The organism is Burkholderia sp. BCC1972 (genome assembly GCF_905339605.1).
Lineage (GTDB): Bacteria > Pseudomonadota > Gammaproteobacteria > Burkholderiales > Burkholderiaceae > Burkholderia.
In genome coordinates, this window is record NZ_CAJPGH010000011.1 from 57,672 (window position 1) to 113,798 (window position 56,127).

The window sequence follows — 56,127 nt, forward strand, 5'->3', positions numbered from 1 at the left end:
CGTCGGACTCTTCGAGCACCTCGGCCTTGAAGCCCTTGCGCTCGCAGTAGCGCAGGTACTGGCGCAGCAGCATCGATGCCCAGTCGCACGCCTCGGTGCCGCCGGCGCCGGCCTGGATGTCGATGAAGCAGTTGTTCGGGTCGGCGGGGTTCGAGAACATCCGGCGGAACTCGATGTCGCCGACGCGCGCCTCGAGCTTCGCGGCGTCTTCTTCCGACGCGAGGAGCGTGTCCTCGTCACCTTCCTCGCGGGCCAGCTCGAACAGGTCGAGCGCGTCGCGCAGGTCGCCGTCGAGCGCGGTGAGCGTCGTGACGACGCCTTCGAGCAGCTTCTTCTCGCGACCGAGCGCCTGGGCGTTCTTCGAATCGTTCCAGACGTTCGGGTCTTCGAGTTCCTTGTTGACTTCGGTCAGACGCGCAGCTTTGGCGTCGTAGTCAAAGATACCCCCGAAGCTCGCCCGCGCGGTTGCGCAGGTCGAGCAGGGAGCTTTCGATCGCGTTGAGACGTTCCGCTTCCATGATCGTTCGCTATTCTTGCTTCGTAAAAAAGCGGAATTATAGCCGATCGGCAAACTTACCCGGTGACGCAAACGGTGCGCGCAGACGTGCCGCGGCCCCGTCCGGCGCGGCGTGCATGCACGGGCGCGCACGGCAGCGGGTTGTGCGGCCTGCGCTCAGCCTGCCGCGTGCTCGACGATCAGCTGGACGCGCGTGACGCCGTTCCAGGTGTCGGCGACGAGCCGGTACGCGACCAGCGCGCTCTCGGGCAGCGGTTCGGTGTGGTTGAACCAGATCGCATTGAAGCGCTGGCGGCCGCGTGCGAGCTGCAGTTTCAGGTGCTTCTCCTTCACGAGCGACTGCGACACGACGTCGAATTCGCCCGAGAAAAGCGGGGCCGGAAAGCCTTGCCCCCACACGGCTTCGTCGAGCAGGCCGACGAACTGCGGCGTGAAGTACGCGTCCTCGAGCTCGCCGTCGGTCTCGATCACGCGGGCGAGCGCGTCGTCGGACAGCCATTCGCGCGCGACGGCCTCGAACGCGGCCGCGAAGCGCGGCACGTTCTCGGTGTCGAGCGTGAGGCCGGCCGCCATCGCGTGGCCGCCGAATGCGACGATCAGGTCCGGTTCGCGCTTCGACACGAGGTCGAGTGCGTCGCGCAGGTGGAAGCCGGCGATCGACCGGCCCGATCCCTTGACCCGCTTGCCTTCTTCGTCGGCGTGCGCGAACGTGAACGACGGACGGTGGAATTTTTCCTTGAGCCGGCCGGCGACGATGCCGATCACGCCCTGGTGCCACTCGGGGTTGAAGAGCGTGATCGTGCACGCGTCGGCCGGGTCGACGTCGGCGAGATCGGCGAGCGCCTGCTGCTGCATGCCGGCCTCGATCTCGCGGCGCTCGCGGTTCATCACGTCGAGCTGCTGTGCGAGGTCCCACGCGCGGCCGATGTCGTCGGTGATCAGGCACTCGATGCCGAGCGACATGTCGGACAGCCGCCCGGCGGCGTTCAGGCGCGGGCCGAGGCCGAAGCCGAGGTCGAAGCCCGACGCGGTGCGCGCTTCGCGCGCGGCGGCGCGGAACAGTGCGGCGACGCCCGGCTGCATGCGGCCGTTGCGGATGCGCTGCAGCCCCTGTGCGACGAGCACGCGATTGTTGCCGTCGAGCCGCACGACGTCGGCGACGGTGCCGAGTGCGACGAGGTCGAGCAGCCCGTCGAGGCGCGGCTCGGCTTCCCTGCTTGCGAACACGCCGCGGCGGCGCAGTTCGGCGCGCAGCGCGAGCAGCACGTAGAACATCACGCCGACGCCGGCGAGGTGCTTGCTCGGGAACGCGCAGCCGGGCTGGTTCGGGTTGACGATCGCGCGGGCGGCGGGCAGCGCGTCGCCGGGCAGGTGGTGGTCGGTCACGAGCACGTCGATGCCGCGTGCGTTCGCGGCTTCGACGCCCGCGACGCTCGCGATCCCGTTGTCGACGGTGATCAGCAGGTCGGGCTTGCGCGCGGCCGCGAGCTCGACGATCTCGGGCGTGAGCCCGTAGCCGTATTCGAAGCGGTTCGGCACCAGGTAGTCGATCTGCGCGCCGAACATCCGCAGGCCGCGCACCGCGACCGCGCACGCGGTCGCGCCGTCGCAGTCGTAGTCGGCGACGACGAGCAGGCGCCGCTTGTCGGCGATCGCGTCGGCGAGCAGCGACGCCGCATCGGCGCAGCCCTTCAGCTCGGTGGGCGGGACGAGACGCGCGAGCGCGGTCTCGATGTCGGCGGGCGACTGCACGCCGCGCGACGCGTACAGGCGCGCGAGGACGGGGTGCAGGCCGTGGCGCGCGAGCACTTCGGCGTCGGCGGGTGCGACGGGGCGGGTAACGATCCGGGTCATACGTGCGGGCGGGTTATTCGAACAGGGAGGCAAGCGCGCGGCGGCGCCAGAACTTGCGCAGGTCGCCGCGCGTCGCGTGCAGCGTCACGGAACTCGTGTCGCCGCACAGCGTGACAGCGACGCTCGACAGTGCGCCGTTCTGCAGCGCGGCGAGCGCGGGCGCGAACCAGTCGCGCTCCAGCGCTGCGAGGCCGTCGTGCCAGCGCGCCCAGTCCTGCTCGATGAACGGGGTGGTCAGCGTCGGCAGCTCGACGAGCGTCGCGCCGTCGACGGCCGCCAGCGCGCCGAACGTCGCGGGCGTGCTGCCGGCTTCGGTCTGTGCGGCGCGCGCGAGGCCCAGCGCGGCGGGCGATGCGGACAGCACGCGCGCGAACGGCTTGCCGACCGGCTTCAGCGTGCCTTGCGCATGGAACCAGATTGAATTGACGGCCGGCAGCCCGCGCGCTTCGCGGGCTTCGTTGACCGGGTGCTGGAACCACGCCATCTGCACCTCGTTCTGCAGCTTCATCCACATCCGCGAGCGTTCGCCGGTGTGGGCCTCGTGCGGCAGCCAGATCTCGATGTTGCGGCCGCTCGCGCGCAGCGGCGCGGCGCCGGCGAGGCGTGCGAGCTGGTCGCTCGACAGGTACCAGCGTGCCGGGTTCGGCGCTTCGAGCCGCACGCCGAGCTCCTCGATCAGCGGGCGTGCAACCGCGAGCAGCGCGGCCGCGTCGCCGTCGTCGAGCGCGAGGGCGGCCGGATCGACGAGCACCAGGTGATCGTGCGCGATTTCGACGTGCACGGGCTCGACGCATGCCCACGCGTGCGGGCCGGGGTCTCCGCCGTCCGCCAGCAGCATGTAGGGCGCGAGCGGCGCCTCGTCCGCGGCGTTGCCCTGCGTCGCGCCGAACTGGCGGGCCAGCCAGCGTTCGTGCGGCAGTGTGCGCTGGAAGTCCTCGCCGGCCACGCGCTCGACGAGGCTGGCGCGGGCGAGCAACTTTTCGAGCGCGGGGCTGTCCAGCGTGTGCAGGGACGAGGCCGCATCGGCCGCCGACGGCAGCGCGAACGGAACGAGAAAATGGAGGCGTCGGTCGTGCATGATGGTGCGCATTGTATGGCAAACTGCGCGCGTGATCGGGCCGGCCGACGGCCCGTTCGCGTCCGGCGGCCGTTTTTCGACCGTGCCCGGGCCGATGGCCGCCGCCGGGCGGCGGGCCGGCCGCGGGGCGCCTGTCCGCCGTAACCAGCAGAAAGGATTCGCTTGAAACTTCCGTACGAATGGCAGATCGGCTGGCGCTACACGCGCGCCGGCAAACGCACGACCGGCAACGGTTTCATTTCCTTCATCGCGCTCGTGTCGATGCTCGGGATCGCACTCGGCGTCGCGGCGCTGATCGTCGTGCTGTCGGTGATGAACGGCTTCCAGAAGGAAGTGCGCGATCGCATGCTGTCGGTGCTCGCGCACGTCGAGGTGTTCTCGCCGACGGGCTCGATGCCCGACTGGCAGCTGACCGCGCAGGAAGCGCGCCGCAACCCGTCGGTGGTCGGCGCGGCGCCGTACGTCGACGCGCAGGCGCTGCTCACGCGCCAGGACGCGGTGAGCGGCGTGATGCTGCGCGGCGTCGAGCCGACGCTCGAGCCGCAGGTGTCCGACATCGGCAAGGACATGAAGGCCGGCCAGCTCGGCGCGCTCGTGCCGGGCCAGTTCGGCATCGTGCTCGGCGATGCGCTCGCCGGCAACCTCGGCGTGACGGTCGGCGACAAGGTCACGCTCGTCGCGCCCGAAGGCTCGATCACGCCGGCCGGCATGATGCCGCGCCTGAAGCAGTTCACGGTCGTCGGCGTGTTCGAATCGGGTCACTACGAATACGACAGCACGCTCGCGATGATCAACATCCGCGACGCCGAGGCGCTGTTCCGGATGAGCGCGCCGACCGGCGTGCGGCTGCGGCTCACCGACATGCAGAAGGCGCCGCAAGTCGCGGTCGAGCTGTCGCATACACTGTCGGGCAGCCTGTACATCCGCGACTGGACCCAGCAGAACAAGACCTGGTTCTCGGCCGTGCAGATCGAGAAGCGGATGATGTTCATCATCCTCACGCTGATCATCGCGGTGGCCGCGTTCAATCTCGTGTCGTCGCTCGTGATGACGGTGACCAACAAGCAGGCCGACATCGCAATCCTGCGCACGCTCGGCGCGCAGCCGGGGTCGATCATGAAGATCTTCGTCGTGCAGGGCGTGACGATCGGCTTCGTCGGCACCGCGTCCGGCGTCGCGCTCGGCTGCCTGATCGCGTGGAGTATCCCGTGGCTGATCCCGATGATCGAGCACCTGTTCGGCGTGCAGTTCCTGCCGCCGTCGGTGTACTTCATCAGCGAGCTGCCGTCCGAACTCGTCGCGAGCGACGTGATCCGGATCGGGCTGATCGCGTTCGCGCTGTCGGCCGTCGCGACGCTCTATCCGAGCTGGCGCGGCGCGAAGGTGAAGCCGGCGGAGGCGCTCCGCTATGAATGACCGCGCGGCCGCATTCGCGGATTCACGACAACAACACAACAGACAGGATTCGGCAGGTATGCAGGAATACGTGCTTCAGGCGCGCGGGATCACGAAGGCGTTCGTGCAGGGCGGCTTCAACGTGCAGGTGCTCAACAACACCGAGCTGACGGTGCGGCGCGGCGAGAAGCTCGCGGTCGTCGGCGCGTCGGGTTCCGGCAAGAGCACGCTGCTGCACGTGCTCGGCGGGCTCGACGAGCCGAGCGCAGGCGAGGTGTCGCTGCTCGGCAAGCCGTTTACGCAACTCGCCGAGCGCGAGCGCAACGAGTTGCGCAACCGCGCGCTCGGTTTCGTCTACCAGTTCCATCACCTGCTGCCCGAATTCACGGCGCTCGACAACGTCGCGATGCCGCTGCGCATCCGCCGGATGACGACCGAGGACGCGCGCGAGCAGGCGCAGGCGATGCTCGAGCGCGTCGGTCTCGGCCCGCGCGCGAAGCATCGGCCGGGCGAGCTGTCGGGCGGCGAGCGGCAGCGCGTCGCGATCGCGCGTGCGCTGGTCACGAAGCCCGCGTGCGTGCTCGCCGACGAGCCGACCGGCAACCTCGACGGTACGACGGCCGACACGGTGTTCAACCTGATGCTCGAACTGTCCGAGACGCTCGAAACGAGCTTCGTGATCGTCACGCACGATCCCGATCTCGCCGCGCGCTGCGACCGCATCATGCGGCTGCGCGACGGCGTGCTGCACGAGGAGCCGGCGCTGCCGGTGTAAGAAGCGAACGCGTTCGGGCTGCGGCCGGGTTCGCCCCGGTGCGGCGCAAGGGCGCAGGACTGCCGCCATGTGGATCGACACGCACTGCCATCTCGATGCTGCCGAGTTCGACGCCGACCGCGACGCGGTCGCGCATGCGGCGCGCGCGGCCGGCGTGTCGCGCATCGTGATCCCGAGCATCGGGCGCGACAACTTCACGACGGTGCGCGAACTCGCGCAACGCACGCCGGGCGCGGTCTATGCGCTCGGCATCCACCCGATGTATACGCCGCAGGCACGCGACGAGGATCTCGACCGGCTGCGCATGGAGATCGAGGCGAGCCTCGACGATCCGCGCTTCGTCGCGATCGGCGAGATCGGCCTCGACTACTTCGTGCCGGGGCTCGACGAAGGCCGGCAGCAATTCTTCTACCAGGGACAGCTCAAGCTGGCGCGCGAATTCGACCTGCCCGTGCTGTGCCACGTGCGCAAGTCGCAGGACCGCGTGCTCGCCGGGCTGCGCCGTTTCGGCGTGCGGCGCGGCATCGCGCATGCGTTCAACGGCAGTTTCCAGCAGGCCGACGCGTATCTCGCGCAGGGGCTGCATTTCGGCTTCGGCGGCAACGTGACGTTCGCGCGCGCGCTGCAGATTCGCCGGCTCGCTGCGGAGTTGCCGCTCGACGCGCTCGTCGTCGAGACCGACGCACCCGACATCGCGCCCGAATGGGCGTACAAGTCCCGCAACACGCCCGACCAGGTGCCGCGCATCGGCGACGTGCTCGCCGAATTGCGCGGGCTCGATGCCGGCACAGTGTCCCTATGCACTTCGGCTAACGCGCTCGCCGCGCTGCCGCGACTCGCACTTTCGTCCGCATAATCGTTGCCGGAAGGTGCCGCATTCGTCATCGCGGCGCCGGGTCGACGAGGAGGCGTGATGCGCGTGGGGTGGATCGCGTTCGCGCTCGGCGTCGTCGTGCTGCAGCGGCAGGCGGCGTTGCCGGGTGCGATCGCATGGACGATCGGGGCAACCGTGCTCGCCGGCTGCGCGGCGCTGGGTGCGTGGTGCAGGTGCGGCCGGCGCAAGCGCACGACGACCGCACTCGGATGGGCGCTGTGCGCGCTCGCGGCCGGCGTCGCGGGGTTCGGCTATGCCGCTGCCCGGGCCGAATGGCGGTTGAGCGACCGCTTGCCGGCGGAATGGGAAGGGCGCGACATCGTCGTCACCGGCGTGATCAGGGGGCTGCCGGTCGTCGACGACACCGGCGCGCGCCTGCTGTTCGCGGTCGAGTCGAACGATGCGGGGCTGGCCCGTTTCCCGCCGTTGATCCGGTTGTCGTGGCGCGCGTACGGCGCAGCTGCGACACGCGATGCGCTTCCTGATCTGCGTGCCGCACAGCGCTGGCGCTTCGTCGTGCGCCTGAGGCGCCCGCATGCGGAGGCCAATCCCGGTGTGCGCGACAGCGAGGCCGCGTGGCTCGCCGCGGGCATCCGTGCGATCGGCTATGTCAGCGCGCCGCGGCGGGCGGCATTGCTCGATGCGCGTACCTCGGGATGGCGCGCGACGATCGATCGGCTGCGCGATACATTGCGGATGCGCATCGGCGAGACGCTCGGTATCGATGCCGCGCATCGCGGCATCGTCGCTGCACTGGCGATCGGCGACCAGTCGGGCATCGGCGACGACGACTGGCGCGTCCTGCGCAACACCGGCACGAGCCACCTGGTCGCGATTTCCGGCTTGCATGTCGGGCTGGTCGGCGCGATCGCGGGCGGGCTCGTGTCGATGGTCTGGCGCCGGCTGCGCTGGCGCGCGCGGGCCGCGACGCTCGTGTTGCCCGCGCCGTACGCGGCCGCGCTTGCCGCCCTGGCGGCCGCGGCCGGCTATGCGGCGCTTGCCGGTTTCAACGTGCCGGCGCAGCGCGCGTGGTGGATGATTGCGGGCGGCGGCATCGCGTATCTGGCCGGACGCAGCGTGCCGACCTCCGCGGTGCTGTGCGCGGCGCTCGGCGGCGTGCTGCTCGCCGATCCGTGGGCCGTGCTGTCGGCCGGGTTCTGGCTGTCGTTCGGCGCGGTCGCCGTGATCCTGCTGGCCGTCGCCGGCTGGCGCGCGGTGCGAGAGGCGGACGCGGAAGGCGACGAGGACGGCGGCGCGGCCGGCCTGTCGAGCTGGTTGCGCGCGTGGGGCATGCGCGCCGGCCGCCGCATTGCCGAAGCCACACGCGTGCAGTACGCGGTGACGATCGGCCTCGCGCCGCTCACGGCCGCATGGTTCGCGCAGATTTCGCTGTCGGGTCCGTTCGGCAATGCGTTCGCGATTCCGTGGGTCAGCTCGGTCGTGACGCCGGTCGTGCTGGCCGGCATCGCGTTGCCCGCACCGTTCGATGCCCTTGCGTTCCGGCTCGCCCACGCGGCGCTCGGCCCGATGATGACGTTGCTCGGACACCTCGCCGACTGGCCGGCCGGCGTGTTCTGGCTGCGCATGCCGGACTGGCCGGTGCTCGCGCTGGCCTGCGTGGGTGTCGTGTGGGCGTTGATGCCGCGCGGCTGGCCGTTGCGCTGGGCGGCGCCGCTCACGTGGCTGCCGCTTGTCCCGCCGGCGCCTGACGCGCCGCCGCCGGGCGGTTTCCGGCTGACCGTGCTCGACGTCGGGCAGGGCGCTTCGGTGCTGGTCGAAACCGCACGCCGAACGCTGCTGTTCGACGCGGGGCCGGGCGCGGAATCGACCCATGCCGGTGCGCGGATCGTCGCGCCGGTGCTGCGTGCGCGCGGCATCGCGACGATCGATTCGCTCGTGCTCAGCCACGCGGACGCCGATCATGCGGGCGGCGCACCGGCCGTCTATGCGGCGGCGGACGTGCGCCAGCTGCTGGCCGGCATTGCGCCGCGGCACCGGCTGTGGCGCGATGCGCAGGCGGCCGGCGTGGCCGATCGGCTGCCTTGTGCGGCCGGGCAGCGGTGGACCTGGGACGGTGTCGTCTTCACGATGCTGTGGCCGCCGGGCGGGGTGGGCACGGGTTCGTCGAACGGGCAATCGTGTGTGCTGCGCATCGACGCGGGCGGCACGTCGGCACTGCTGACGGGTGACATCGAGGCCGCCGCCGAGCGTCGGCTGGTGGCCGATGCGCGCGATGCGCTGGCCGCGCAGATACTGGTCGTGGCGCACCACGGCAGCCGCACGTCGTCGGTCGAGCCTTTCCTCGATTCGGTCGGGCCGCGCGTCGCGGTATTTCCTGTAGGCTATCGCAATCGTTTCGGTCATCCGCACCGGAGCGTCCTCGCCCGCTACGAGGCGCGAGGGATTCCGCTGCCGCGCACCGATCGCGACGGCGCCATACGGTTCGACGTCGCGCCGGCCGATGGCCGGTTCGCATTCGGGCGTCATCGCGACGAGCGGCGCCGGTACTGGATGGACCGGTGAGCGCGGCGACGGCCGCCGTATCGGCAAAGCACACCCGGGGCCGGCGGAACGTGCCGAAGCACGGTCCCGGCAGAACCAGGAGACATCGGCGTTTGAAGGACATCCTCCACTTCTCGCATGCGAACGGCTTCCCGGCGTCGACGTACCGGACGATCTTCGCCGAACTGGCCGACGACTACGAGCTGCGCTACATCGAGCGGATCGGCCACGACCGCCGCTACCCGGTGACGCGCGACTGGCCGCACCTCGTCGAGCAGCTGCTCGACGACATCGGCAGCCGCTACGAGCGCCCGGTGTGGCTCGTCGGCCATTCGCTCGGCGGCTACCTGTCGCTGATGGCCGCGCTGAAGAAGCCGCAATGGGTGCGTGGCGTCGTGATGATTGATTCGCCGATCATCGCGGGCTGGCGTGCCGGCGCGTTGCGCGCGAGCCAGTGGGCAGGGCTCGACGAGCGGCTGTCGCCGGCCGCCGCGACGCGCAACCGGCGCACGCGCTGGGTGAGCCGCGACGAAGTCTGGCGGCACTTCCGCGAGAAGCCGGCGTTCGCGCGCTGGGACGAACGGATGCTGGCCGACTACATCGACTACGGGATTCCGCAGGCCGGCGCCGACGGCGAGCGGGCGCTCGCGTTCGACCGGCAGGTCGAGTACCTGATCTACCGGACGCTGCCGCACACGCTCGGCCCGCGGCTCGCGCACGGCGCGCCGGTGCCGCTCGGCTTCCTCGCCGGCACGCGTTCGCGCGAGGTGCGGCAGGTCGGGCTCGATGCGACGCGGCGGGCGGCGCGCGGCCGTGTCGAATGGCTGGAAGGCAGTCACCTGTTCCCGATGGAACGGCCGCTCGAGACGGCCCGCGCATTGCAGCGGATGCTGAATTCGCTGAAGGCGGAGGAGGGCGGCGCGTCGCAGGGCGGCGTTGCGCTCGCGAAGCGCGCCTGACACGCCGCGCGGTCACCCGGCCGTGCCCCGGCGCAGCCGCCGCGCGCCGACCGGCCGGCCGGTTCGCCGCGGCGCGCACGGTTGGCGCGGGGCGGCGCGAAAGGGCGCGATCATCACGCCAATTGCTGAGAGAAGGGCGGGCTTTACGGTATAATCCGTTTTTCCCGCGAGCATCCAGCGATGACCAAATATGTTTTCGTCACCGGCGGCGTAGTTTCTTCCCTTGGCAAGGGTATTGCCGCCGCTTCCCTCGCCGCGATCCTTGAATCGCGCGGTCTGAAAGTCACCCTCCTCAAACTCGATCCGTACATCAACGTCGACCCCGGCACGATGAGCCCGTTCCAGCACGGCGAAGTGTTCGTGACGGAAGACGGAGCGGAGACCGACCTCGACCTCGGCCACTATGAGCGCTTCATCAGCACGAAGATGCGCAAGGCCAACAACTTCACGACCGGCCAGATCTACGAATCGGTGATCCGCAAGGAACGCCGCGGCGACTATCTCGGCAAGACCGTGCAGGTCATCCCGCACATCACGAACGAAATCCAGGCGTTCATCGAGCGCGGGGCCGCGTCGGCCACCTGCGGCGAGCCGGACGTCGCGATCGTCGAGATCGGCGGCACGGTCGGCGACATCGAGTCGCTGCCGTTCCTCGAGGCGGCGCGCCAGATGAGCCTGCGCCTCGGCCGCAACAGCGCGTGCTTCGTGCACCTGACGCTCGTGCCGTACGTCGCGACGGCGGGCGAGCTGAAGACGAAGCCGACCCAGCACAGCGTGCAGAAGCTGCGCGAGATCGGCATCCTGCCGCACGTGCTGTTGTGCCGTGCGGACCGCCGCATCCCCGACGACGAATCGAAGAAGATCTCGATGTTCTCGAACGTGCCCGAAGACGCCGTGATCTCGGTGTGGGACGCCGACAGCATCTACAAGATTCCGCAGATGCTGCACGACCAGGGCCTCGACCGCATCATCTGCGAGGAACTGAAGCTGTCGCCGAAGGACGCCGACCTGAGCATGTGGTCGGCGCTCGTCGAGAAGCTCGAGAACCCGAAGCAGGAAGTGACGATCGGCATGGTCGGCAAGTACGTCGACCTGACCGAGTCGTACAAGTCGCTGATCGAGGCGCTGCGCCACGCATCGCTGCACACGTCGACCAAGGTCAACATCGAGTACATCGACTCGGAAGAGATCGAGGCGAACGGTGTCGACAGCCTGAAGCATCTCGACGCCGTGCTGGTGCCGGGCGGTTTCGGCCGTCGCGGCACGGAAGGCAAGATCAAGGCGATCCAGTACGCCCGTGAAGCGAAGGTGCCGTATCTCGGCATTTGCCTCGGCATGCAGCTCGCGGTGATCGAATTCGCGCGCGACGTCGTCGGCCTGAAGCAGGCGAACAGCACGGAATTCGAACCGGACACGCCGGAACGCGTGGTCGCGCTGATCACCGAGTGGTACGACCGCGACGGCAAGGTCGAGACGCGCACCGAGGAATCCGACCTCGGCGGCACGATGCGCCTCGGTTCGCAGCGCTGCCCGATCAAGCCGGGCACGATGGCGGAAGAAATCTACGGCAAGGACGTGAACGAGCGCCATCGCCACCGTTATGAAGTCAATAACCGCTTCGTGCCCCAGCTCGAAGCCGGCGGCCTTATCATCAGCGCCCGTACCCCGAGCGAGGATCTGCCGGAAATGATGGAGCTGCCGCGCTCGATGCACCCGTGGTTCGTCGGTGTCCAGTTCCACCCGGAATTCACGTCCACGCCGCGTGACGGTCATCCCCTCTTCAAGTCGTTCGTCGAAGCCGCGCTCGCCAACAAGCAAGCGCGCGGAGTGTAAAGCATGAAGCTGTGCGATTTCGAGGTCGGTCTCGACAAGCCTTTCTTCCTGATCGCGGGTACCTGCGTCGTCGAATCGGAGCAAATGACGATCGACACGGCGGGCCGCCTGAAGGAGATCTGCGAGAAGCTGAACGTTCCGTTCATCTACAAGTCGTCCTACGACAAGGCGAACCGCAGCTCGGGCAAGTCGTTCCGCGGCCTCGGAATGGACGAAGGCCTGCGGATCCTGTCCGAGGTGAAGCGCCAGCTCGGCCTGCCGGTGCTGACCGACGTGCATTCGATCGACGAGATCGAGCAGGTCGCGTCGGTCGTCGACGTGCTGCAGACGCCGGCGTTCCTGTGCCGCCAGACCGACTTCATCCACGCGTGCGCGCGCTCGGGCAAGCCCGTCAACATCAAGAAGGGCCAGTTTCTCGCGCCGCACGACATGAAGAACGTGATCGACAAGGCGCGCGACGCGGCACGTGAGGCGGGGCTGTCGGAAGACCGCTTCATGGCGTGCGAGCGCGGCGTCTCGTTCGGCTACAACAATCTCGTGTCGGACATGCGCTCGCTCGCGATCATGCGCGAGACGAACGCGCCGGTCGTGTTCGACGCGACCCACTCGGTGCAGCTGCCGGGCGGGCAGGGCACGAGCTCGGGCGGCCAGCGCGAATTCGTGCCGGTGCTCGCGCGTGCGGCGGTCGCGACGGGCGTCGCGGGCCTCTTCATGGAAACGCACCCGAATCCCGCGGAAGCGAAGTCGGACGGCCCGAACGCGGTGCCGCTGAACCGGATGGGTGCGCTGCTGGAGACGCTCGTCACGCTCGACCAGGCGGTGAAGCGCAATCCGTTCCTGGAAAACGATTTCAATTAAAGATCGAATGAACCTTGCGACGGCTTCGCGCGTCTGTAGCGAAAGCGGTTCCGGCGCGCGCGCCGTCGCAGTTTGAAGAATCCATCGTCATTCTCAGAGGAAACCCATGAGTGCCATCGTAGATATCATCGGCCGCGAGATTCTGGATTCGCGCGGCAACCCCACCGTCGAATGCGACGTGCTGCTCGAATCGGGCACGATGGGCCGCGCGGCGGTGCCGTCGGGCGCGTCCACCGGCTCGCGTGAAGCGATCGAACTGCGCGACGGCGAAGCCGGCCGCTACAACGGCAAGGGCGTGCTGAAGGCAGTCGAGCATATCAACACCGAAATCTCCGAAGCCATCATGGGCCTCGACGCGTCGGAACAGGCGTTCCTCGACAAGACGCTGCTCGAGCTGGACGGCACCGACAACAAGTCGCGCCTCGGCGCGAACGCGATGCTGGCCGTGTCGATGGCCGTCGCGAAGGCGGCTGCCGAAGAGGCAGGCCTGCCGCTGTACCGCTACTTCGGCGGTTCGGGTGCGATGCAACTGCCGGTGCCGATGATGAACATCGTCAACGGCGGCGCGCATGCGAACAACAGCCTCGACATCCAGGAATTCATGATCGTCCCGGTCAGCCAGCCGACGTTCCGTGAAGCCCTGCGTTGCGGCGCGGAAGTGTTCCACGCACTGAAGAAGATTCTGAGCGACCGCGGCATGAGCACGGCAGTCGGCGACGAAGGCGGTTTCGCACCGAACTTCGGCAGCAACGACGAGTGCCTGTCGACGATCCTGCAGGCGATCGAGAAGGCCGGCTACCGTGCGGGCGAAGACGTGCTGCTCGCGCTCGACTGCGCGGCATCCGAGTTCTACCACGACGGCAAGTACCAGCTCGCGGGCGAAGGCCTGCAACTGTCGTCGGCCGAATTCACCGACTACCTCGCGACGCTCGCCGACAAGTTCCCGATCGTGTCGATCGAGGACGGCATGCACGAAAGCGACTGGGAAGGCTGGAAGCTGCTGACCGACCGCCTCGGCAAGAAGGTGCAGCTGGTCGGCGACGACCTGTTCGTCACGAACACGCGCATCCTGAAGGAAGGCATCGAGAAGGGCATCGCGAACTCGATCCTCATCAAGATCAACCAGATTGGTACGCTGACCGAAACGTTCGCGGCGATCGAAATGGCGAAGCGCGCGGGCTACACGGCCGTGATCTCGCACCGTTCGGGCGAAACGGAAGATTCGACGATCGCCGACATCGCGGTCGGCCTGAACGCCGGCCAGATCAAGACGGGTTCGCTGTCGCGCAGCGACCGCATCTCGAAGTACAACCAGTTGCTGCGCATCGAGGAAGATCTCGGCGACATCGCAAGCTACCCCGGTAAATCGGCTTTCTATAACCTGCGCTAACGCGCTACTATCGGGTTCGTCATATCGACGCCGCTCTGTGCATGTGCGCGGAGCGGCGCTTCTTATATCTGCGTCTCTTACATGCGGCTTGTCACTGTCGTCCTGATTGCCTTGCTGGCGCTCATTCAGTACCCCCTATGGTGGGGACACGGCGGCTGGCTGCGGGTGCATGAATTGCGTCAGCAGCTCGACGACCAGCTCCAGAAGAATGCGGACGAGAAGCTGCGCAACGAGCGCACGGCCGGCGAAGTGCAGGATCTGCAGAGCGGCACCGCGGCCATCGAGGAGCGTGCGCGCTACGAGATGGGCATGGTGAAGGACGGCGAAGTATTCGTGCAGTTCGTGTCGCCGAATGCACCTGCAGGGCCGCTGAACAACACGCCGTCGAACACGTCGACGCGCGGTACCGTCTCCGCGGCGCCGGTGCGTGTCGTGCCGAATCCGCAGTCGATCGCGAAGCCGTCGCGGCATCATGGCGGCGACAAGGGCAAGGCCGCGCATCACTGATCGCGATACGTCGGACCCATTGAAAAAGCGCGGGAAATGCCGCGCTTTTTTATTTCCTGCCAGTCGTCAATCGATCGACCGCTTACCACCACCAGCCCGGGTAGCCGTAGCTGACACCCGTTCCCCAGCGATTTCCCCATCCGCCGTAATAGCCGCCGTAGACCGTCACGGGCGGCGGCGAGTAATACGCCCATGCACGCGCGGCTGCCTCGGCCGCGATGGCGCTGTTCTGCTCGCGCAGGACCTGCTGGTCGATTTCGTCGTAGCGCTTGCGTTCGGCGCTCGACAGCGCGGGCGGCTTACCGCTCGACGCGCCCGGCTCGGGCAGGCGGCTCAGGATCGTGGAAGTGGGCGGCGGCATCGCGCAGCCGGCGAGCGCGAGCGTGCTGGCGGCGACGCTCGTCAGGATGAGGGTACGAAACGGGCGGAGGCGATTCATGTGTATCTCCTGCAGCGCGCCGACGGCGGGAAGTGGCGTGCGCCGAAGGCCGGGCCTCCGGCGCCTGAGCCGTGCGTGCGGCGCTCGTGCGTCATTATGCGCCCGTGCCCGGATGGCAGGCACGAGCACGCCGCTCAGTGACGCTGGTCGGTTGCCGGCGCGATGCCGGTTTCGACGCCGGGCGCCGCGAACAGCTGCGCGACGTCGACGGGATCGAATTCGTAGCGCTGGTTGCAGAACTCGCAGTGGATCTCGACGTGGCCGCGTTCGACGATCACGCTGTCGACTTCTTCGCGACCGAGCATGCGCAGCATCGCGCCGACCTTCTCGCGCGAGCACGAGCACTGGAAGCGCGTGCCGGCCGGTTCGAAGTGCTGCACGTTTTCCTGCCAGAACAGCCGGCGGAACACGACTTCCGGTTCGACCTCGAGCAGTTCCTTCGCCGACAGCGTGCCGCCGAGCGTGCAGACGCGCTCCCACGTGTCGATATCGGTTTCGGCGTTGCGCGGCACGATGCCGCCGTCGCCCGGCAGCTTCTGCAGCAGCATGCCGACCGCGCGATCGCGATCGGCCGCGAGCCACAGCCGCGTGTCGAGCTGCTCCGAGTGGTGCATGTAGTGCTCGAGCACCTGCGACACCGATTCGAGCGGGCCGTCGACGCCGTTCAGCGGCACGATGCCCTGGTACGGCTGCTGGCCCGGCAGCTTGTCGGCCGGGTCGAGCGTGATCACGCAACGGCCGTGGCCGCTCGCGTTGACGAGCGACGCGAAGCGCGTGTCGTCGCCGATCGTCTGCGCCGCGTCGCCGGCGAATTTCGCGGTGGCCCGCATCGACAGATCCGAACCGCACTGGACGACCAGCATCTGGACCGGCCCGTCGCCGAAGATCTGCATGATCAGGGTGCCGTGAAATTTCAGGTTCGCGGACAGCAGCGCGCACGCGGCCATCATCTCGCCGAGCACCGTGCGCACCGGGGCAGGGTAGTCGCGGCGGGCGAGCACTTCCTGCCACGTATTGCGCAGCGAAACGATCTCGCCGCGCACGGGCGCCGCATTGAACATGAATTTCTGTAACTGGTCGCTCACTCTTCTTCCTTGAAATCCGCGCGAATCACCCGATCCGCACGAGTTGCTCCTTGAAATGCGCACGCCGCTCGACATACGTCTTCGCGTTTGCGCGCAGCCGCGCGATGTCTTCCGCCGACAGCTCGCGCACGACCTTCGCCGGCGCGCCGAGAATCAGCGAGTTGTCCGGGAACGTCTTGCCTTCCGTCACGACCGCGCCGGCACCAACCAGACAGTTGCGGCCGATGACCGCTCCATTCAAGACCACCGCCTGAATCCCGATCAGCGAATCTTCGCCGATCGTGCAGCCGTGCAGCATCGCCTGGTGCCCGATCGTCACGTTTTCGGCGATCGTCAGCGGAAAGCCCGGGTCCGTATGCAGGACCGCGCCTTCCTGGACATTGCTACCCGCGCCGACGGTGATCGTTTCGTTGTCGCCGCGAATCGTCGCGCCGAACCATACGCTCGCGTTCTCCTCGAGCACGACCTTGCCGATGATGGCCGCCGTATCGGCGACGAATACGCTTTCGTGGATCGTCGGGGCCGTATCGCCCAGCTTGTAGATCGTCACGGAGTCTCCTTGTCTCTTCGGTGATGGGCGCCGGTAGAATGGCGCGTCCGGTTTGCCCGGCGCATGGCGCCGCGGAACAATCGCATATTGTAAACCGTCGCGTGCAACTGCTCCCGCGACGCGCACGCAGGGTGTCCCCGTTTATGAGCATGGCGTCTTCTTCCTTCGGCAATGCGCCGGCCTGTGTGCGCAGCGCGGCGCTCGACGCGCTGTGCGTGTCCGAACCCGCGGCCAAGGCCGCGCAGGTGCGCGCGCTGCACGAGGCGTTGCGGGCCGGGCAGGCCACGATCATGCCGTCGCTCGCGCTGCCCGAACCGGCCGATCTGCCCGGGCACCCGGCGCGGCCGCCGCTGGTCGAGCCGCGCCAGCTCCAGCGGCGCAGCATGCGTTCGCCCGAAGGGCGCGCCGTGCTGCTGCACGCGCTCGCCCATATCGAGTTCAACGCGATCAACCTGGCGCTCGACGCAGTCTGGCGTTTCGCCGGCATGCCGGACGCGTTCTATGCGGACTGGCTGAAGGTCGCGGCCGAGGAGGCCTATCACTTCACGCTGCTGTCGGACCGCCTCGCGGCATTCGGGCACGCGTACGGCGATTTTCCCGCGCACAACGGGCTGTGGGAGATGTGCGAGCGGACCAAGTGCGATGTGCTGGCGCGCATGGCGCTCGTGCCGCGCACGCTGGAGGCGCGCGGGCTCGACGCGTCGCCGCCGATCCGCGCACGGCTCCTGCAGGCGGGCGACGACGCGTCGGCTGCGATCCTCGACGTGATCCTGCGCGACGAGATCGGCCATGTCGCGATCGGCAACCGCTGGTTCCGGCATCTGTGCGACGCAGCCGGCCGCGATCCGGTGCCGACCTACCGGCAGCTTGCGGAGCAGTACCATGCGCCGCGGCTGCGCGGCCCGTTCAACTTCGATGCACGGCGCGACGCCGGCTTCGAGCAGGCCGAACTCGACGCACTGGCCGCGCAGGACGCGGCGGACGCGGCGAACGCGGCGGACGGTAACGCCGCGCATTAGCCGGATCGCGTCCGGCCGTATCCGGTCGGCCGCCCGGCGGCCCGCGCACCCGGCCCGTGGGGATTCCCGGCCGGCCTTCGAATGCCCGCGCCGCTAGAGCGGAGCCTCGATTGCCGGCCGCCGGAACGGGGGCGTCGCCGCTATAATCGAACGACCATTCTTTTTTTGGCGGCTGCAATGAGTGCCTCGAGTTCTGTTTCCGATTTCGTCACGGTGCGCGGCGTCCAGCTGCATGTGCGGCGCTGGGGCCGGCCCGATGCGCCGATGCTGTTCATGCTGCACGGCTGGATGGACGTCGCGGCGTCGTTCCAGTTCGTCGTCGATGCGCTTGCGGGCGACTGGCAGGTGATCGCGCCCGATGCGCGCGGCTTCGGGCTGTCCGACTGGCCGGTCGCGCGGCAGGGCGGCGGCCACTACTGGTTCCACGAATACCTCGGCGACCTCGATGCGCTCGTCGACCACTATGCGCCGGGCGGCGAAGTCAACCTGGTCGGCCACAGCATGGGCGCGAACGTCGTGTGCCTGTACGCCGGCGCGCGGCCGGAGCGCGTGCGGCGCGTGGTCGACCTCGAAGGCTTCGGGCTCGCGCCCGCGCGTGCCGAGCAGGCGCCGCGCCGGTTGCGCGGCTGGCTGGACGAACTGCGCGAGCCGCCCGCGCTGCGGCCGTACGCGTCCCTCGACGACGTGGCGGCGCGCCTGATCAAGACCAATCCGCGGCTCGCACCGCGCCGTGCCGCGTTTCTCGCCGAGCACTGGTCGAAGCGCGGCGACGACGGCCTTTACCACCTGCTGGCCGACCCGGCGCACAAGATGCCGGGCCCGCTGCTGTACCGGCTCGATGAAGTGATGGCCACCTGGAAGCAGGTGCGGGCGAAGGTGCTGCATGTCGAAGCCGTCAATTCGCCGACGCTCGCGCACATCGCCGGCGACATTCCGCTGCCCGAATTCAAGGCGCGCTTCGACGCGTTCCCCGACTGGCGCGAAAAGCTCGTCGAGGATGCCGGCCACATGGTGCATCACGACCAGCCCGAGCAGGTCGCGGCGCTGATCGAGGCGTTCTGCGCGTAGGCGCGCGACGCCGGCGGCAGGGCAGGCGGGCGGCGCAATTGCCGCATTGCAGTAGAATGAAGCCTTACCTGCCATGCCTACGATGAACGCCGATCTCCACTGCCATTCCAATGTTTCCGACGGGTTGCTGCCGCCTGCCGACGTCGCGCGCCGCGCGCATGCGGGCGGCGTGACCCTGTGGGCGCTGACCGACCACGATGAAATCGGCGGCCAGGCAGCGGCACGCAGCGAGGCGGAAGCGCTCGGCATGCGCTACCTGAGCGGCGTCGAGATTTCGGTCACGTGGGCGTCGCGCACCGTGCACATCGTCGGCCTGAACATCGATCCCGCGAACCCGGCGCTGGTCGACGGCCTGTACCGCACGCGCCACGGCCGCGCGGCGCGCGCGGTGGCGATCGGCGAGCAGCTTGCGACGCTCGGCATTCCCGGCGCGTACGACGGCGCGCTGAAGTACGTGTCGAATCCCGACCTGATCTCGCGCACGCATTTCGCGCGCTTTCTCGTCGAGAACGGCCACGCCGAATCGACGTCCGACGTGTTCGACCGCCTGCTCGGCGACGGCAAGCCCGGCTTCGTCCCGCATCGCTGGGCGTCGCTGTCCGACGCGGTCGGCTGGATCCGCGCGGCGGGCGGCGAAGCCGTGGTCGCGCATCCGGGCCGCTACCGCTACACGCCGGTCGAATTCGACGCGTTCTTCGGCGAGTTCATCGATCTGGGCGGCCGCGCGATCGAAGTCATCACGGGCAGTCATACGCCCGACCAGTACCGCGAATACGCGGACGTTGCGCGCCGCTTCGGCTTCGAAGTGTCGCGCGGCTCGGATTTCCATGCGCCGGGCGAGGGCCGCGTCGAGCTCGGCAGCCTGCCGCCGTTGCCGTCCGACCTCACGCCGGTCTGGGAACGCTGGCTCTGACGCCGGGCGGCCGACCGCCGCCCGTGCCGCCGCCGTGCGTTGCCGATTCCTCCCCCTTTACGTGCCCCCATGTCCCAGTTCTTCAGGATTCATCCGGATAATCCGCAGCCGCGCCTGATCAAGCAGGCCGTGGAGATCGTCAGCAAGGGCGGCGTGATCGCGATGCCGACCGATTCGAGCTATGCGCTCGCGTGCCATCTCGACGACAAGGATGCGGTCGAGCGCGTGCGCCGGATTCGCGGCCTCGACGAGAAGCAGCACCTGTCGCTGCTCGTGCGCGACCTGTCGGAGCTCGCGAACTTCGCGATGGTCGACAACCGCCAGTACCGGCAGATCAAGTCGGTGACGCCGGGCCCCTACGTGTTCATCCTGCAGGCGACGAAGGAAGTGCCGCGCCGGCTGTCGCACCCGTCGCGCAAGACGATCGGGCTGCGCGTGCCCGACCATGCGATCACGCTCGCGCTGCTGGAATCGCTCGGCCAGCCGCTGCTCGGCACGACGCTGATCCTGCCGCCGGACGACGAGCCGCTCAACGATCCCGAGGAAATCCGCACGCGGCTCGAGAAGCAGGTCGACCTCGTGATCGACGGCGGCGCGTGCCCGCGCGAACCGTCGACGGTGATCGACCTGACCGGCGACGAGCCGGAGCTCGTGCGCGCGGGGCGCGGCGCGCTGGAACCGTTCGGCCTCTCGGCCGCCTGAGCGGGCCGTTCATTTTTGCGCGAGTGCGCTTGTTACAATAACGCGATATGGATGCTTCCCTGATACAGACGATCGCCGTCTACGCGCTGCCCGTGATCTTCGCGATCACGCTGCACGAGGCCGCGCACGGCTACGCCGCCCGCCTGCTCGGCGACAACACCGCCTACGTGATGGGCCGCGTGTCGTTCAACCCGATGCGCCACATCGATCCGCTTGGCACGATCGCGATCCCGCTGGTGATGTACTTCCTGACGGGCGGTGCGTTCCTGTTCGGCTATGCGAAGCCGGTGCCGGTTTCGTTCGGCAACCTGCGCAATCCGCGCTGGGGCAGCCTGTGGGTGTCGCTCGCGGGTCCGGCCTGCAACTTCGCGCAGGCGCTGGTCTGGGGCGTGCTGACGCTCGTGCTGCCCGCCGTCGGCGTCGACGAGCCGTTCTTCACGCGGATGGCGTTTGCCGGCGTCAGCGCGAACCTCGTGCTCGGCGTGCTGAACCTGTTTCCGCTGCCGCCGCTCGACGGCGGCCGCATCCTGGCGGCGCTGCTGCCGCCGAAGCAATCGATCGCGCTGTCGCGCATCGAGCCGTACGGTTTCATCATCGTCCTCGCGCTGGTCGCGACGGGCGTGCTGACGAATTTCTGGCTGCGCCCGCTCGTCAACGTCGGCTACGCCGTGCTGAGCGCCATCCTGTCCCCATTCGCCTCGCTTTTCTAACGACAATCATGTTCCCAGAACGTATTTTCTCCGGCATGCGACCCACCGGATCGCTGCACCTCGGCCACTACCACGGCGTGCTGAAAAACTGGGTGAAGCTGCAGTCCGAGTACCCGTGCTTTTTCTGCGTCGTCGACTGGCATGCGCTGACGACGCACTACGAGACTCCCGAGGTCATCGAGAAGAACGTGTGGGACGTGCTGATCGACTGGCTCGCATCGGGCATCGATCCGGCGCAGGCGACGCTGTTCATCCAGAGCAAGGTGCCCGAGCACGCGGAGCTCGCGCTGCTGCTCGGCATGAGCACGCCGCTCGGCTGGCTCGAACGCGTGCCGACCTACAAGGAGCAGATGGAGAAGCTGAAGGACAAGGACCTGTCCACCTACGGCTTCCTCGGCTACCCGGTGCTGATGGCGGCCGACATCCTGCTGTATCGCGGCTCGCTCGTGCCGGTCGGCGAGGATCAGGTGCCGCACGTCGAGATGACGCGCGAGATCGCGCGCCGCTTCAACTATCTGTACGGCCGTGAGCCCGGCTTCGAGGAGAAGGCGCTCGAAGCCGCGAAGAAGCTCGGCGGTAAGCGCGCGAAGCTCTATCACGAGCTGCGCAACGCGTATCAGCAGGAGGGCGACGACGAGGCGCTCGAACAGGCGCGTGCCATGCTGCAGGAATCGCAGAGCCTGTCGATGAGCGACCGCGAGCGCCTGTTCGGCTATCTCGAAGGCGCGCGCAAGATCATCCTGGTCGAGCCGCAGGCGTTGCTGACCGAAGCATCGCGGATGCCGGGCCTCGACGGGCAGAAGATGTCCAAGTCGTACGGCAACACGATCGGCCTGCGCGAAGACGCCGAGACGATCACGAAGAAGGTCCGCACGATGCCGACCGATCCCGCGCGCGTACGCCGCACCGATCCGGGCGATCCGGACAAGTGCCCGGTGTGGCAGCTGCATCAGGTCTACACGGACGAAGCGACGCACGAGTGGGTGCAGAAGGGCTGCCGCTCGGCGGGCATCGGCTGCCTCGACTGCAAGCAGCCGGTCGTCGAAGGCATCCTGCGCGAACAGCAGCCGATGCTCGAGCGCGCGCAGAAGTACATGGACGATCCGTCGCTGCTGCGCGCGATCGTCGCGGACGGTTGCGACAAGGCGCGCAAGTACGCGACGGAAACGATGCGCGACGTGCGCGACGCGATGGGCCTGTCGTACAACTGATCCCGCGCATGAGCGAATCCGTCATCGCCGCCGCCGGCGGCCACGTCGCGCAGGCCGAGCCGTCACGCTGGGTCGTGCAATGGTCGCGGCTCGTGCCGGCCGGCGGCGCGGTGCTCGACGTCGCCGCGGGCGGCGGCCGCCATGCGCGCTGGTTTGCGTCGCACGGGCATCCGGTCGTCGCGCTCGACCGCGATCCGGCCGCGCTGGCTGCATTGCGCGCGATTCCCGGCGTTGACGCCCGCGCGGCCGATCTCGAAGGCGCGCCGTGGCCGCTGCCGGCCGGCGAGCAGTTTGCAGCCGTGATCGTCACGAACTACCTGCATCGTCCGCTCTGGCCCCATCTGCTCGATGCAGTGGCGCCGGGCGGCGTGCTGATCTACGAAACCTTCGCGCAAGGAAACGAAACGGTCGGCAAACCGTCCAACCCCGCGTTCCTGCTCGCCCCGGGCGAGCTGCTGGACGCCGTGCACGGCCGCCTCCGGGTGGTTGCGTACGAGGACGGTTTCGTCGCCGCGCCGCGCGAGGCGTTCGTCCAGCGTCTTGGCGCGGTGCGCGAGGGCGCGACCCCGGAGGCGGGGGCGGGAATTCCACGTTACGAACTGCCCGGCTAATCCGCTACAATCTCAACGTTTACCGGTACACATTCAATCGCGTTTCATGGCTAACGGCACCCAAGACGGCATTCAAATCCGCGGCAGCATCCCCGCGATCGTCACCCCGATGCTCGAAGACGGCAGTCTCGACCTGCCGGCGTTTCGCAAACTGATCGACTGGCACATCGCGGAAGGCACCGATGCGCTGGTCGTGGTCGGTACGAGCGGCGAATCGGCAACGCTCAACGTCGAAGAGCACATCCTGATGATCCGCACGGCGGTCGAGCATGCGGCAAAACGCATCCCGATCATCGCGGGCGCAGGTGGCAACTCGACCGCCGAGGCGATCGAGCTGACGAAGCACGCGAAGGCTGTCGGCGCGGACGCGACGCTGCAGGTCGTTCCGTACTACAACAAGCCGACGCAGGAAGGCATGTATCGCCACTTCCGGACGATCGCCGAAGCGGTCGACCTGCCGGTGATCCTGTACAACGTGCCGGGCCGTACGGTCGCGGACATGGCGAACGAGACGACGCTGCGCCTCGCGGAAGTGCCGGGCATCATCGGCGTGAAGGACGCGACCGGCAACATCGATCGCGCCGCGCACCTGATCAAGGCCGCGCCGAAGCATTTCGCGATCTACAGCGGCGACGATCCGACCGCGATCGCGCTGATGCTGCTCGGCGGCCACGGCAACATCTCGGTGACGGCGAACGTCGCGCCGCGTGCCATGAGCGACCTGTGCCGCGCGGCGCTGGCCGGTGACGTCCAGACCGCCCGCGCGTTGCACATGAAGCTGCTGTCGCTGCACAAGAACCTGTTCATCGAGGCGAACCCGATCCCGGTGAAGTGGGCGCTGCAGGCGATGGGCAAGATGCAGGGCGGCATCCGGTTGCCGCTCACGGCGCTCGACGAGCGCTGCCACGATGCCGTGCGTTCGGCCCTCGTCGAGGCCGGCGTTCTCTGATGCCGAGGCGGCCGCGTCCTGCGGCCGCCGGCTCGACCCCTGATCAACCCGCACCGGCCGGCTCCGTCCGGCGCCGCTCCTGACGAGCGTTCTAGCAAGACGAAGGATTTCATGAAACGTTTCGCCATTTCCTCTCGCGCCATCCAGCTGTCGGTGGTGGCGCTGGCGCTGGGCGCGCTCGCTGGCTGCGATACGCTGAACGACTACCTGGCCCCCGACCGGGTCAACTACAAGAACACCGGTTCGGCGCCGCCGCTGGCCGTGCCGAGCGACCTGAAGCCGGTGCCGACGACGCAACAGTTCGTCGCGCCGCCGAGCAACGCCGGGCTCGGCACGCTGCCGCCGCGGGTCACGACGCAGGCCGGCAACGCGACCGACGGCATCCCGAGCGCGCAGGATCCGCTCGGCATGCATATCGAGCGCGACGGCGATCGCCGCTGGCTCGTCGTCGATGGCCGGACACCCGAGCAGCTGTGGCCGATCCTGAAGGAGTTCTGGCAGGAGAACGGCTTCTCGCTGAAGACCGATGCGCCGTCGACGGGCATCATGGCGACCGACTGGGCCGAAAACCGCGCGAATATCCCGGACGACTGGTTCCGCCGCACGATCGGCAAGGTCATCGATTTCGCTTACTCGTCGGGCACGCGCGACCGCTTCCGCACGCTCGTGAACCGCACGTCGGACGGCAACACCGACATCTCGATCACGCACAGCGCGATGGAGGAAATGATGGTCGGCCCGCAGGGCGGTACGTCGTCGCGTTGGGAAGAGCGTCCGCGCAACCCGGTGCTCGAAGCCGTGTTCCTGTCGAAGCTGATGCAGAAGTTCGGCCTGACCGACGCGCAGGCGAAGCAGCTGCTGACCGATGCACGTTCCGCGACGGCGCCGGCGCAGGTCAGCGACACGAGCGGCGGCGCGGCGACGCTGCAGCTGGCCGAGTCGTTCGATCGCGCGTGGCTGCGTGTGGGCCTGGCGCTCGACCGCACCAACTTCACGGTCGACAATCGCGACCGCGAGAAGGGCGTGTACACCGTGCGCTACGCGAATACGATGGAAGAGCTCAAGCGTGACGGCCTGTTCGGCAAGCTGTTCTACGGCGGCCCGTCGGCGGCGAAGCCGGGCAAGGAATACCTCGTCAACGTCCGCGCGCAAGGCGCCAGCGGCACGCAGGTCGCGGTGATCGGCGCGAATGGCCAGGTCGACAACTCGTCGGACGCGCAGCGGATCATCTCGCTGCTGCAAGCTCAGCTGAACTGAGCGCGTGAGATTCGCCAGCCTCGGAAGCGGCAGCGAAGGTAACGCGCTGGTCGTCGAGGCCTCGAGCGGCACGACGACCACGCGCGTGCTGCTCGATTGCGGTTTCTCCGCCAAGGAGGTCGAGCGCCGGCTCGGCCGCCTGAACCTCGGCATCGACGATCTCGATGCGATCCTCATCACCCACGAACACAGCGACCACGTCGGCAGTGCGCTGACGCTCGCCCGCCGCGCGTCGCTGCCGCTCTATATGAGCTGGGGCACCGCGCGCGCGGTCGGCGCGGACGAGGCCGACGTCGATCTCCACGTGCTGTGGGGCGACGAGACGGCCGCGATACGCGATCTGGCCGTGATGCCCTACACGGTCCCCCACGATGCGCGGGAACCGCTGCAGTTCGTCTTCATGGACGGCTGCAGCCGGCTCGGCGTGCTGACGGACGTCGGAATGGCCACGCCGCACATCACGGCCGTCCTGAGCGGCTGTGACGCGCTGGTGCTCGAATCCAACCACGATACCGCGATGCTGGCTGCGAGCCGCTATCCGCAGTCGCTGAAGGCGCGGATCGGCGGCAACCACGGCCACCTGAGCAACGATGCGGCGGCGGACATCCTCGCGTCGCTCGAACGCAGCCGCCTCAAGCACCTGGTCGCGGCGCACCTGAGCCAGCAGAACAACCTGCCGGAACTGGCCCGCCGGGCGTTCGGCGGTGTGCTGGGGACGGACGGGGAGGACGTGATCGTGGCCTCGCAGGACGCGGGCTTCGACTGGCTGATGCTCGGATGAGCGGGGCAGGGCCGCTGCGGCGGCCCCGTGCGGCTGCCGGGCGATGTGTACGGAAACGGCAGACGTAAAAAAACCGGCCCTCGGGCCGGTTTTTTTTCAGCTGATGCTGAAGGCTTACTGGCTTGCGCCCGAAGCCGGAGCAGCCGTCGCTGCCGAAGCAGCCGACGCCACTGCAGCAGCAGCGTCGCTCGCAGCAGCCGTTGCCGACGAAGCAGCGGCCGAAGCGTCGCTTGCTGCACCAGCAACTGCCGAAGCAGCCGTCGAAGCAGCAGCAGCCGCGTCGCTTGCAGCCGACGAAGCAGCTTGGTCAGCGCTCTTGTTGCAAGCAGCCAGTGCAACAGCAGCCAACAGGGAAGCTACGAGGAGGGATTTCTTCATGATCACGTCCTTTTATGGTTAAAGGTAAGCAACAGCGCGAAACAATACCGGTAATGTGCTCCAACACCGACCTGGGCCGCTGGTGGAGATGCACTTCTTAGAGCGTGAATCTTCCCTACGGCTTGGGCGGAAATTATATGCACTTTCCTATCGACCGTCGACAAATGCGGGGTCAATACGTTGTCTTTCCCATACAGAATTTGATCCGTACGGGCATACGGGGCGACTCACACTAATTCCGGCTTCCGACCCGTATCCAGCCCGCACGATACCACTCGTGCAACAAGGCTGTCATCGAGGGAACCCGGGATAGTGTTACAAACCGTTTCGCCTCCATCTGGCGTTGATCGGCCAGTTCGGGCAGCCATTCACCGGCCTGCTCGAGCGGTCCTTCCTCGCCATTAATGAAGTACGAGCGCGCGTTATACATCAATGCGGCTCTTCTGTCGAGACATACGCCTCGCCGTGACGCTTGCGTGACGAACGCGGACTCGGACAGCGGGCGCGCCGGCGGGTCGAATACGACGTTCGGCTTGGGCTCGCTCAGGTAGCAACCGAGGAATTCGGCGACGTCGCGCTTGCGCCAGCGGATCGCGTCGACGATCTCGGCGACACGTTCGACCATCGCCGGGGGCAATTGCGCGGGCGTGTCGACGGCCGGCTGCTTCGGGTCGCGGTAAAGGTCGTCGCCGCCGCCGTCGCGCAGGCCGCCGCGCTCCGCGAGATAGTACAGGAACTGGGCGCCCAGTTCGCCGGCGGACGGCGCCCGGAAGCCGATCGAGCAGGTCATGCACTCGCCTTCGGCGACGCCGTCGTGCGCGATGTGCGGCGGCAGGTAAAGCATGTCGCCGGGCTCCAGCACCCATTCGTCGCTCGGCTCGAAGTTTTCGAGGATCTTCAGCGGCACGTCCGGCTGCAGCGACAGGTCCTTCTGCGCGCCGACGCGCCAGCGGCGCCGGCCTTCGACCTGCAACAGGAAGACGTCGTACGAATCGAAATGCGGGCCGACGCCGCCGCCGTCCGTCGCATACGAGATCATCAGGTCGTCCAGCCGGGCGTCGGGGATGAAGCGGAAGCGGTCGAGCAGCGCGCGCGCCGCGTCGACGTGCAGGTCGAGCCCCTGCACGAGCAGGGTCCACGCCTTGCGCGTGACGGCCGGCAGCGAGCCCGGTTCGAACGGGCCGTGCGCCAGTTGCCACTTGTTACGAAAATGGGTGATCAGTCGCGATTCCGCGTCATAGTCGGCAGCCAGCTCGAACAGCGCGTCACGCGAGACCGGCGACGCGACGCCGGGGATCGCCTGGCGGATCAGCAGCGGCTTCTTCTGCCAGTAGCCTCGCATGAATTGCGCCGGCGTGAGACCGCCGAGCAGCGGTGTGGGAAGATCGGAGGGCGGCGCGCCGAGCGGGGCGGCAGCGGCTTCCCGCGGTTCGGCTTGAGACCGGTTGCGCATCGTATAATGAGAGTTGTATTTGGGAGAATTGGATGAAAATCGCAAAAAACACTGTCGTGTCGGTCACTTACAAGCTGTCGGACGCACAGGGCAATCTGATCGAGGAAAGCGACGAGCCGATGGTTTATCTGCACGGCGGCTATGATGGCACGTTCCCCAAGATCGAGGAACAGCTCGACGGCCACGAGCCGGGCTACGAGGCGCAGGTTCAGCTCGAGCCGCAGGACGCGTTCGGCGACTACGATCCCGAACTCGTGAAGATCGAGCCGCGCGATCGTTTTCCCGAGCCGCTCGAAGTGGGCATGCAGTTCGAAGGCACGCCGGAAGACGGCGACGAGGAAGTCGATTCGCTGATCTATACGGTCACCGACGTCGCAGAAGACAAGGTCGTGCTCGACGGCAACCACCCGCTGGCAGGCATGGCGCTGCGGTTCGCACTGACCGTGAAGGACGTTCGCGAAGCCACCGAAGACGAAATCGAGCATGAGCACGCGCACGGCGCGGAAGGGCTCGAGATCGTCGACGAGGACGACGACGAAGACGGCGAAGCACCGTCAGGGCGTACCCTGCACTGAGCTTGCAGGCAGGCCGGGCGCCGGCCCCGATGCGGGGGGCGGCGCAGGCCGCGACGCGCCGCCCGGGGCGGCGCCGTCACCCTGCAGCGGCGGCGCGACCGACGACGAATCGGGCAGCGCCGGCAGCGCGGGGATTTCCGGCATCTGTGGCAGCGGTACGTCGTCGTGCGGCACGAGCGGCAGCGCGGGCGGCACCGGCAGGTTCTTCGGCACCTCCTGCAGGCTCACGTTGAAGATCGTCTGCCTTGACGGCGACACGCTCACCTTGACCCATTGATTCGCCGGATGACGCGGTCCGATCGCGACGCGCGTCACGTTTCCGATCAGTTCACCATCGTCGCCGTGCAGCGGCCGGTCGATCAGGAAGCCGTTCGCCAACGGTTCGCCGCTCGCGTGCATCACCAGGATCGGGCCCCGGAATGTCGCCGCAGCCTTCACCAGCGTTCGTTTCAGTTCACGGAAGCCGTCGCGTACGCGCGGCCGATTGAAACGCAGCCAGGCAAAGCGTTCCGCGCGTTCATAGCGTTCGAACTGCGGATCGCCTTCGAAAATCACCACCATCGCACGCGCTTCGCGCCGTTTCGCGTATTCGGCCGCGTGGTCGATCCAGAAACCGTTCGCGATGATGCGATCCTCGAATTCGCCGTTGCGGCCGCCGGCCGTCAGGTAGTGATTGTTCGGCGCCGGTGCGTTGAGCGCGACGTAGACGATGTCGTCGCGCATCCAGCGGGCGTTCTCGCGATACGGCCGGAACCGTGCGACTTCGCTTTCCCGCGTGATCTGCAGCGCGCCGGAGTCGGGCAGCGCCGCATCCGCGAGCAGCGTCTGCCGCAGGAAGTCGAGCCGCTCGACCGGGTCGTAGCCGCCGCCGGCTGCCGTGTTGCACGTCAGCCAGTCGTCGTGGCCGGGAATGAACACGAGCGGCACGCGCGCCGAATCCAGGATCGCGCCGCGCTGTGAATACAGTGAATCGCGGCACGCTTCCTTCGAACCCTTGAGATCGCCCGCATAGACGACGAAAGCGAGGTTGCGCTCGCGCGCGATCGCATCGAGCAGCCGCTGGGCGGACGGTTCGTCCGCCGGGGCGTTGATGACGCCCGACACGACCGCGAACGAGTAGGGCGCGGTGGTGCGTTTCGGCGGAGCAGCCTGTGCGCCGGCCTGCGCGAGCGCGAGAACCGTCGCGACCAGCGCGGCGGCCACACGGGCGGACAGGCCCGGCGAGACGTGCTTACGCGTGCCCGTCGGCATCGTGCGACCGGACCAGCGTGCGCAATTCGTACAGCAGGTCGAGCGCCTCGCGCGGCTTGAGATCGTCGGGATCGATGGCGCGCAGCTTGTCGAGCGCCGGATGAGGCGTGTCGGGCAGCGCCGGCGCGTCCGCGCATTCGAGATCGTCGACGACCGCTTGCGGCGCGCTGAACAGGTCGAGTTGCGGCGTGTGCTGCGACGCCGACTGCTGTTCGAGGTACGCGAGGTGCTTGCGTGCGGCGCGAATCACGGGTGCCGGGACGCCGGCGAGCTGCGCGACCTGCAGGCCGTAGCTCTGGTTCGCCGGGCCTTCGTTGACTGCGTGCAGGAACACGATGCCGTGGCCGTGTTCGACGGCCGACAGGTGGACGTTGGCCGCTTGCGGGAATTCGGCCGGCAGCTGCGTCAGCTCGAAGTAGTGCGTCGCGAACAGCGTGTAGCACGCGTTGTGCGCGAGCAGGTGGCGTGCGATCGCCCACGCGAGCGCGAGACCGTCGAACGTCGACGTGCCGCGACCGATCTCGTCCATCAGCACGAGGCTTTGCGGCGTCGCGTCGTTGAGGATCGCCGCGGCTTCGGTCATCTCGACCATGAACGTCGAGCGGCCGCCCGCGAGATCGTCGGCTGCGCCGATGCGCGTGAAGATCCGGTCGATCGGACCGAAGCACGCCGACTTCGCCGGCACGTAGCTGCCGACGTACGCCATCAGCGCGATCAGCGCGGTCTGCCGCATGAACGTCGACTTGCCGCCCATGTTCGGACCGGTGATCAGCAGCAGCTTGCGCTCGGTGCCGAACCGGCAGTCGTTCGCGATGAACTGCTCGACCTGCGCCTCGACGACCGGATGGCGACCCTGCTCGATGTCGATGCCGATCTCGTCGGTGAAGGTCGGCGCGACCCAGTCGAGTGCGCGCGCACGTTCGGCGAAGGCGGCGAGCAGGTCGAGCTCGGCGAGTGCCGATGCCACGCGCTGGCACTCGGGGATGAACGGCAGCAGCGCCTGCAGCACCGAGTCGTACAGCGCGCGCTCGCGCGCGAGCGCACGTTCCTGCGCGGACAGCGCCTTGTCCTCGAAGGTCTTCAGTTCGGGGGTGATGTAGCGTTCGGCGTTCTTCAGCGTCTGGCGGCGGCGGTAATCGTCGGGCACCTTGTCCGTCTGGCCGCGCGTGACCTCGATGTAGAAGCCGTGCACCTTGTTGTATTCGACGCGCAGGTTCGCGATGCCGGTGCGCGTGCGCTCGCGTGCTTCGAGATCGATCAGGAACTGCCCGCAGTTCTCCGAGATGTCGCGCAGCTCGTCGAGCTCGGCATCGTAGCCGCGTGCGATCACGCCGCCGTCGCGCACCATCGCGGCCGGCTCGGGCGCAATCGCGCTCGTCAGCAGGTCGAGGCATTCGGCGGGCGGCGCGAGTGCCGCGTCGACGCGCGTGAGCGCATCGGCATTCGCGACGATCGCGCTGATGCGCTCGCGCAGCGCCGGCAGCGCGGCGAACGTGTCGCGCAGGCTCGACAGGTCGCGCGGGCGCGCGGACAGCAGCGCGAGACGCCCGGTGATCCGTTCGACGTCGGCGATCTGGCGCAGCGCGCTGCGCAGCGCATCGAGGCTTGCGCTGGCCGGCGCATCGAGCAGCGCGCCGATGGCCTGCTGGCGCGATTGCGCGGCGACCGACGCGCGCGGCGGGTGATGCAGCCAGTGACGCAGCAGGCGGCTGCCCATCGTCGTGCAGCAGGTATCGAGCAGCGAATACAGCGTCGGCGATTCGGTGCCGCGCAGCGTCTCGGTCAGTTCGAGGTTGCGGCGCGTGGCCGGATCGAGCCCGATGTATTCGGTTTCGTTCTCGACCTTCAGGCTGCGCACGTGCCGCAGCTGCTGGCCCTGCGTGGCCGCCGCATAGAGCAGCAGCGCGCCGGCCGCGCCGCATGCGCTCGTCAGCGAGTGTGCGCCGAATCCGTCGAGGCCCGCGACGTCGAGCTGGTCGCACAGGCGTTGCGTGCCCGATGCGATGTCGAAGTGCCAGGCCGGCACGCGCTTGCTTGCGCCCGCGCCTGCGGGCACGGCATCGACTGCGCCGTCCGGCGTCAGGATTTCGGCCGGCCGGATGCGCTCGAGCGCGGCTGCGAGCTGATCGGGCTCGATTTCGGCGAGCCGCAGCGCGCCGCTGGCGAGGTTCAGCCACGCGAGGCCGACATTGACCGCGACGCCGCGCTTGTTGTGGCCCGTGCACATCGCGAGCAGGTACACGTCGTTCTTGTCGGACAGCAGCGCGGCATCGGTCAGCGTGCCGGGCGTGACGACGCGCACGACCTTGCGCTCGACCGGCCCCTTCGACGTGGCGGGATCGCCGATCTGCTCGCAGATCGCGACCGATTCCCCCATCTTCACGAGCTTCGCCAGATACTGCTCGACCGCGTGATGCGGCACGCCAGCCATCTTGATCGGCGTGCCGGCCGTCGCGCCGCGCTGCGTGAGGGTCAGGTCGAGCAGGCGGGCGGCCTTTTCCGCGTCTTCGAAGAACAGCTCGTAGAAGTCGCCCATCCGGTAGAAGACGAGTGTGTCGGGATGATCGGCCTTGATGCGCAGGTACTGCTGCATCATCGGGGTGTGGCCGGCAAAGGCGTCGGGCGACAGCGTGGTCATAGGTCAGGCATGAAGTTGTTGCTTGGGTTGCCCGAGTTTACCAGTCGCTTCCGCGGGCACGCGCGAAGTTTGCCGTTTGGCCAGGGGCGGACGATCGCGCGAACCCGCGCGTGCTGACCGCGCCCCGCATGTCAGCGCGGTGTCTGGACCTCGGGCGGCGTGCTGCGGCTTTGGATCTTGCGGCGCAGCATCGTTGTCCGGTTTCGATCATGGCCGCCCGTTCCGTCGCTTTCATTCGGCCCTTTTTCTTCTGAAATAAAAGCCGCCGATTACCGCAGACGATTTCGTCCGCCTGGAGAGCGCAACAAACTGTGAAACGTTTGGCATGCCGCGTAATCCAGTTAATCGGTCGTTTGTTTTAATTGCCCATGCTCTCGGGACTTACACCAATCAAGCGTGCAAAACCGAAACTTAGGCAAGTTTCAATGAAGGGAGCGTGCTAGTCTGAAACGGCAATATATAAAAACGCAATAAGTCTCGGGGCACAAAACATGAACCAGGCCATACAGGATGCGGGGAGCGCATGCGCGCAAAGTACTCTGATGCCGCATGCGGCAACGGTCGCGGATGAATCGGGGCGGATCGACCTGATCGAGCTGTGTGCTCGCGTGTCGTCAGTGACCGTGCTGGGCGTATTTGCCTATCTGATTTATATGCCGTGGCGAGCGGAGCCGAGCCGGATCACGCTGATCCTGCTGCTGGTATCCGCGGTACTGACCGTCGGCATGTCGGCTTTTGCCAAATTGCCGAAACGGCGCGACTGGCATCCCGTCGCGGTGTGTTTTTCTCTCGGTGGCTCGTTCTACTGCCTGACCTATCAGCTGACCGCCAGTACCCAACTGATTCCCGAGTGGGCGGGCGGTACCTGGCAAATTTGCGGGATTGCGTGGCAGCTGTTCGCGAAAATGTCGCTCGGGCGCTCGTTCGGTCTGCTGCCAGCCAATCGCGGGGTAGTCTCGACCGGTGCGTACCGGTTCATGCGCCACCCGATCTATGCCGGTTACCTGTTGTCCGAAATCGGTTTCCTGCTTGCCAACTTCAGTACGCGAAACCTGCTCACGATCGGCATCTGGATGCTGCTGCAGATCGGTCGAATCAGGATGGAAGAGCGCGTGCTGTCGGAAGACGCCGATTATCGTGCGTACAAGTCGAAGGTGCGGTACCGGCTGATTCCCGGCGTGTTTTGACGGGCATGCCGAAAGCGGGCAATGGCCGGGCGTCGATGAAACATATCGGCGCCGCGGACATGAAAAAGTCGGCGCACTCGGGTCACGGACCGTCGCGCGCCGACCGCGTCCGCTCTGTCAGGACGTGTGTCCCGACGTCATGCTGAGGGCGACCGCCTGTGCGACCTCGATGCCGTCGATGGCTGCCGAATAGATGCCGCCCGCATAGCCGGCGCCTTCGCCGGCCGGATACAGGCCGTCGACGTTCATGCTCTGGTAGTCGTCCTTGCGTCGAATCCGGATCGGCGACGACGTGCGCGTTTCCACGCCGGTCAGCACGGCATCGTGCATCGCGAAGCCGGAGATCTTCTTGTCGATCTCGGGTAGCGCCTCACGGATGGCTTCGATCACGTAGTCCGGCAGTGCGGTGCTGAGGTCGGTCGGATTGACGCCCGGCTTGTACGACGGCTCCACGGAACCCAGCGACGTCGACGGCCGGCCTGCGATGAAATCGCCGACCAGCTGGCCCGGCGCGCGGTAGTCGCCGCCGCCGAGTTCGAACGCACGCTCCTCCCATTTGCGCTGGAACGCGATGCCGGCCAGCGGACCGCCGGGGTAGTCGTCCGGCGTGATGCCGACGACGATGCCCGCATTCGCGTTGCGCTCGGCGCGCGAATACTGGCTCATCCCGTTGGTGACGACGCGGCCCGGCTCGGAGGTCGCCGCGACCACCGTGCCGCCCGGGCACATGCAGAAGCTGTAGACGGCCCGGCCGTTGTTGGCGTGGTGGACCACCTTGTAGTCGGCCGCGCCGAGCTGCTTGTGGCCCGCGAACTTGCCGAAGCGGCTGCGATCGATCAGCCCCTGCGGATGCTCGATCCGGAAACCGAGCGAGAACGGCTTCGCTTCGATATAGACGCCGCGATCGTGCAGCATCTGGAACGTGTCGCGCGCACTGTGGCCCACGGCCAGCACCACATGGTCGCACCGAAGCGTTTCGCCGTTCGACAGCTTGAGCGCACGCACCTTGCCCTGATCGATCTCGATGTCGTCGACGCGCGTCTCGAAACGCACTTCGCCGCCGAGTTCATGGATCGACGCGCGCATCTTTTCCACCATGCTGACGAGGCGGAACGTGCCGATGTGCGGCCGGCTCAGATACAGGATGTCTTCCGGTGCGCCGGCCTTGACGAATTCGTCCAGCACCTTGCGGCCATAGTGGTGGGGATCCTTGATCTGGCTGTACAGCTTGCCGTCGGAAAAGGTCCCGGCGCCGCCTTCGCCGAACTGCACGTTGGATTCGGGGTTGAGCACGCTCTTGCGCCACAGGCCGAAGGTGTCCTTGGTGCGCTCGCGCACGGCCTTGCCGCGTTCGAGGATGATCGGGCGGAAGCCCATCTGCGCGAGGATCAGCCCTGCAAACAGGCCGCACGGCCCCATGCCGATGACGACCGGGCGCAGGAAATCGGCGCGCTCGGGCGCCTTCGTGACGAAGTGATACGCCATGTCGGGCGTCTTGCCGCAATGCGGCTTGCCGGCGATGCGCTTGAGCGCGGCCGCCTCGTCCTTGACCTCGAGATCGACGATGTACGTGAGCTTGATGTCCGAACGCTTGCGTGCATCGTGCGCGCGGCGGAACACGGTGTAACGGAGGAGCTCGTCCGCGGCCACGCCAAGCTCCGTGAGGCGCGCGCGAATCGCGGCCTCGAGTGCGCTCTCGGGGTGGTCGAGGGGGAGTTTAATTTCGCTTAGCCGTAACATGGGGACTCGGATGCGATTGCCACGGCGTCGTGGCGGTGTTGATACAGGTGGGGCCGGCATGCCGGCGGCGGCGTTGTCCGCCGCGCGGCGGCTGCCGGACGCAAACCATTCGTTGTCGTTGCGGGTAACGCAGTGCGGGCGGCGGTACGCCGCCTCCCGGACAATTCAGGCAACTTCAGGATAGGCGCACGAAGCGCCCCTTGCGCACGGAAGATTGTCGTGCCTCCCGGACGAGCGGGAGGCGGGTGCCGCGCGATCTTGACGATGCCCGCGAACGGCATGCGCGAAAGCCGCGCCGTGCCGGCGCGGCCCGGGCTTACTCCGCTGCCGGGTGGACTCGGGTGTAGCGGTTCAGGATCGGGATCATCTGCGCGTAGATCTTCGGGTTCGCCGCGACGATCTCGTGGCGATGCAGGAAATCGGCGTCGCCCGTGTAGTTGCCCACGAGGCCGCCGGCCTCGGTGATCAGCAGGCTGCCCGCGGCCATGTCCCATACGTTGATGCCTTGCTCGAAGAACGCGTCGAGGCGGCCGGCCGCGACGTTCGCGAGATCGAGTGCTGCAGCGCCCGGGCGGCGCAGGCCCGTGCAGGCCTGCGTCATTTCGGTGAAGAGGCGAGCGTACGCGTCGAGGCCGTCCTTCTCGCGGAACGGGAAGCCGGTGCCGACCAGCGCATCTGCCAGGCGGTCGCGGCGGCCGACGCGGATGCGGCGGTCGTTCAGGTACGCACCGCGGCCGCGCGTGGCCGTGAACAGGTCGTTCTTGTTCGGATCGTAGACGACGGCCTGCGTGACGACGCCCTTGTGCTCGAGCGCGATCGACACGCAGTAGTACGGGAAGCCGTGGATGAAGTTGGTCGTGCCGTCGAGCGGATCGATGATCCACTTGAATTCGGATTCGTTGTCGGATTCGCCCGATTCTTCCGCGAGGATCGCGTGATCGGGGTAGGCAGTCTTCAGCGTCTCGATGATCGCGTCTTCGGCGGCCTTGTCCACTTCGGTAACGAAGTCGTTCTGTTGCTTCTTGCGGATCTCGATCAGGTCGAGATCGAGCGACGCGCGGTTGATGATCTGTCCGGCGCGGCGCGCAGCCTTGACAGCAATGTTGAGCATGGGATGCATGAGCTGGATCCTGTAGCTGGCGGCACGGGCCGCCACGAAGTGGAACAACCGCCCGGAACGGCGCAAGCATGCCGGGCGAGGTGAGACGCGAATTGACAAAGAACGGGGTACGACCCGCGCCGCACGGTGCGCGACGCGTAAAGGCATGATTTTACCCGATTTTTGGCTGTTTCAGGCGACCGGAATGCGGGGAAACCCCCACTGTCCGTCCGGACGAGTGGGTTTGCCGCGGCGATGGCGATACCATACTGCCATTCTGATGAACCGAGTCGTATCGTAGTGGAAACCCCGCAGAACACCGCCGCGCCGTCCGAGCCGGGCGCGGCCTCGTCCCTGCCGCCGTCCGGCGGCTTCACGTCCACCCGCTTCGTGCTCGTCGAGCCGAGCCATCCCGGCAATGTCGGGGCGGCCGCCCGCGCACTGAAGACGATGGGCTTCTCGCGCCTCGTGCTGGTCGCGCCGCGCGTGCCGCACGTGCAGAGCGACCCCGAGGCGATCGCGATGGCCAGCGGCGCGGACGACGTCCTCGCGTCCGCGCATGTCGTGCCGACGCTCGGCGACGCGCTGTCCGGCGTTCACTGGTCGATCGCGCTGACCGCGCGCACGCGCGAATACGGGCCGCCGCGCCTCGCGCCGCGCGCGGCCGCCGCGCAGGCGAGCGCGCAGGTCGGCGCCGGCGACATCGCGCTCGTGTTCGGCAACGAGCGCACGGGCCTCGCGAACGAGCACGTCGAGCAGTGCAGCGCGCTCGCGCACATTCCGGCGAATCCGGCCTACAGTTCGCTGAACCTCGCGCAGGCCGTGCAGGTGCTCGCGTACGAGCTGCGCGTCGCGTTTCTCGAGCAGGCGAGCGAGCCGCCGGCGCAACCGTCGGCCGAAGCCGGCACGCTCGCGCAGAGCGACGAGATCGAGCGGATGTACGTGCACCTCGAGAACGCGCTGATCGCGCTCGAGTTCCTCGATCCGCGCAATCCGAAGAAGCTGATGCCGCGGCTGCGGCGCCTGTTCGCACGCACAGGGCTTGAACGCGAGGAGGTCAACATCCTGCGCGGCGTCGCGAAGCACATCCTGCTGAAATCGGGCAAGCCCGACGGCGACGCGTAAGCGGCCGGCGCACCGGCTGCCCGGTCGCCCCGGCTGCCGCTTCGGGCCGGGGCCGTGCGTCGGGCAGCGCGGAAGCGCCGGGCCTCGCGCATTCCATCCGGCCGACCCATCCGGACGCCTGCTCCAACAGGCCTTTCGCCCGAATACCCGCGCCGATGGCGGGGTGAACGCGCGACCGCGTGCGGCCGTGCGCGACTGGCCCTACAATCGCCGAACGTCATAAGCAAATTACCCGGCGCGATAACGGCCGGCCATAGCCGGCGATGCGCGCCGGCCTTTTCCCAGACCCCATCATGTTCACGAGACTGCGCGAAGACGTTGCAACGATTCGCGAGCGCGATCCCGCCGCTCGCAGTGCATGGGAAGTGCTGACCTGTTATCCGGGGCTGCATGCGCTCGTGCTGCATCGTTTCGCGCACGCTTGCTGGCGCGCGAAGCGCTACTGGCTCGCGCGTTTCGCGTCGCAGGCCGGACGATTCCTCACGGGGATCGAGATCCATCCCGGCGCCACGATCGGCCGGCGCGTGTTCATCGACCACGGCATGGGTGTCGTGATCGGCGAGACGGCGATCATCGGCGACGACTGCACGATCTATCAGGGTGTTACGCTGGGCGGCACGTCGCTCACACGCGGCGCGAAGCGCCACCCGACGCTCGAAGCCGGCGTGATCGTCGGCGCGGGTGCGAAGGTGCTCGGCGGCTTCACGGTCGGTGCGGGCGCGAAGATCGGCTCCAACGCGGTCGTCGTGAAGCCGGTGCCGGCGGGCGGCACCGCGGTCGGCAATCCGGCACGCATCGTGATGCCGGCACAGCCGAAGCCGCAGCCCGAGCGCGCGGCATTCTGCGCATACGGGATCACGCCGAACGCCGACGATCCGATGTCGCTCGCGATCCACGGCCTGATCGATCACGCGGCGAAGGAAAGCCGCCGTGTCGACGAGATCGTCGCGGCGCTCGAGCAGCTCGGCACGCATCTGGAAACGCTGCAGGGCGCCGATGCGGCGCGTCTCGACCTGCGCCGGCTGTCTGCGGTGCTGGAAGGAAAGACGGTCGAGCGCCAGGTGTGACGGGCGCGATGCGCGCCGACAGCCGCCGGTCGGTGCGACGGCGGTGTCAGTCGAGCGGCATCGCGTGGATGCCTTCCGCGTCGACGCGCAGGTAGCCGCCGCGCGGCTTGCCGTGATCGAGATCCCAGTCGGGCAGCACCCAGCGAATGCCGCCGGGTTCCAGGTGGCGCGCGGGGCGGTGCGTGTGGCCGTGGATGATCACGCTCGCGCGGCTCTTCCGGAACAGGGCGGCCACGCCATCGCGCGTGACATCGTAGATGGCCGAAGCAGGGCGCATCCGGCCCGTTTCGCTGTTCGAGCGCATGCGCTGCGCGAGCGCACGGCGCCAGCGGAACGGCCACGCGAGAAACAGCCATTGCGCGGCGCGATTGCGCGCGAAGCGGCGGAACACCTGGTAGCCGCGGTCGGCCGTGCATTGTGCGTCGCCGTGCGCGAGCACGATGCGCTGGCCAAACGCCATGATCAGCGACGGGTCGGGCAGCAGCATCGCGCCGGCCGCCTTCATGAAGCGCCGGCCGAGCAGGAAATCGCGGTTGCCGTGCATCACGTAGAGCGCGATCCCGCGCTCGGAGAACGTGTGCATCAGCGCGGCCATGCGGGCCGCGAACGGATCGTCGTCGAGGATGTCGTCGCCGATCCAGTATTCGAACAGGTCGCCGAGAATGAATACCGAGTCGGCACTGTCGGCGGTGTATTTCACGAAATGCTCGAACGCGGCGACCGTCTTCGGAATCGCCTCGCTCAGATGCAGATCGGAGAGAAACAGGAACGGGCGTGCGGCTTGCGCGTACTCGCGCTCGCCGGGCACGCCCGCGGAGACGCTTCGCGGCGGACTCTCCTGCAACATCGAAGTGTCTCCGTAACCGTGCGTCAGACCACGACGGCCTTTTCGATCACGACGTCGTCGGTCGGCACGTCCTGGTGGAAACCGGCGTTGCCCGTCTTGACGCCCTTGATCTTGTCGACCACGTCCTGGCCTTCGACGACCTTGCCGAACACGGCGTAGCCCCAGCCCTGCGGCGTCGGCGACGAGTGGTTCAGGAAGTCGTTGTCGTTCACGTTGATGAAGAACTGGGCGGTGGCCGAGTGCGGATCGTTCGTGCGCGCCATCGCGACCGTGTAGTTGTCGTTCTTCAGGCCGTTGTTCGCCTCGTTGTCGATCGGCGCGTCGGTCGGCTTCTGCTTCAGGCCCGGCTCGAAGCCGCCGCCCTGGATCATGAAGCCGTTGATCACGCGATGGAACACGGTGCCGTCGTAGTGGCCCTTCTTCACGTAGTTCAGGAAGTTCTCGACCGTCTTCGGTGCCTTCGCGGCGTCGAGCTCGAGCTTGATCACGCCGTGGTTCGTATGCAGTTCAACCATGATGAATTCCTTCGGTGAGGCGGTTTAAATGGCACGCGGCCGGTCGTGCGACGCGGCCGCGTGTGGCGCCGGACGTGCCGGCAGGTTCTTACTTCGAGACGATGCTGGCCGATTCGATCACGATCGGTTGCGCCGGCACGTCCTGCATCGGGCCGCGCGAGGTCGTCGCCACGCCTTCGATCTTCTTCACGACGTCGAGACCCGACACGACCTTGCCGAACACCGCATAGCCGTTGCCGTCCGGGTTCGGGTAGTCGAGGCCGCCGTTGTCGACCGTGTTGATGAAGAACTGCGCGGTGGCCGAATTCGGATCGCTCGTGCGTGCCATCGCGATCGTGCCCGTCAGGTTCTTCAGACCATTGCGGCTCTCCAGCGGGATCGGCGCGCGGGTCGGCTTCTCCTCGAAGTTGGTCTTATAGCCGCCGCCCTGGATCATGAAGCCCTTGATCACGCGATGAAAGATCGTGCCGTTGTACTGGCCGGCCTTCACGTAATCGAGGAAGTTGGCGACCGACTTCGGCGCCTTCTCCGGATAGAGCTCGACGCGGATGTCGCCCTGCGAGGTCTTCAGCTGCACGACGGGGTGCGCGGTAGCCGATTGCGCGAACGCGGGCGCGGTCGCGAGAAGGGCGGCGCCGCCAAGCGCCAGCAACAGACGTTTCATTGCGATCCTCAGGTTGGGAGGGGAAGAAGGCCGCGCCGCTCAGTGCGACGGCGCGACGTACGGCGCCGCCAGTGCGCCCGACGGACCGCTGAACTGGAACGTCGGCGACATCGGCAGCGTGGTGGTGCTCACGTTCGCGGCGGCGCGGTCGGTGTAGTCGCGCGTGGCCGGCGTCGTCGCGCGTGCATTCGGTGCGGCTTTCGACGGCGACACGATCTTCTGGAGATCGGCGAGGCGCTGCGCGGTGGCGCCGCTCGTGCGACCGAGCGATTGCGCGCGCTTGTACGACTCGGCCGCGAGACGCAGGTAGAGATCGCCGAGGTTCTCGTACGCGAGCGAGTAGCTCGGGTTCGATTGCGTCGCGGTGACGAGCGCGGTGCGCGCTTCGTCGTAGCGGCCATGCTTCGCGTACAGCGCCGCCAGGTTGTTGTACGGCTCGGGCAGCTCTGGGTACGCCTGCGTGATCGCGACGAACTGCTGGATCGCGTCGTCGTCGCGGTTCAGCCGGGCCAGCACGGTGCCGCGCTTGAACTGCGCCTGCACGTCGCGCGGGTTCGATGCGATGCGCGTGTCGAGCTGCGCGAGCGCCTGCTGCCACTGCTTGCCGGCGATCGACGCGTCGATTTCGGGCGTGCCGTCGGCGACCGCCGGGGCCTTCTGCGCATGCGCCGCGGGGACCGCGAAAAGCGTCAGCGCGACGCCCATGACGGTGGTCGCAACGAGGGTCGCAGCGCTCTGCGCGCGGCCGCGATGAGGTTTCATAGGCGTAAATCGGAATGTTATACTCCGAGCCATTCTAACAAAACGTCTGCCCGTTCCGGCGAGCGGCAGGCAGTCTTTCTTAGCCTCTCGTGGCCGTCACCGCTGTGCTTGCAGCCTGACCGCCCCATGTGATACGAGGACGCTCGGCCCGGTGCCGCAGCAGATGGTCCGTCCGTGTCGCATGCTGGGCGAGCTTCGCCAGGGCGGTTTCCTTCGGCTCACGGTTCATCTCTATGGAATCACTGCGCATCTACAACACGCTCGCGCGTGACAAGCAAGTTTTCGTGCCGCGCCAGTCAGGCGAAGTGCGGATGTACGTATGCGGGATCACCGTCTACGACTATTGTCACGTGGGCCACGCGCGCATGCTGGTCGTGTTCGACCTCGTCCAGCGCTGGTTGCGTGCGATCGGCTATCGGGTCACGTATGTGCGCAACATCACCGACATCGACGACAAGATCATCCGCCGCGCGGTCGAGAACGGCGAGACGATCAAGTCGCTGACCGACCGGTTCATCGGTGCGATGCACGAGGACGAAGGTGCGCTCGGCATCCAGCGGCCCGACATCGAGCCGCGCGCGACGCAGTTCATCCCGCAGATGCTCGGCATGATCGAGACGCTCGAGTCGAACGGTTATGCGTACCAGGCGACCGACGGCGACGTCAATTACTCGGTGCGCAAGTTCGCGAACTACGGGAAGCTGTCGGGCAAGTCGCTCGACGATCTCCGCGCGGGCGAACGCGTCGCCGCGAACGACGCGAAGGAAGATCCGCTCGATTTCGTGCTGTGGAAGCGCGCGAAGCCGGAAGATCCGGAGGGCGCGTCGTGGGCCTCGAAGTACGGGATGGGGCGCCCGGGCTGGCACATCGAGTGCTCGGCGATGGGCTGCTCGCTGCTCGGCAATCACTTCGACATCCACGGCGGCGGGCAGGATCTGCAATTCCCGCACCACGAGAACGAGATCGCGCAGAGCGAAGGCGCGACCGGCCAGACGTTCGTCAACTACTGGATGCACAACGGCTTCGTGCAGGTCGACAACGAGAAGATGTCGAAATCGCTCGGCAACTTCTTCACGATCCGCGAAGTGCTCGAGCGGTACGACGCGGAAGTCATGCGCTTCTTCATCGTGCGCACGCACTACCGGTCGCCGCTCAACTACAGCGACGTGCATCTCGACGACGCGCGGGCATCGCTCACGCGTCTGTACACGGCGCTGAAGGACGTCGAGGCCGACTCGCTCGCGCTCGACTGGAACGAGCCGCATGCGCAGCGTTTCGCGGCCGCGATGAACGACGACTTCAACACGCCGGTCGCGGTGGCGACGCTGTTCGAGCTCGCGGGCGAAGTGAATCGTACGCGCGACGCGTCGCTCGCGCGGCAGCTGAAACAGCTGGCGGGCCTGCTCGGCCTGCTGGGCCGCGAACCGCGCGCATTCCTGCAGCAGGCGTCCGGCGCCGCGCAGGCGGGCGCGCTCGCGGCCGACGAGATCGAAGCGAAGATCGCCGCGCGCGTCGCGGCGAAGCAAGCGAAGGACTATGCCGAAGCGGACCGGATCCGGGCGGAACTGCTCGAAGCCGGCATCGCACTTGAAGACAAACCGGGCGGATCGACCGAATGGCGTCGCGTATGAGCGCGATGCGTTCCACTGACCGATCCGTCAGGTAGGAGGCAAGATGGCAACGGCTAGAAAAGCGCCGGTCAGGCGCGCGACCGCGGTCGCCGCACGTCCGGCAGCCAGGCGCGTGCCGGCGGCGAAGACGGACGCGACGCGTGCCGCGCCGAACGGCGCGCTGAACGGTCATGCGCAGCCGGCGGCTGCGCAGCCGGCCGCCGACGCGGCCCGCAAGACACGTGCGTCCGAAGCGGACGGCGAGGAGGTCGTCGTGCGTCCTGCCTATTGGGACAAGGCGTGCGCCGACCTCGTCAAGCGCGACCGCATCCTGAAGAAACTGATTCCGAAGTTCGGTCCCGCGCATCTCGTGAAGCGCGGCGATCCGTTCGTCACGCTCGCGCGCTCCGTCGTCGGCCAGCAGATTTCGGTGCCGTCCGCGCAGTCGCTGTGGGCGCGCATCGAGGACGCCTGTCCGAAGCTCGCGCCGCAGCCGGTGATCCGGCTCGGCGCGGACAAGCTGATCGCGTGCGGTCTGTCGAAACGCAAGACGGAATACATCCTCGATCTTGCGCAGCATTTCGTATCGGGCGCGCTGCACGTCGACAAATGGACGTCGATGGACGACGAGGACGTGATCGCGGAACTCACGCAGATCCGCGGCATCAGCCGCTGGACGGCCGAGATGTTCCTGATCTTCAACCTGTCGCGGCCGGACGTGCTGCCGCTCGACGACCCGGGCCTGATCCGCGCGATCAGCGTCAATTACTTCAGCGGGGAACCCGTCACGCGCAGCGAGGCGCGTGAAGTCGCCGCGAACTGGGAGCCGTGGCGCACCGTCGCGACCTGGTACATGTGGCGCAGCCTCGATGCGCCCGACACCGACGCCTGAGCGTTGGCTATCGGGTTTTAAACATCAATAGTTGAGAGCCGGTTTTGAGCGTCGCCCGCGCGGGTAGAATACGCGCTGCCGCAAGACCCAAGGATTCGAACACATGAAGACCACGTTTCTGGATTTCGAACAGCCGATCGCCGAACTCGAGGCCAAGATCGAAGAGCTGCGATTCGTGCAGGACGACTCGGCTGTCGATATTTCGGAAGAAATCGAGCGGCTGTCGAAGAAAAGCCAGCAACTGACGAAAGACCTCTACGCGAACCTGTCGCCGTGGCAGGTCTCGCAGATCGCACGGCATCCGCAGCGTCCGTACACGCTCGATTACGTTGCGGAACTGTTTACCGACTTTCACGAACTGCATGGCGACCGCGCGTTCGCGGACGACCTGTCGATCGTCGGCGGCCTCGCGCGCTTCGGCGGTCATCCGTGCATGGTGATCGGTCACCAGAAGGGCCGCGACACGAAGGAGCGCGCCGCGCGCAACTTCGGGATGCCGCGTCCGGAAGGCTATCGCAAGGCCGAACGCCTGATGCGTCTCGCCGAGAAGTTCGGGCTGCCGATCTTCACGTTCGTCGACACGCCGGGCGCGTACCCGGGCATCGGCGCGGAAGAGCGCGGCCAGTCGGAGGCGATCGGCCGCAACCTCTACGTGATGGCCGAGCTGAAGACGCCGATCATCACGACCGTGATCGGCGAGGGCGGTTCGGGCGGCGCGCTGGCGATCGCCGTGGCCGATACCGTGATGATGCTGCAGTTCTCGACCTATTCGGTGATTTCGCCGGAAGGCTGCGCGTCGATCCTGTGGAAGAGCGCCGCGAAGGCGCCGGAAGCCGCGGAAGCGCTGGGCCTGACCGCGCACCGCCTGAAGGCGCTCGGCCTGATCGACAAGATCATCAACGAGCCGCTCGGCGGCGCGCATCGCGATCCGAAGGGCATGGCCGCACTGCTGCGCCGCGCGCTTGCCGATTCGCTGCGCCAGTTCCAGGGCATGAGCATCGATGCGCTGCGCGAGCGCCGCTTCGAACGCCTGATGGCCTACGGCAAGTTCAAGGAAACCACGCCCGGCGCATGACCGGCTGCGTATTCCATTCGCGCGCCGCTGCGCGCGCGTTCCTCTCGTGATCCCGCCGACCGAATTCTCCGCCGACCGCGTCGTCCTCGACGCGGTCGGCGTTGCGCTTTCCGGCCTGCCGGCCGATGCGCGCATCGCGATCGCCTACAGCGGCGGCCTCGACTCGACGGTGCTGCTCGATGCGGCCGTGCGTGTCGCGGGCGCGTCGCGTTGCGTCGCGCTGCACGTGCATCACGGCCTGAGCGCGAACGCTGACGCATGGGTTGCGCATGCCGAAGCGGAAGCCGCCCGGCGCGGCGTCGCATTCGAATCGATGCGCGTCGACGTGCCGCGCGACAGCGGCCTCGGTATCGAGGCGACGGCGCGCGAACGTCGTTACGCGGCGCTCGACACGATGTGCGAACGCCACGGCGTAGCCGTGCTGTGGCTCGCGCAGCATGCGGACGACCAGGCGGAGACCGTGCTGCTGCAGTTGCTGCGCGGCGCGGGCATCGCCGGGCTCGCCGCGATGGCGCCGCGCTATCGCCCCGACGGCGTGAGCGTCGAGCGTGTGCGGCCGTTGCTGCGATTGTTGCGTGCGCAACTCGAGCGCTATGCGGAGCAGCACGCGCTCGCCTGGATCGACGACGAATCGAACGGCGACACGCGCTATGCGCGCAATGCACTGCGCATCGACGTGCTGCCGGCGCTGGCCGTGCATTTTCCCGGTTTTCGCGACGCACTCGGTCGCGCGGCCCAGCATGCGGCCGCCGCGCAGCGGCTGCTCGACGATCTGGCCGAACTGGATTTCGCCGCCGCCGCGCGCGATGACGGGCAGGCGCTGTCGCGCGACGCGCTGGTTGCGTTCGACGACACGCGCGGTGCGAACCTGCTGCGCTTCTGGATGCGCCGGCTCGGCTTGCCGGGGGCGTCGGCCGCGCGGCTCGCCAACATGATGCGGCAGCTGCGCGCCGCGCATGACGCCCATGCGCTGCGGGTCGATCACGCGGGGCAGTGCCTGCGGCTCTATCGCGATGTCGTCTACTGGGAAGCGGGCGACAGCAGCGAACCGGCCGACGACGGCACGGGCTCGCCGCACCCGGAGGCGGCGCTCGCGTGGGACGGGCAGGACGTGTGGCACCTGCCGGGCTGGCGTGGCACCTACGTGTTCGCGCAAGCCGCGGCGGGGAGTGCCGACGCCGTGCCGGAGGCGCTGCTGCGCGGCGTGCGGCTCGCGGCACGCGCCCGCGCGGGCGGCGAGCGGATGCGCACGTCGCCGGGCGGGCCGGGCCGCACGCTGAAGAATCTGTTCCAGGAGCGCGGCGTGCCGGCCTGGCAGCGCGACGTGCCGCTGCTGTTCGCGGGCGAGCGGCTGATCTACGTGCCGCGGCTCGGCATCAATCGCGATGTCGGCATGTTCGACAGCGAGACGGCCGGCGACGGCGCCTGGCGCCGGATCGAATGGCGTCCCGACCTGCTGGTCGCGTAGCGGCAAGCAGGCTTCCGGCGGCGCGATGGCGCGCCCATTTTCACCATTTGGTAAACAGCGCCGGAACGGCCGTCAACACGGCGAGCGGCTTGTCAAGCGGGCGTCTATCGGGTACGCTCGGTCGTTTGCTCGGCTCGATTTTTGAGCGTTTTGTGCAGGTTTTCCGCGTGACGTACCCGGTTTGCGCGGCCTGATCGGCCTTCCGGGCAAAATCCGCCACGCTTGCGTGTTGCGTCCCAGCCGTCCCCCTCGTCGTCCGTCCACAGCCACAAGCCGCGTGACCGAACGGCTACGCGGCCTGCCCAGCGCGCCCGTGCGGTTTCTCCTCCAGTTCAGAACGACAATGGCACTCATCGTACACAAATACGGCGGCACTTCGATGGGCTCGGTCGAGCGCATCAAGAACGTCGCGAAACGCGTCGCAAAATGGCATCAGGCCGGGCACCAGATGGTGGTCGTGCCTTCGGCGATGTCCGGCGAAACCAACCGTCTGCTCGGTCTCGCGAAAGAGATTTCGAGCCAGCCGAGCCCGCGTGAGCTCGACATGATCGCGTCGACCGGCGAGCAGGTCAGCGTCGGCCTGCTGTCGATCGCGCTGCAGGAAATCGGCGTCGAGGCCGTGAGCTACGCCGGCTGGCAAGTGCCGATCAAGACCGACAGCGCGTTCACGAAAGCGCGCATCCATTCGATCGACGACGAGCGCGTGAAGGCCGATCTGAACGCCGGCAAGGTCGTGATCATCACGGGCTTCCAGGGCGTCGATCCGGACGGTCACATCACGACGCTGGGCCGTGGCGGCTCCGATACGTCGGCGGTGGCGGTCGCGGCTGCGCTGGACGCGGAAGAGTGCCTGATCTACACGGATGTCGACGGCGTCTACACGACCGACCCGCGCGTCGTCGAAGAGGCGCGCCGCCTCGATCGCGTGACGTTCGAAGAGATGCTGGAAATGGCCAGCCTCGGCTCGAAGGTCCTGCAGATCCGCTCGGTCGAATTCGCCGGCAAATACCAGGTGAAGACGCGTGTGCTGTCGAGCCTGACCGATCCGCTGATTCCGCTCGACGAAGAAATGCGCTCGGGCACCCTGATTACTTTTGAAGAAGACGAGACCATGGAAAAGGCAGTCATTTCCGGCATCGCGTTCCAGCGCGACGAAGCACGCATTGCTGTGATGGGCGTGCCCGACAAGCCGGGCATCGCATATCAGATCCTCGGCCCGGTCGCCGACGCGAACGTCGACGTCGACATGATCATCCAGAACCAGAGCGTCGAAGGCAAGACCGACTTCACGTTCACGGTCGGCCGCGGCGACTACCAGAAGGCGATGGACATCCTCACCAACCAGGTGAAGGGCCATGTCAGCGCCGAGCGCGTGCAGGGCGACCCGAAGGTGTCGAAGGTGTCGGTCGTCGGCGTCGGCATGCGTTCGCACGTGGGCGTCGCGAGCAAGATGTTCCGCACGCTGTCGGAAGAGGGCATCAACATCCAGATGATCTCGACGTCCGAAATCAAGATTTCGGTGCTGATCGACGAGAAATACATGGAGCTGGCCGTCCGCGCGCTGCACAAGGCATTCGAACTCGACCAGACATCGTGAATTTTTCGTGATGCATTGAAGAAAATGCATCACGGAATTTGACGCGCGGTTCGAAACCCTATATTATCTCGTTCTCGTCGCACTGCCTCCCTGGTGCGAGCGAAAGTTTGGGAGACGTGGCCGAGAGGTCGAAGGCACTCCCCTGCTAAGGGAGCATCTGGGCCAAAACCTGGATCGAGGGTTCGAATCCCTCCGTCTCCGCCAAAAGCGGTGACAAAGCCCCGCAAGTTTTCGGACTTGCGGGGCTTTTTCTTTTCCCGCGGCAATGATTGCTCGACTTGAGCCCCCGTCATGCGCTACATATCGCGTATCGTCCGGCGCAACTCAAGGTGACGCTCTTGGCAAGCCCGCATGCAGTCCTGACTTTCCTCTCTCATCGGCCTGTCGACGGACTCGTCGACAACCACGCACGTTACGCGCAGCTGCACGGCTACCGGCATGCGACAGTCGACAGCATGCACGTGTACGGCGAGCGCCAGCCGATCCTGCACAAGTACCACGCGATCATCGCGCAGCTCGTCGCGATGGAGCCGGGCGCATGGCTGCTCGTGCTCGATCCGTTCTCCGTCGTATTCGATCCGCACGCGCTGCCGGACGTCGCGCACGGCTACGACGCAATCGTCACCACGCAGACGTCGAAGTCGCCGTTGCCCGCCGCAAGCGGCATGATCTTCCGCAACGTGCCCGACGTGCGGGAGCGATTGCGCAGGCTCGCACTCGAGCTGGGCAAATGGGCGATGCGCCTTCCGGAGCGGCGTGATGCGTGCGAGGCGACGCTGCTCGCGGAGCACTTTCCGCCGCTGCCGTTCGATGTGCGGCTCGCGAACGGCCATTTCGCGTCGGCCCAGACGGTCTGGAGCGACGGCGTCGCGATCGATTCGCTTGTCGGCGCGCGGCCGCTCGTCGCGCACCATGCGCCCGAGTGGCAGGCGGTGGGCGGTACCTGGGTGCCGGCGGCCGATTACGACTTCCGCTACGTGGTCGCGCTCGTCGACGATGCCGAGCGGTACCAGCGCGGCGATCACCCGCGCGCGCTGGACGACTGGCGCGCCGCGCAGCAGCGAACGCGCGAGGCGGAGCGGCAGGTGAATCCGCACGCACGCATTGCGTTCGTGAGCCTGCATACGTCGCATGTCGCGGGCTATGGCGATCTCCACGAGGAGAACTTCGTCCGCTACTGCACGCGGCACGGCTATGCGTACCACACGTATCGCGAGGCACCCGCGTTCCTGCCGGGCGGCATCGACGCGAACTGGGCGAAGCTGCATCTGATTCGCGAACATCTGCCGCATCACGAATTCGTGTTCTGGGTCGATGCGGACATCCTGGCGATCGACCAGCGTCAGGCCATCGACAGCGTGATCGACGGCCGCGACTTCGTGATCGGTACCGATCACACGGCCTGGGCGATCAACTCATGCATGATCGGCGTGCGCAACGTGGCGCCGATGCATGAACTCGTCGAGCGCATCTGCGCGCGCATCGAGCGCTTCGACGATCGGTCGTCGGTCTACGCGAGCGGCGGCGACCAGCAGGCGATCTACGTGGAGCTGCTGGAATCCGGCATGATCGACGCACGCCATATCGTCGACGCGACGACGCTTGCGTCATCGCCGATCTATGCGACGCGCGACAGCCGCTTCGTTCATTTCCCCGCACAACACGACCACTATCGCGCGGTGACGATGCGCGTCTGGGATCGGCTGAGTCATCAGCGCTGACGGCCGGGAACATGAACGATGCGATGCCTGCCGCGACGCCGGGCGGGCAGGGTGGCCATTCGCCGGCGATCTGAAATATCGATGTAAGTATCGATGTAAGGAAAAACGAGATACTGCCTCGTTGACCTAGCTGACCTCGATCATCCTGTTCAGGCCCCGAGAAACGACACGCCGACGCCAAAAATGCGGCATTGCGTCGTTTTTCGTGGTTCGCCGTGACGCGCAATACAAAAAATTACTTAATAAAATCAGCGTCATGCGCCGGAACGGAAAATTGATGCTCTGCTGCGCTGCAGAAAATAATCAATCGCCTTATGCTGGTTAACCCGATCGCGTTTGAGCGACATCAAGTTTGTCCGTGATGTCGCTTTACATTTTGCCAACACTGGCGATTCACGAAATCTACCTGTCGATTCGATTTCGTTCCTTTCGTCTCGCCTGTCCCCGATGCAGAGCGCGACCTCATCAAGGCCCTGTTGACATGCATGATTTTCCCTTCCTGAGCCTGGCCATCTGGGCTCCGATCCTGTTCGGCGCGTGCCTGCTGCGTGCCGGTTCCGACCGTCACCCGCGCCGGACGCGGCTGATCGCGCTTGCGGGCGCGATCGTGGGACTCGCAGCCGTCGTCCCGCTGGTCGCCGGCTTCGACGCGCATTCGTCGGCGATGCAGTTCGTCGAAAGCCGTGACTGGCTGGCGGCGTTCAATTCCGGGTGGCGCGTCGGCATCGACGGCGCGTCGCTGTGGCTCGTCGTGCTGACCGCCTTCACGACGCTCGTGGTGGTGATCGCATCGTGGGAATCGGTCACGGTGCGCGTCGCGCAGTACTACGCATCGTTCCTGATCCTGTCGGGGCTGATGGTCGGCGTATTCGTCGCGCAGGACGGGCTGCTGTTCTTCATCTTCTTCGAGGCGACGCTGATCCCGCTTTACCTGCTGATCGGCACATGGGGCCGCGAGCGCCGCGTATATGCGGCCGTGAAGTTCTTCTTCATTTCGTTCGCCGGCTCGCTGCTGCTGCTGATGGCGATGCTGTACCTGTACGCGCAGTCGCATACGTTCGACATGGCCGCGTGGCGCACGCTGCAGCTCGGCTTCGCGCCGCAGTTGCTGGTGTTCCTCGGCTTCTTCGCGGCGTTCGCGGTGAAGGTGCCGATGTGGCCGGTCCACACGTGGCTGAGCGACGTCTACACCGACGGCCCGACCGGCGCCGCGTTGATGCTCGCGATGCTCAAGCTCGGCGGCTACGGGTTCCTGCGCTTCGCGCTGCCGATCACGCCCGATGCGAGCCACTTCTTCGCGCCGGCCGTGATCGCGCTGTCGCTGTTCGCGATCATCTATGCGAGCCTGATCGCGCTTGCGCAGACCGATCTCGGCAAGCTGCTCGCGTACTCGACCGTCGCGCACATGGGGATCGTCACGCTCGGGCTGTTCCTGTTCAACCGGATCGGCGTCGAAGGCGCGATCGTTCAGCTCGTGTCGTACGGCTTCGTCGCCGGCGCGATGCTGTTGTGCGTGAACGTGCTCGTCGATCGCACGAAGCAGCGCGAGATCGCCGCATACGGCGGCGTGGCAGGCGTGATGCCGCGTTTCGCGACCTTCACGGTGCTGTTCGCGATGGCTAACGTGGGCTTGCCGGGCACGTCGGGCTTCGTCGGCGAGTTCATGGTCATCATGGGCGCGATCCGCTTCAACTTCTGGATCGGCGCGATCGCGGCACTGACGCTGATCCTCAGCGCGTCGTACACGCTGTGGATGCTCAAGCGCGTGGTGTTCGGCAAGGTCGCGAGCCAGGGCATCGCGAAGCTCGCCGACCTGAACCGTCGCGAGATCGTGATGTTCGCGTCGCTCGCGCTGATCGTGCTGGCGATCGGCATCGATCCGAAGCCGTTCACCGACGCGATCGATCCGACCGTCGGCAGGCTGATCCAGGAAGCGAGCCATTCGAAGGTGCCGGCAGGGGACGGCACGGGGCCGACGCCGCCTTCGTACATGGCGTCGACGCACGACTGATCGCGGCACGTCGAGCCGCGCGAGCGGGCCGCATCGCACGGCGGTCCGGCTCGTTGCGCGCGCATCGATCGCGGTCCGGCACGGCGCGTGCCGGGCCCGCTTCCGCCTGCGTGAAATTGCCCCGCGACAATGTGACTCACGGCAGATTCTGCAATGATGATTTGCCGCATCCACCGGTTTTTCATCACACCCGCGCGACGTATGATTCGGCCACTTTCGTGGATCGAATGCGCATCGGGCATACGCAAACGGATTCAATGACCCTCGGGCTGTGTGATGAAAAGAAAAGCTTCAAGAGGCTGGTCGGCGCTGATGTCAATCGGCGCGGCGTTGAGCCTGTCAGGCTGTAATTTAGATGTACTAAATCCGAAAGGTAGCGTCGGCGCCGCGGAAAAGGCGCTGATCGCGACGTCCACCTGGGCGATGCTGGTCGTCGTCGTGCCGGTGATCCTGCTCACGCTGTGGTTCGCGTGGCGCTATCGCGCATCGAACCGCAACGCCACCTATGCACCGAACTGGTCGCACTCGACCGCGATCGAGGTCGTGATCTGGACGGTGCCGACGCTGATCATCCTGTTCCTCGGCGTGCTCACGTGGAAGACCACGCACGAGCTCGACCCGTACAAGCCGCTCGAGTCGTCGGTGAAGCCGATCGACGTCGAGGTCGTCGCGCTCGACTGGAAGTGGCTGTTCATCTATCCGGAACTCGGCATCGCGTCGGTGAACCAGCTCGCGATTCCGGTGGGCACGCCGGTGAATTTCCGCATCACGTCGGATTCGGTGATGAACTCGTTCTTCATCCCGCAGCTCGGCGGCCAGGTCTACGCGATGGCCGGCATGCAGACGCGCCTGCACCTGATCGCCGACGAACCCGGCAACTACGCGGGCACGTCCGCCAACTTCAGCGGCCGCGGCTTCTCCGACATGAAGTTCCGCACGCTCGCCGAGCCGCGCGAGCAGTTCGATGCGTGGGTGCAGAAGGTGAAGGCGTCGCCGGACCGGCTCGACGCGACCGTGTACGGCACCGTCGCGCAACCGAGCGAGAAGGCGCCCGTGCGCTACTTCTCGTCGGTCGATCCGCGGCTCTTCCACAACATCATCGCGAAATACAACGATGGCCACGTCCTCGACCTGAAGGACGCCGCCTGCGGCACGAAGGGGTAACGCATGTTCGGCAAACTCACACTCTCGGCGATCCCGTTCGACCAGCCCATCATCATGGGGGCAGGCGCCTTCATGGGGCTGGTCGTGCTGGGCATTCTCGCCGCGCTGACGATCACCGGCCGGTGGAAATGGCTGTGGACGGAATGGCTGACCACGGTCGACCACAAGAGGCTCGGCGTGATGTACATCATCGTCGCGCTGATCATGCTGCTGCGCGGCTTCGCCGACGCGATCATGATGCGCATGCAGCTCGCGCTCGCGTACAACGGGCCCGGCTACCTGCCGCCGCACCACTATGACCAGGTCTTCACGGCACACGGCGTGATCATGATCTTCTTCATGGCGATGGTGTTCATGGTTGGCCTGATGAACCTGATCGTGCCGCTGCAGATCGGCGCGCGCGACGTCGCGTTCCCGTTCATCAACTCGCTGTCGTTCTGGATGACGGCCGTCAGCGCGATCCTGATCAACGTGTCGCTCGTGATCGGCGAATTCGCGCAGACGGGCTGGCTTGCGTACCCGCCGCTGTCGGAGCTGCAGTTCAGTCCGGGGGTAGGGGTCGACTACTACCTGTGGGCGCTGCAGATCTCGGGCGTCGGCACGCTGCTGACCGGCGTGAACTTCTTCGTGACGATCATCAAGATGCGTGCGCCCGGCATGACGCTGATGAAGATGCCGGTGTTCACGTGGACCGCGCTCTGCACGAACGTGCTGATCATGGCGTCGTTCCCGATCCTCACCGCGACGCTCGCGCTGCTCGGCCTCGATCGTTACCTCGGCATGCACTTCTTCACGAACGAAGCCGGCGGCAACGCGATGCTGTACCTGAACCTGATCTGGGCGTGGGGCCACCCGGAGGTGTACATCCTGATCCTGCCGGCGTTCGGGATCTTCTCGGAAGTCATCGCGACGTTCGCGAAGAAGCCGCTGTTCGGCTACAAGACGATGGTGTACGCGACCTGCGCGATCATGGTGCTGTCGTTCCTCGTGTGGCTGCATCACTTCTTCACGATGGGCTCGGGGGCGAACGTGAACGCGTTCTTCGGCATCATGACGATGATCATCGCGATCCCGACCGGCGTGAAGGTGTTCAACTGGCTGTTCACGATGTATCGCGGCCGGATCGAATTCACGACGCCCGTGCTGTGGACGATCGGCTTCATGGTCACGTTCACGCTCGGCGGCATGACCGGCGTGATGATGGCGATTCCGGGCGCGGACTTCGTGCTGCACAACAGCCTGTTCCTGATCGCGCATTTCCACAACGTGATCATCGGCGGCGTGCTGTTCGGCTATCTCGCGGGCTTCAACTACTGGTTCCCGAAGGCGTTCGGCTTCAAGCTGAACGAGAAGCTCGGCAAGGCCGCGTTCTGGTTCTGGCAGATCGGCTTCTACGTCGCGTTCGTGCCGCTCTATGTGCTCGGCTTCATGGGCATGACGCGCCGCCTGAACCACTACGACAACCCGGCCTGGCATCCCTGGCTGCTGGTCGCCGCGTTCGGCGCCGTGCTGATCGCGATCGGCATTGCGTGCCAGGTGCTGCAGCTGGTGGTCAGCATCCGCAACCGCCACCTGCCCGAGTACCGCGACACGACGGGCGACCCGTGGGGCGGCCGCACGCTGGAGTGGGCGACCTCGTCGCCGCCGGCCGACTACAACTTCGCGGTGATCCCGCAGGTGCGCACGCTCGACGCGTACGCCGACATGAAGGCGCGCGGCGAAGGCCGGCCGAACCCGGCAACGTTCCGCGACATCCACATGCCGTCGAATACCTGCGCGGGCCTCGTGATCGCGATCTTCAGCCTGGTGCTCGGCTTCGCGCTGGTGTGGCACATCTGGTGGATGGCGATCGGCGGGCTCGTCGGGATCATCGCGACGCTCGTGATCTACAGCTCGCGCGATAACGACGGCTATTACATCCCCGCGTCGACGGTGCGGAAGATCGAAGACAAGCAGCCGACGCAGCGCGTGGCCGCGCGCGTCGACGACGTGGAACTGGAGGCCAACTGATGTTGCAGAAAACCTTGAGCGCAACCCTGCTCGAGCACGACGACCATCCGCCGTCGCATTCGGTGTTCGGTTTCTGGCTGTACCTGATGACCGACTGCGTGATCTTCGCGGCGCTGTTCGCGACGTTCGCGGTGCTCGGCCACCAGTATGCGGGCGGCCAGACCGCGAAGGAGCTGTTCGACATTCCGGGCGTCGCGGTGGAAACCGCCGCGCTGCTGCTGTCGAGCATCACGTACGGATTCGCGATGCTCGCGGCATACAAGCAGCGCCGCGGCGCGCTGCTCGCGTGGCTCGCGGTGACGTTCGCGCTCGGCGCGGCGTTTCTCGCGATGGAACTGCGCGAGTTCTCGCACCTGATCGCCGAAGGCGCGGGCCCGCAGCGCAGTGCGTTCCTGTCGGCGTTCTTCACGCTGGTCGGCACGCACGGGCTGCACGTGACGGCCGGCCTCTTGTGGATGATCGTGCTCGCCGGGCAGATCGTATTCCGCGGCGGCGACCTGACCGATCGCGACCTGCGGCGCCTGACGTGCCTGAGCCTGTTCTGGCACTTCCTCGACATCGTGTGGATCTGCGTGTTTTCCTTTGTCTATCTCGCGAGCGTGATCTAAATGGCCCATTCGCATTCGTCTCAACTCGAAGAAGGGCACGGCAGCGTCGGCGGCTACGTCGCCGGCTTCATCCTGTCGGTGCTGCTCACGGCCGCGTCGTTCGGCCTCGTGATGGGCGGCGTGCTGTCGCCGCATGCGTCGCTGATCGCGCTCGCCGTGCTCGCCTTCGTGCAGATCGTCGTGCACCTCGTGTACTTCCTGCACATGAACGGCTCGTCGGGCCAGCGCTGGAACGTGATGGCGTTCAGCTACACGGTGCTGACCGCGGCGATCCTGATCGTCGGCACGTTGTGGGTGATGCACAACGTCAGCATGAACATGATGTCGCGCTGAGCGGCATCGCGGCGCAGCGGTCGGCATCGATGCGCGTTCATGAAGAAAAGGCGGCACGCAAGTGCCGCCTTTCTCGTTTCTCCCCGGCCGTGTTGCGCGCGGCCGTGCGCTCAGTGCTGCACGCCCGCGTCGGCCGTCAGCGCATGCGTGCAGTCCGCGCGGTATTCGGCGGCGAGCCGATGCTTCGCGCCGTCGAGATCGTCGGGGTAGTAGGGGCTCGCGTGCGCCGGATCGTAGCCGACCTGTTCGAGCTCGGTCAGCTCGCGCACGAGGTCCGCATGCGTGACGTCGCGGCCCGTGTGAACGAACGGGTACGCGTTGCATTCCTGCGGGGTGAGGTGCGGTCCCGCCAAGGCGGCGGTGCTGGCGCATGCGAGCAGCATGCAGGCGACGGTGGTCGACAGTTTCATCCGGTAGCTCCTGGTTTCGCGGCCCGATGCCGCAGGACGTCAGCGTAGGCGGCGCGCACGGCGGAGCGGGCGACGCACGGATGAAACATG

At 67.0% G+C, this 56,127-nt stretch carries 51 protein-coding genes, 1 tRNA gene and 2 pseudogenes (1 of these 54 cut by a window edge); 36 read left to right on the forward strand and 18 right to left on the reverse strand.

All coding sequences use genetic code 11. The features are described from left to right. From prfB to U5798_RS17455, 3 genes are all read right to left on the reverse strand, one after another. Positions 1 to 518 (reverse strand): peptide chain release factor 2 gene (gene prfB, locus U5798_RS17445; RefSeq protein WP_124455448.1). Its coding sequence is split into 2 segments (ribosomal slippage): positions 1 to 436 and positions 438 to 518, totalling 1,104 coding nucleotides (it extends 587 nt beyond the left edge of the window); the frame shifts between segments, so codons are not numbered across the junction. A 155-nt stretch (positions 519 to 673) separates the two neighbouring features. Then, entirely contained in the window at positions 674 to 2,371 is a 1,698-nt protein-coding gene (gene recJ, locus U5798_RS17450) for a single-stranded-DNA-specific exonuclease RecJ (RefSeq protein WP_322082746.1), read from the reverse strand. A 13-nt stretch (positions 2,372 to 2,384) separates the two neighbouring features. Next, the gene (locus U5798_RS17455) at positions 2,385 to 3,449 is read right to left on the reverse strand and encodes a regulator (protein WP_322082747.1); all 1,065 of its coding nucleotides are present in this window, start codon (positions 3,447 to 3,449) and stop codon (positions 2,385 to 2,387) included. A gap of 162 nt (positions 3,450 to 3,611) precedes the next feature. Between U5798_RS17455 and U5798_RS17460 the strand changes: the two genes are divergently transcribed. The 9 genes from U5798_RS17460 to ftsB all read left to right on the forward strand — a co-directional run bounded on the left by U5798_RS17460 (position 3,612) and on the right by ftsB (position 14,542). Beyond that, complete coding sequence (locus U5798_RS17460) at positions 3,612 to 4,865, forward strand: lipoprotein-releasing ABC transporter permease subunit (protein ID WP_069744837.1); 1,254 nt, start codon at positions 3,612 to 3,614, stop codon at positions 4,863 to 4,865. Between the two features lie 58 nt (positions 4,866 to 4,923). Further along, positions 4,924 to 5,619 carry a lipoprotein-releasing ABC transporter ATP-binding protein LolD gene (lolD, locus tag U5798_RS17465; protein ID WP_034174517.1) on the forward strand — a complete coding sequence of 232 codons (696 nt, stop codon included), beginning with the start codon at positions 4,924 to 4,926 and terminating at the stop codon, positions 5,617 to 5,619. A gap of 67 nt (positions 5,620 to 5,686) precedes the next feature. Continuing rightward, positions 5,687 to 6,475, forward strand: a complete 789-nt coding sequence (locus U5798_RS17470) for a TatD family hydrolase (RefSeq protein ID WP_322082748.1) — start codon at positions 5,687 to 5,689, stop codon at positions 6,473 to 6,475. 57 nt (positions 6,476 to 6,532) lie between these two features. Next, on the forward strand, positions 6,533 to 9,016 hold the full coding sequence (locus U5798_RS17475) for a DNA internalization-related competence protein ComEC/Rec2 (RefSeq protein ID WP_322082749.1): 2,484 nt from the start codon (positions 6,533 to 6,535) through the stop codon (positions 9,014 to 9,016). Positions 9,017 to 9,108: 92 nt separating this feature from the next. After that, a complete protein-coding gene (locus U5798_RS17480; protein WP_124455443.1) occupies positions 9,109 to 9,954 on the forward strand; it encodes an alpha/beta fold hydrolase in 846 nt (281 codons plus the stop codon). Between the two features lie 180 nt (positions 9,955 to 10,134). Beyond that, complete coding sequence (locus U5798_RS17485; RefSeq protein ID WP_124455442.1) at positions 10,135 to 11,787, forward strand: CTP synthase; 1,653 nt, start codon at positions 10,135 to 10,137, stop codon at positions 11,785 to 11,787. A gap of 3 nt (positions 11,788 to 11,790) precedes the next feature. After that, on the forward strand, positions 11,791 to 12,645 hold the full coding sequence (gene kdsA, locus U5798_RS17490; protein WP_047898480.1) for a 3-deoxy-8-phosphooctulonate synthase: 855 nt from the start codon (positions 11,791 to 11,793) through the stop codon (positions 12,643 to 12,645). Positions 12,646 to 12,751: 106 nt separating this feature from the next. Further along, positions 12,752 to 14,035 carry a phosphopyruvate hydratase gene (gene eno, locus U5798_RS17495; RefSeq protein ID WP_011352544.1) on the forward strand — a complete coding sequence of 428 codons (1,284 nt, stop codon included), beginning with the start codon at positions 12,752 to 12,754 and terminating at the stop codon, positions 14,033 to 14,035. 81 nt (positions 14,036 to 14,116) lie between these two features. Beyond that, positions 14,117 to 14,542 carry a cell division protein FtsB gene (ftsB, locus tag U5798_RS17500; protein WP_027784847.1) on the forward strand — a complete coding sequence of 142 codons (426 nt, stop codon included), beginning with the start codon at positions 14,117 to 14,119 and terminating at the stop codon, positions 14,540 to 14,542. Positions 14,543 to 14,624: 82 nt separating this feature from the next. Here the strand turns inward: ftsB and U5798_RS17505 are convergent, their stop codons facing one another. From U5798_RS17505 to U5798_RS17515, 3 genes are all read right to left on the reverse strand, one after another. Then, positions 14,625 to 14,981 carry a hypothetical protein gene (locus U5798_RS17505; protein ID WP_124455441.1) on the reverse strand — a complete coding sequence of 119 codons (357 nt, stop codon included), beginning with the start codon at positions 14,979 to 14,981 and terminating at the stop codon, positions 14,625 to 14,627. 134 nt (positions 14,982 to 15,115) lie between these two features. After that, a complete protein-coding gene (hslO, locus tag U5798_RS17510) occupies positions 15,116 to 16,066 on the reverse strand; it encodes an Hsp33 family molecular chaperone HslO (RefSeq protein ID WP_124455440.1) in 951 nt (316 codons plus the stop codon). Positions 16,067 to 16,091: 25 nt separating this feature from the next. Continuing rightward, entirely contained in the window at positions 16,092 to 16,616 is a 525-nt protein-coding gene (locus tag U5798_RS17515; protein ID WP_124455439.1) for a gamma carbonic anhydrase family protein, read from the reverse strand. A 149-nt stretch (positions 16,617 to 16,765) separates the two neighbouring features. Between U5798_RS17515 and U5798_RS17520 the strand changes: the two genes are divergently transcribed. The 11 genes from U5798_RS17520 (at position 16,766) to U5798_RS17570 (ending at position 26,237) form a co-directional block, all read left to right on the forward strand. Then, the gene (locus U5798_RS17520; RefSeq protein WP_322082750.1) at positions 16,766 to 17,635 is read left to right on the forward strand and encodes a ferritin-like domain-containing protein; all 870 of its coding nucleotides are present in this window, start codon (positions 16,766 to 16,768) and stop codon (positions 17,633 to 17,635) included. Between the two features lie 177 nt (positions 17,636 to 17,812). Continuing rightward, positions 17,813 to 18,703, forward strand: a complete 891-nt coding sequence (locus tag U5798_RS17525) for an alpha/beta fold hydrolase (protein ID WP_124455437.1) — start codon at positions 17,813 to 17,815, stop codon at positions 18,701 to 18,703. A gap of 82 nt (positions 18,704 to 18,785) precedes the next feature. Then, the gene (locus U5798_RS17530) at positions 18,786 to 19,616 is read left to right on the forward strand and encodes a 3',5'-nucleoside bisphosphate phosphatase (RefSeq protein WP_185658232.1); all 831 of its coding nucleotides are present in this window, start codon (positions 18,786 to 18,788) and stop codon (positions 19,614 to 19,616) included. A 69-nt stretch (positions 19,617 to 19,685) separates the two neighbouring features. Then, positions 19,686 to 20,318 carry an L-threonylcarbamoyladenylate synthase gene (locus U5798_RS17535; protein WP_069744852.1) on the forward strand — a complete coding sequence of 211 codons (633 nt, stop codon included), beginning with the start codon at positions 19,686 to 19,688 and terminating at the stop codon, positions 20,316 to 20,318. Between the two features lie 47 nt (positions 20,319 to 20,365). Further along, positions 20,366 to 21,028 (forward strand): site-2 protease family protein, encoded by a 663-nt coding sequence (locus tag U5798_RS17540; RefSeq protein ID WP_124455435.1) that lies wholly within the window; start codon positions 20,366 to 20,368, stop codon positions 21,026 to 21,028. Between the two features lie 8 nt (positions 21,029 to 21,036). After that, positions 21,037 to 22,239 carry a tryptophan--tRNA ligase gene (locus tag U5798_RS17545; protein ID WP_006487046.1) on the forward strand — a complete coding sequence of 401 codons (1,203 nt, stop codon included), beginning with the start codon at positions 21,037 to 21,039 and terminating at the stop codon, positions 22,237 to 22,239. 8 nt (positions 22,240 to 22,247) lie between these two features. Beyond that, entirely contained in the window at positions 22,248 to 22,850 is a 603-nt protein-coding gene (locus tag U5798_RS17550; protein ID WP_322082751.1) for a class I SAM-dependent methyltransferase, read from the forward strand. A gap of 46 nt (positions 22,851 to 22,896) precedes the next feature. Further along, positions 22,897 to 23,799, forward strand: a complete 903-nt coding sequence (gene dapA / locus U5798_RS17555) for a 4-hydroxy-tetrahydrodipicolinate synthase (RefSeq protein ID WP_124455433.1) — start codon at positions 22,897 to 22,899, stop codon at positions 23,797 to 23,799. Between the two features lie 111 nt (positions 23,800 to 23,910). After that, positions 23,911 to 25,056 carry an outer membrane protein assembly factor BamC gene (bamC, locus tag U5798_RS17560; protein ID WP_124455432.1) on the forward strand — a complete coding sequence of 382 codons (1,146 nt, stop codon included), beginning with the start codon at positions 23,911 to 23,913 and terminating at the stop codon, positions 25,054 to 25,056. A gap of 4 nt (positions 25,057 to 25,060) precedes the next feature. Further along, positions 25,061 to 25,837, forward strand: a complete 777-nt coding sequence (locus U5798_RS17565) for an MBL fold metallo-hydrolase (protein ID WP_282505507.1) — start codon at positions 25,061 to 25,063, stop codon at positions 25,835 to 25,837. A gap of 43 nt (positions 25,838 to 25,880) precedes the next feature. After that, the gene (locus tag U5798_RS17570; protein ID WP_185658230.1) at positions 25,881 to 26,237 is read left to right on the forward strand and encodes a hypothetical protein; all 357 of its coding nucleotides are present in this window, start codon (positions 25,881 to 25,883) and stop codon (positions 26,235 to 26,237) included. Here the strand turns inward: U5798_RS17570 and U5798_RS17575 are convergent. Next, positions 26,145 to 26,391 (reverse strand): annotated as a pseudogene (locus tag U5798_RS17575) (hypothetical protein). The gene U5798_RS17570 and the pseudogene U5798_RS17575 overlap by 93 nt on opposite strands. Positions 26,392 to 26,447: 56 nt before the next feature. Next, a complete protein-coding gene (locus U5798_RS17580; RefSeq protein ID WP_124455430.1) occupies positions 26,448 to 27,668 on the reverse strand; it encodes a cupin domain-containing protein in 1,221 nt (406 codons plus the stop codon). A 32-nt stretch (positions 27,669 to 27,700) separates the two neighbouring features. Between U5798_RS17580 and U5798_RS17585 the strand changes: the two genes are divergently transcribed. Continuing rightward, positions 27,701 to 28,243: an FKBP-type peptidyl-prolyl cis-trans isomerase gene (locus tag U5798_RS17585; protein ID WP_059554208.1), complete on the forward strand. Its 543-nt coding sequence runs from the start codon at positions 27,701 to 27,703 to the stop codon at positions 28,241 to 28,243. Here U5798_RS17585 and U5798_RS17590 read toward each other — a convergent pair. After that, positions 28,223 to 29,494 (reverse strand): hypothetical protein, encoded by a 1,272-nt coding sequence (locus U5798_RS17590; protein ID WP_322082752.1) that lies wholly within the window; start codon positions 29,492 to 29,494, stop codon positions 28,223 to 28,225. The two genes, U5798_RS17585 and U5798_RS17590, sit on opposite strands and share 21 nt — an antisense overlap. Continuing rightward, positions 29,475 to 32,132: a DNA mismatch repair protein MutS gene (gene mutS, locus U5798_RS17595; protein ID WP_322082753.1), complete on the reverse strand. Its 2,658-nt coding sequence runs from the start codon at positions 32,130 to 32,132 to the stop codon at positions 29,475 to 29,477. The genes U5798_RS17590 and mutS overlap by 20 nt, the downstream gene beginning before the upstream one ends. 491 nt (positions 32,133 to 32,623) lie before the next feature. Here mutS and U5798_RS17600 point away from each other — a divergent pair, with 491 nt between their 5' ends. Next, positions 32,624 to 33,319 (forward strand): methyltransferase family protein, encoded by a 696-nt coding sequence (locus U5798_RS17600; RefSeq protein WP_415859503.1) that lies wholly within the window; start codon positions 32,624 to 32,626, stop codon positions 33,317 to 33,319. Positions 33,320 to 33,436: 117 nt separating this feature from the next. Here the strand turns inward: U5798_RS17600 and U5798_RS17605 are convergent, their stop codons facing one another. Beyond that, complete coding sequence (locus tag U5798_RS17605) at positions 33,437 to 35,059, reverse strand: NAD(P)/FAD-dependent oxidoreductase (RefSeq protein ID WP_322082754.1); 1,623 nt, start codon at positions 35,057 to 35,059, stop codon at positions 33,437 to 33,439. 316 nt (positions 35,060 to 35,375) lie between these two features. Then, positions 35,376 to 36,179, reverse strand: coding sequence for an inositol monophosphatase family protein (locus U5798_RS17610; RefSeq protein WP_124455425.1), 804 nt, complete (start codon positions 36,177 to 36,179; stop codon positions 35,376 to 35,378). Between the two features lie 279 nt (positions 36,180 to 36,458). On the opposite strand from U5798_RS17610, the gene U5798_RS17615 reads away from it, so the two are divergent. Further along, positions 36,459 to 37,283, forward strand: a complete 825-nt coding sequence (locus U5798_RS17615) for an RNA methyltransferase (RefSeq protein ID WP_124455424.1) — start codon at positions 36,459 to 36,461, stop codon at positions 37,281 to 37,283. 293 nt (positions 37,284 to 37,576) lie between these two features. Next, a complete protein-coding gene (cysE, locus tag U5798_RS17620) occupies positions 37,577 to 38,350 on the forward strand; it encodes a serine O-acetyltransferase (protein WP_322082755.1) in 774 nt (257 codons plus the stop codon). A 46-nt stretch (positions 38,351 to 38,396) separates the two neighbouring features. Here cysE and U5798_RS17625 read toward each other — a convergent pair whose 3' ends face one another. The 4 genes from U5798_RS17625 to U5798_RS17640 form a co-directional block, all read right to left on the reverse strand. Further along, positions 38,397 to 39,197 (reverse strand): UDP-2,3-diacylglucosamine diphosphatase, encoded by an 801-nt coding sequence (locus tag U5798_RS17625; RefSeq protein WP_124455422.1) that lies wholly within the window; start codon positions 39,195 to 39,197, stop codon positions 38,397 to 38,399. A gap of 23 nt (positions 39,198 to 39,220) precedes the next feature. Continuing rightward, complete coding sequence (locus tag U5798_RS17630) at positions 39,221 to 39,712, reverse strand: peptidylprolyl isomerase (protein WP_006478428.1); 492 nt, start codon at positions 39,710 to 39,712, stop codon at positions 39,221 to 39,223. Positions 39,713 to 39,800: 88 nt separating this feature from the next. Continuing rightward, positions 39,801 to 40,376, reverse strand: a complete 576-nt coding sequence (locus U5798_RS17635; RefSeq protein ID WP_059233797.1) for a peptidylprolyl isomerase — start codon at positions 40,374 to 40,376, stop codon at positions 39,801 to 39,803. A gap of 39 nt (positions 40,377 to 40,415) precedes the next feature. Further along, the gene (locus U5798_RS17640; RefSeq protein WP_322082756.1) at positions 40,416 to 41,138 is read right to left on the reverse strand and encodes a tetratricopeptide repeat protein; all 723 of its coding nucleotides are present in this window, start codon (positions 41,136 to 41,138) and stop codon (positions 40,416 to 40,418) included. 233 nt (positions 41,139 to 41,371) lie between these two features. Between U5798_RS17640 and cysS the strand changes: the two genes are divergently transcribed. The 4 genes from cysS (at position 41,372) to tilS (ending at position 46,183) form a co-directional block, all read left to right on the forward strand. Further along, positions 41,372 to 42,769, forward strand: coding sequence for a cysteine--tRNA ligase (cysS, locus tag U5798_RS17645; protein WP_322082757.1), 1,398 nt, complete (start codon positions 41,372 to 41,374; stop codon positions 42,767 to 42,769). Positions 42,770 to 42,812: 43 nt separating this feature from the next. After that, the gene (locus tag U5798_RS17650; protein WP_322082758.1) at positions 42,813 to 43,640 is read left to right on the forward strand and encodes a DNA-3-methyladenine glycosylase; all 828 of its coding nucleotides are present in this window, start codon (positions 42,813 to 42,815) and stop codon (positions 43,638 to 43,640) included. A 103-nt stretch (positions 43,641 to 43,743) separates the two neighbouring features. Next, positions 43,744 to 44,715, forward strand: coding sequence for an acetyl-CoA carboxylase carboxyltransferase subunit alpha (locus U5798_RS17655; protein WP_006478433.1), 972 nt, complete (start codon positions 43,744 to 43,746; stop codon positions 44,713 to 44,715). Positions 44,716 to 44,761: 46 nt separating this feature from the next. Further along, positions 44,762 to 46,183, forward strand: coding sequence for a tRNA lysidine(34) synthetase TilS (gene tilS / locus U5798_RS17660; RefSeq protein WP_322082759.1), 1,422 nt, complete (start codon positions 44,762 to 44,764; stop codon positions 46,181 to 46,183). A gap of 72 nt (positions 46,184 to 46,255) precedes the next feature. Here tilS and U5798_RS37140 read toward each other — a convergent pair. Next, a pseudogene (locus U5798_RS37140) lies at positions 46,256 to 46,544 on the reverse strand (hypothetical protein). Here U5798_RS37140 and U5798_RS17665 point away from each other — a divergent pair. From U5798_RS17665 to cyoD, 8 genes are all read left to right on the forward strand, one after another. Beyond that, entirely contained in the window at positions 46,527 to 47,780 is a 1,254-nt protein-coding gene (locus tag U5798_RS17665) for an aspartate kinase (protein WP_124455418.1), read from the forward strand. The pseudogene U5798_RS37140 and the gene U5798_RS17665 sit on opposite strands and share 18 nt — an antisense overlap. A 110-nt stretch (positions 47,781 to 47,890) precedes the next feature. Beyond that, a tRNA-Ser gene (locus U5798_RS17670) sits at positions 47,891 to 47,984 on the forward strand. Between the two features lie 125 nt (positions 47,985 to 48,109). Then, positions 48,110 to 49,501 carry a hypothetical protein gene (locus U5798_RS17675; RefSeq protein WP_322082805.1) on the forward strand — a complete coding sequence of 464 codons (1,392 nt, stop codon included), beginning with the start codon at positions 48,110 to 48,112 and terminating at the stop codon, positions 49,499 to 49,501. Positions 49,502 to 49,982: 481 nt separating this feature from the next. After that, positions 49,983 to 51,512, forward strand: a complete 1,530-nt coding sequence (locus U5798_RS17680; protein ID WP_322082760.1) for an NADH-quinone oxidoreductase subunit M — start codon at positions 49,983 to 49,985, stop codon at positions 51,510 to 51,512. A gap of 276 nt (positions 51,513 to 51,788) precedes the next feature. Continuing rightward, positions 51,789 to 52,676 (forward strand): ubiquinol oxidase subunit II, encoded by an 888-nt coding sequence (gene cyoA, locus U5798_RS17685; RefSeq protein ID WP_309291166.1) that lies wholly within the window; start codon positions 51,789 to 51,791, stop codon positions 52,674 to 52,676. A gap of 3 nt (positions 52,677 to 52,679) precedes the next feature. Further along, positions 52,680 to 54,686 (forward strand): cytochrome o ubiquinol oxidase subunit I, encoded by a 2,007-nt coding sequence (gene cyoB, locus U5798_RS17690; protein ID WP_124455415.1) that lies wholly within the window; start codon positions 52,680 to 52,682, stop codon positions 54,684 to 54,686. Next, the gene (gene cyoC / locus U5798_RS17695; protein WP_322082761.1) at positions 54,686 to 55,294 is read left to right on the forward strand and encodes a cytochrome o ubiquinol oxidase subunit III; all 609 of its coding nucleotides are present in this window, start codon (positions 54,686 to 54,688) and stop codon (positions 55,292 to 55,294) included. Before cyoB ends, cyoC begins: the two co-directional genes overlap by 1 nt. Then, complete coding sequence (cyoD, locus tag U5798_RS17700) at positions 55,295 to 55,627, forward strand: cytochrome o ubiquinol oxidase subunit IV (RefSeq protein WP_011352504.1); 333 nt, start codon at positions 55,295 to 55,297, stop codon at positions 55,625 to 55,627. A gap of 110 nt (positions 55,628 to 55,737) precedes the next feature. Here the strand turns inward: cyoD and U5798_RS17705 are convergent, their stop codons facing one another. Next, positions 55,738 to 56,037, reverse strand: a complete 300-nt coding sequence (locus tag U5798_RS17705) for a DUF4148 domain-containing protein (RefSeq protein WP_322082762.1) — start codon at positions 56,035 to 56,037, stop codon at positions 55,738 to 55,740. Positions 56,038 to 56,127: the final 90 nt, after the last annotated feature.

What these genes read in the sequence shown, in the direction of transcription:
- lolD (WP_034174517.1), top strand. Translation starts at nt 4,924, where the DNA reads ATGCAGGAATACGTGCTTCAGGCGCGCGGGATCACGAAGGCGTTCGTG.
- U5798_RS17655 (WP_006478433.1), top strand. Translation starts at nt 43,744, where the DNA reads ATGAAGACCACGTTTCTGGATTTCGAACAGCCGATCGCCGAACTCGAG.
- cyoC (WP_322082761.1), top strand. Translation starts at nt 54,686, where the DNA reads ATGTTGCAGAAAACCTTGAGCGCAACCCTGCTCGAGCACGACGACCAT.
- cyoB (WP_124455415.1), top strand. Translation starts at nt 52,680, where the DNA reads ATGTTCGGCAAACTCACACTCTCGGCGATCCCGTTCGACCAGCCCATC.
- U5798_RS17625 (WP_124455422.1), bottom strand. Translation starts at nt 39,197, where the DNA reads ATGTTGCAGGAGAGTCCGCCGCGAAGCGTCTCCGCGGGCGTGCCCGGC.
- U5798_RS17545 (WP_006487046.1), top strand. Translation starts at nt 21,037, where the DNA reads ATGTTCCCAGAACGTATTTTCTCCGGCATGCGACCCACCGGATCGCTG.
- U5798_RS17470 (WP_322082748.1), top strand. Translation starts at nt 5,687, where the DNA reads ATGTGGATCGACACGCACTGCCATCTCGATGCTGCCGAGTTCGACGCC.
- bamC (WP_124455432.1), top strand. Translation starts at nt 23,911, where the DNA reads ATGAAACGTTTCGCCATTTCCTCTCGCGCCATCCAGCTGTCGGTGGTG.
- U5798_RS17535 (WP_069744852.1), top strand. Translation starts at nt 19,686, where the DNA reads ATGTCCCAGTTCTTCAGGATTCATCCGGATAATCCGCAGCCGCGCCTG.
- U5798_RS17520 (WP_322082750.1), top strand. Translation starts at nt 16,766, where the DNA reads ATGGCGTCTTCTTCCTTCGGCAATGCGCCGGCCTGTGTGCGCAGCGCG.
- U5798_RS17605 (WP_322082754.1), bottom strand. Translation starts at nt 35,059, where the DNA reads ATGTTACGGCTAAGCGAAATTAAACTCCCCCTCGACCACCCCGAGAGC.
- ftsB (WP_027784847.1), top strand. Translation starts at nt 14,117, where the DNA reads ATGCGGCTTGTCACTGTCGTCCTGATTGCCTTGCTGGCGCTCATTCAG.
- U5798_RS17540 (WP_124455435.1), top strand. Translation starts at nt 20,366, where the DNA reads ATGGATGCTTCCCTGATACAGACGATCGCCGTCTACGCGCTGCCCGTG.
- U5798_RS17590 (WP_322082752.1), bottom strand. Translation starts at nt 29,494, where the DNA reads ATGCCGACGGGCACGCGTAAGCACGTCTCGCCGGGCCTGTCCGCCCGT.
- dapA (WP_124455433.1), top strand. Translation starts at nt 22,897, where the DNA reads ATGGCTAACGGCACCCAAGACGGCATTCAAATCCGCGGCAGCATCCCC.
- U5798_RS17640 (WP_322082756.1), bottom strand. Translation starts at nt 41,138, where the DNA reads ATGAAACCTCATCGCGGCCGCGCGCAGAGCGCTGCGACCCTCGTTGCG.
- cyoD (WP_011352504.1), top strand. Translation starts at nt 55,295, where the DNA reads ATGGCCCATTCGCATTCGTCTCAACTCGAAGAAGGGCACGGCAGCGTC.
- eno (WP_011352544.1), top strand. Translation starts at nt 12,752, where the DNA reads ATGAGTGCCATCGTAGATATCATCGGCCGCGAGATTCTGGATTCGCGC.
- cysE (WP_322082755.1), top strand. Translation starts at nt 37,577, where the DNA reads ATGTTCACGAGACTGCGCGAAGACGTTGCAACGATTCGCGAGCGCGAT.
- U5798_RS17600 (WP_415859503.1), top strand. Translation starts at nt 32,624, where the DNA reads ATGAACCAGGCCATACAGGATGCGGGGAGCGCATGCGCGCAAAGTACT.
- U5798_RS17570 (WP_185658230.1), top strand. Translation starts at nt 25,881, where the DNA reads ATGTGTACGGAAACGGCAGACGTAAAAAAACCGGCCCTCGGGCCGGTT.
- U5798_RS17630 (WP_006478428.1), bottom strand. Translation starts at nt 39,712, where the DNA reads ATGGTTGAACTGCATACGAACCACGGCGTGATCAAGCTCGAGCTCGAC.
- cyoA (WP_309291166.1), top strand. Translation starts at nt 51,789, where the DNA reads ATGAAAAGAAAAGCTTCAAGAGGCTGGTCGGCGCTGATGTCAATCGGC.
- U5798_RS17705 (WP_322082762.1), bottom strand. Translation starts at nt 56,037, where the DNA reads ATGAAACTGTCGACCACCGTCGCCTGCATGCTGCTCGCATGCGCCAGC.
- U5798_RS17665 (WP_124455418.1), top strand. Translation starts at nt 46,527, where the DNA reads ATGGCACTCATCGTACACAAATACGGCGGCACTTCGATGGGCTCGGTC.
- U5798_RS17635 (WP_059233797.1), bottom strand. Translation starts at nt 40,376, where the DNA reads ATGAAACGTCTGTTGCTGGCGCTTGGCGGCGCCGCCCTTCTCGCGACC.
- U5798_RS17580 (WP_124455430.1), bottom strand. Translation starts at nt 27,668, where the DNA reads ATGCGCAACCGGTCTCAAGCCGAACCGCGGGAAGCCGCTGCCGCCCCG.
- U5798_RS17680 (WP_322082760.1), top strand. Translation starts at nt 49,983, where the DNA reads ATGCATGATTTTCCCTTCCTGAGCCTGGCCATCTGGGCTCCGATCCTG.
- U5798_RS17455 (WP_322082747.1), bottom strand. Translation starts at nt 3,449, where the DNA reads ATGCACGACCGACGCCTCCATTTTCTCGTTCCGTTCGCGCTGCCGTCG.
- U5798_RS17550 (WP_322082751.1), top strand. Translation starts at nt 22,248, where the DNA reads ATGAGCGAATCCGTCATCGCCGCCGCCGGCGGCCACGTCGCGCAGGCC.
- U5798_RS17475 (WP_322082749.1), top strand. Translation starts at nt 6,533, where the DNA reads ATGCGCGTGGGGTGGATCGCGTTCGCGCTCGGCGTCGTCGTGCTGCAG.
- U5798_RS17525 (WP_124455437.1), top strand. Translation starts at nt 17,813, where the DNA reads ATGAGTGCCTCGAGTTCTGTTTCCGATTTCGTCACGGTGCGCGGCGTC.
- cysS (WP_322082757.1), top strand. Translation starts at nt 41,372, where the DNA reads ATGGAATCACTGCGCATCTACAACACGCTCGCGCGTGACAAGCAAGTT.
- kdsA (WP_047898480.1), top strand. Translation starts at nt 11,791, where the DNA reads ATGAAGCTGTGCGATTTCGAGGTCGGTCTCGACAAGCCTTTCTTCCTG.
- U5798_RS17585 (WP_059554208.1), top strand. Translation starts at nt 27,701, where the DNA reads ATGAAAATCGCAAAAAACACTGTCGTGTCGGTCACTTACAAGCTGTCG.
- mutS (WP_322082753.1), bottom strand. Translation starts at nt 32,132, where the DNA reads ATGACCACGCTGTCGCCCGACGCCTTTGCCGGCCACACCCCGATGATG.
- U5798_RS17650 (WP_322082758.1), top strand. Translation starts at nt 42,813, where the DNA reads ATGGCAACGGCTAGAAAAGCGCCGGTCAGGCGCGCGACCGCGGTCGCC.
- U5798_RS17485 (WP_124455442.1), top strand. Translation starts at nt 10,135, where the DNA reads ATGACCAAATATGTTTTCGTCACCGGCGGCGTAGTTTCTTCCCTTGGC.
- U5798_RS17530 (WP_185658232.1), top strand. Translation starts at nt 18,786, where the DNA reads ATGAACGCCGATCTCCACTGCCATTCCAATGTTTCCGACGGGTTGCTG.
- U5798_RS17505 (WP_124455441.1), bottom strand. Translation starts at nt 14,981, where the DNA reads ATGAATCGCCTCCGCCCGTTTCGTACCCTCATCCTGACGAGCGTCGCC.
- U5798_RS17610 (WP_124455425.1), bottom strand. Translation starts at nt 36,179, where the DNA reads ATGCATCCCATGCTCAACATTGCTGTCAAGGCTGCGCGCCGCGCCGGA.
- recJ (WP_322082746.1), bottom strand. Translation starts at nt 2,371, where the DNA reads ATGACCCGGATCGTTACCCGCCCCGTCGCACCCGCCGACGCCGAAGTG.